General features: G+C 57.0%; 47 protein-coding genes and 12 pseudogenes. 26 read left to right on the forward strand and 33 right to left on the reverse strand.

Translation table 11 applies throughout. From position 1 onward, the window contains the following. From repA to repC, 3 genes are all read left to right on the forward strand, one after another. A complete protein-coding gene (gene repA / locus N2597_RS30805) occupies window positions 1–1,215 on the forward strand; it encodes a plasmid partitioning protein RepA (protein WP_011053501.1) in 1,215 nt (404 codons plus the stop codon). Beyond that, the gene (gene repB / locus N2597_RS30810; protein ID WP_004672729.1) at window positions 1,212–2,237 is read left to right on the forward strand and encodes a plasmid partitioning protein RepB; all 1,026 of its coding nucleotides are present in this window, start codon (window positions 1,212–1,214) and stop codon (window positions 2,235–2,237) included. The genes repA and repB overlap by 4 nt, the downstream gene beginning before the upstream one ends. 155 nt (window positions 2,238–2,392) lie before the next feature. After that, window positions 2,393–3,601 carry a plasmid replication protein RepC gene (gene repC / locus N2597_RS30815; protein ID WP_011053503.1) on the forward strand — a complete coding sequence of 403 codons (1,209 nt, stop codon included), beginning with the start codon at window positions 2,393–2,395 and terminating at the stop codon, window positions 3,599–3,601. A 450-nt stretch (window positions 3,602–4,051) separates the two neighbouring features. On the opposite strand, the pseudogene N2597_RS30820 reads toward repC, so the two are convergent. Both N2597_RS30820 and N2597_RS30825 read right to left on the reverse strand, forming a co-directional pair. Then, window positions 4,052–4,263, reverse strand: a pseudogene (locus tag N2597_RS30820) (IS3 family transposase); the annotation flags it as partial. Further along, complete coding sequence (locus tag N2597_RS30825) at window positions 4,217–5,176, reverse strand: IS4 family transposase (RefSeq protein ID WP_041684010.1); 960 nt, start codon at window positions 5,174–5,176, stop codon at window positions 4,217–4,219. The pseudogene N2597_RS30820 and the gene N2597_RS30825, both read right to left, overlap by 47 nt. Before the next feature lie 105 nt (window positions 5,177–5,281). Here N2597_RS30825 and N2597_RS30830 point away from each other — a divergent pair. Next, a pseudogene (locus N2597_RS30830) lies at window positions 5,282–5,916 on the forward strand (integrase core domain-containing protein); the annotation flags it as partial. Between the two features lie 84 nt (window positions 5,917–6,000). Next, window positions 6,001–6,969 carry an IS481-like element ISRel2 family transposase gene (locus N2597_RS30835; RefSeq protein ID WP_004673777.1) on the forward strand — a complete coding sequence of 323 codons (969 nt, stop codon included), beginning with the start codon at window positions 6,001–6,003 and terminating at the stop codon, window positions 6,967–6,969. A gap of 1,046 nt (window positions 6,970–8,015) precedes the next feature. Here N2597_RS30835 and N2597_RS30840 read toward each other — a convergent pair. Both N2597_RS30840 and N2597_RS30845 read right to left on the reverse strand, forming a co-directional pair. Beyond that, complete coding sequence (locus N2597_RS30840) at window positions 8,016–8,933, reverse strand: recombinase family protein (RefSeq protein WP_008534020.1); 918 nt, start codon at window positions 8,931–8,933, stop codon at window positions 8,016–8,018. 701 nt (window positions 8,934–9,634) lie between these two features. Continuing rightward, window positions 9,635–11,992: pseudogene (locus N2597_RS30845) on the reverse strand (hypothetical protein). A gap of 423 nt (window positions 11,993–12,415) precedes the next feature. On the opposite strand from N2597_RS30845, the gene N2597_RS30850 reads away from it, so the two are divergent. Next, on the forward strand, window positions 12,416–16,213 hold the full coding sequence (locus N2597_RS30850) for a hypothetical protein (protein ID WP_012489394.1): 3,798 nt from the start codon (window positions 12,416–12,418) through the stop codon (window positions 16,211–16,213). Between the two features lie 106 nt (window positions 16,214–16,319). On the opposite strand, the gene N2597_RS30855 is transcribed toward N2597_RS30850, so the two are convergent. The 3 genes from N2597_RS30855 to N2597_RS30865 form a co-directional block, all read right to left on the reverse strand. Beyond that, a complete protein-coding gene (locus N2597_RS30855) occupies window positions 16,320–16,751 on the reverse strand; it encodes a TIR domain-containing protein (RefSeq protein WP_012489395.1) in 432 nt (143 codons plus the stop codon). A gap of 349 nt (window positions 16,752–17,100) precedes the next feature. After that, a complete protein-coding gene (locus N2597_RS30860) occupies window positions 17,101–17,982 on the reverse strand; it encodes a DUF4231 domain-containing protein (protein ID WP_183600096.1) in 882 nt (293 codons plus the stop codon). 123 nt (window positions 17,983–18,105) lie between these two features. After that, window positions 18,106–19,449: a TRAFs-binding domain-containing protein gene (locus N2597_RS30865; RefSeq protein ID WP_012489397.1), complete on the reverse strand. Its 1,344-nt coding sequence runs from the start codon at window positions 19,447–19,449 to the stop codon at window positions 18,106–18,108. 170 nt (window positions 19,450–19,619) lie between these two features. Between N2597_RS30865 and N2597_RS30870 the strand changes: the two genes are divergently transcribed. The 6 genes from N2597_RS30870 to N2597_RS30895 all read left to right on the forward strand — a co-directional run bounded on the left by N2597_RS30870 (window position 19,620) and on the right by N2597_RS30895 (window position 25,170). After that, window positions 19,620–20,753 (forward strand): carbohydrate kinase family protein, encoded by a 1,134-nt coding sequence (locus N2597_RS30870; protein WP_012489398.1) that lies wholly within the window; start codon window positions 19,620–19,622, stop codon window positions 20,751–20,753. 66 nt (window positions 20,754–20,819) lie between these two features. Next, window positions 20,820–22,223, forward strand: a complete 1,404-nt coding sequence (locus tag N2597_RS30875) for a TIR domain-containing protein (protein ID WP_064811953.1) — start codon at window positions 20,820–20,822, stop codon at window positions 22,221–22,223. Further along, a complete protein-coding gene (locus N2597_RS30880; RefSeq protein WP_012489399.1) occupies window positions 22,220–22,924 on the forward strand; it encodes an 8-oxoguanine DNA glycosylase in 705 nt (234 codons plus the stop codon). The genes N2597_RS30875 and N2597_RS30880 overlap by 4 nt, the downstream gene beginning before the upstream one ends. Next, on the forward strand, window positions 22,921–23,514 hold the full coding sequence (locus tag N2597_RS30885) for a 7-cyano-7-deazaguanine synthase (protein WP_041684015.1): 594 nt from the start codon (window positions 22,921–22,923) through the stop codon (window positions 23,512–23,514). The genes N2597_RS30880 and N2597_RS30885 overlap by 4 nt, the downstream gene beginning before the upstream one ends. After that, complete coding sequence (locus N2597_RS30890) at window positions 23,515–23,982, forward strand: TIR domain-containing protein (RefSeq protein ID WP_012489401.1); 468 nt, start codon at window positions 23,515–23,517, stop codon at window positions 23,980–23,982. A 165-nt stretch (window positions 23,983–24,147) separates the two neighbouring features. Continuing rightward, the gene (locus N2597_RS30895; RefSeq protein WP_123876245.1) at window positions 24,148–25,170 is read left to right on the forward strand and encodes a hypothetical protein; all 1,023 of its coding nucleotides are present in this window, start codon (window positions 24,148–24,150) and stop codon (window positions 25,168–25,170) included. Between the two features lie 244 nt (window positions 25,171–25,414). Here the strand turns inward: N2597_RS30895 and N2597_RS30900 are convergent, their stop codons facing one another. The 9 genes from N2597_RS30900 to N2597_RS30940 all read right to left on the reverse strand — a co-directional run bounded on the left by N2597_RS30900 (window position 25,415) and on the right by N2597_RS30940 (window position 34,794). Next, on the reverse strand, window positions 25,415–26,383 hold the full coding sequence (locus tag N2597_RS30900) for an argonaute/piwi family protein (protein ID WP_225881502.1): 969 nt from the start codon (window positions 26,381–26,383) through the stop codon (window positions 25,415–25,417). Window positions 26,384–26,427: 44 nt separating this feature from the next. Further along, window positions 26,428–26,733: a hypothetical protein gene (locus N2597_RS30905; RefSeq protein ID WP_009996984.1), complete on the reverse strand. Its 306-nt coding sequence runs from the start codon at window positions 26,731–26,733 to the stop codon at window positions 26,428–26,430. Next, a complete protein-coding gene (locus tag N2597_RS30910; protein ID WP_009996985.1) occupies window positions 26,733–28,298 on the reverse strand; it encodes an IS66-like element ISRel19 family transposase in 1,566 nt (521 codons plus the stop codon). Before N2597_RS30910 ends, N2597_RS30905 begins: the two co-directional genes overlap by 1 nt. Window positions 28,299–28,370: 72 nt before the next feature. Continuing rightward, window positions 28,371–28,718: an IS66 family insertion sequence element accessory protein TnpB gene (gene tnpB, locus N2597_RS30915; protein WP_009996986.1), complete on the reverse strand. Its 348-nt coding sequence runs from the start codon at window positions 28,716–28,718 to the stop codon at window positions 28,371–28,373. Beyond that, window positions 28,715–29,077, reverse strand: coding sequence for an IS66-like element accessory protein TnpA (gene tnpA / locus N2597_RS30920; RefSeq protein ID WP_009996987.1), 363 nt, complete (start codon window positions 29,075–29,077; stop codon window positions 28,715–28,717). Before tnpA ends, tnpB (N2597_RS30915) begins: the two co-directional genes overlap by 4 nt. Window positions 29,078–29,177: 100 nt before the next feature. After that, window positions 29,178–29,729, reverse strand: coding sequence for an argonaute/piwi family protein (locus tag N2597_RS30925; protein WP_225881508.1), 552 nt, complete (start codon window positions 29,727–29,729; stop codon window positions 29,178–29,180). Window positions 29,730–29,733: 4 nt separating this feature from the next. Next, the gene (locus tag N2597_RS30930) at window positions 29,734–31,188 is read right to left on the reverse strand and encodes a toll/interleukin-1 receptor domain-containing protein (protein WP_406549926.1); all 1,455 of its coding nucleotides are present in this window, start codon (window positions 31,186–31,188) and stop codon (window positions 29,734–29,736) included. A gap of 400 nt (window positions 31,189–31,588) precedes the next feature. Next, window positions 31,589–33,373 (reverse strand): ATP-dependent helicase, encoded by a 1,785-nt coding sequence (locus tag N2597_RS30935; protein WP_012489405.1) that lies wholly within the window; start codon window positions 33,371–33,373, stop codon window positions 31,589–31,591. Further along, window positions 33,370–34,794 (reverse strand): ATP-dependent nuclease, encoded by a 1,425-nt coding sequence (locus tag N2597_RS30940; RefSeq protein WP_225881507.1) that lies wholly within the window; start codon window positions 34,792–34,794, stop codon window positions 33,370–33,372. The genes N2597_RS30935 and N2597_RS30940 overlap by 4 nt, the downstream gene beginning before the upstream one ends. A 195-nt stretch (window positions 34,795–34,989) precedes the next feature. Here N2597_RS30940 and N2597_RS30945 point away from each other — a divergent pair, with 195 nt between their 5' ends. Continuing rightward, complete coding sequence (locus tag N2597_RS30945; protein ID WP_341356216.1) at window positions 34,990–35,958, forward strand: IS481-like element ISRel2 family transposase; 969 nt, start codon at window positions 34,990–34,992, stop codon at window positions 35,956–35,958. Here the strand turns inward: N2597_RS30945 and N2597_RS30950 are convergent. The 3 genes from N2597_RS30950 to N2597_RS30960 all read right to left on the reverse strand — a co-directional run bounded on the left by N2597_RS30950 (window position 35,896) and on the right by N2597_RS30960 (window position 38,080). Next, window positions 35,896–36,234, reverse strand: coding sequence for an AAA family ATPase (locus tag N2597_RS30950; protein ID WP_341356282.1), 339 nt, complete (start codon window positions 36,232–36,234; stop codon window positions 35,896–35,898). The two genes, N2597_RS30945 and N2597_RS30950, sit on opposite strands and share 63 nt — an antisense overlap. Before the next feature lie 161 nt (window positions 36,235–36,395). Continuing rightward, window positions 36,396–37,256 (reverse strand): nucleotidyl transferase AbiEii/AbiGii toxin family protein, encoded by an 861-nt coding sequence (locus tag N2597_RS30955; protein WP_012489407.1) that lies wholly within the window; start codon window positions 37,254–37,256, stop codon window positions 36,396–36,398. Beyond that, a complete protein-coding gene (locus N2597_RS30960) occupies window positions 37,253–38,080 on the reverse strand; it encodes a type IV toxin-antitoxin system AbiEi family antitoxin (RefSeq protein WP_012489408.1) in 828 nt (275 codons plus the stop codon). Before N2597_RS30960 ends, N2597_RS30955 begins: the two co-directional genes overlap by 4 nt. 660 nt (window positions 38,081–38,740) lie before the next feature. Between N2597_RS30960 and N2597_RS30965 the strand changes: the two genes are divergently transcribed. The 3 genes and pseudogenes from N2597_RS30965 to N2597_RS30975 all read left to right on the forward strand — a co-directional run bounded on the left by N2597_RS30965 (window position 38,741) and on the right by N2597_RS30975 (window position 41,096). Beyond that, window positions 38,741–39,001 carry a DUF982 domain-containing protein gene (locus tag N2597_RS30965; RefSeq protein WP_041684018.1) on the forward strand — a complete coding sequence of 87 codons (261 nt, stop codon included), beginning with the start codon at window positions 38,741–38,743 and terminating at the stop codon, window positions 38,999–39,001. A gap of 86 nt (window positions 39,002–39,087) precedes the next feature. Continuing rightward, window positions 39,088–39,480 carry a DUF2243 domain-containing protein gene (locus tag N2597_RS30970; protein WP_237350510.1) on the forward strand — a complete coding sequence of 131 codons (393 nt, stop codon included), beginning with the start codon at window positions 39,088–39,090 and terminating at the stop codon, window positions 39,478–39,480. Window positions 39,481–39,795: 315 nt separating this feature from the next. Continuing rightward, a pseudogene (locus N2597_RS30975) lies at window positions 39,796–41,096 on the forward strand (NAD(P)/FAD-dependent oxidoreductase). A 288-nt stretch (window positions 41,097–41,384) separates the two neighbouring features. Here N2597_RS30975 and N2597_RS30980 read toward each other — a convergent pair. From N2597_RS30980 to N2597_RS30990, 3 genes and pseudogenes are all read right to left on the reverse strand, one after another. Further along, window positions 41,385–41,858 carry a helix-turn-helix domain-containing protein gene (locus N2597_RS30980; RefSeq protein WP_041684019.1) on the reverse strand — a complete coding sequence of 158 codons (474 nt, stop codon included), beginning with the start codon at window positions 41,856–41,858 and terminating at the stop codon, window positions 41,385–41,387. Between the two features lie 505 nt (window positions 41,859–42,363). After that, window positions 42,364–42,554 (reverse strand): annotated as a pseudogene (locus N2597_RS30985) (ATP dependent DNA ligase); the annotation flags it as partial. 192 nt (window positions 42,555–42,746) lie between these two features. Further along, window positions 42,747–42,854, reverse strand: a pseudogene (locus tag N2597_RS30990) (hypothetical protein); the annotation flags it as partial. 624 nt (window positions 42,855–43,478) lie between these two features. On the opposite strand from N2597_RS30990, the gene N2597_RS30995 reads away from it, so the two are divergent. The 6 genes and pseudogenes from N2597_RS30995 to N2597_RS31020 all read left to right on the forward strand — a co-directional run bounded on the left by N2597_RS30995 (window position 43,479) and on the right by N2597_RS31020 (window position 47,201). Beyond that, window positions 43,479–44,153, forward strand: a complete 675-nt coding sequence (locus N2597_RS30995) for a transcriptional regulator (RefSeq protein ID WP_012489415.1) — start codon at window positions 43,479–43,481, stop codon at window positions 44,151–44,153. A 129-nt stretch (window positions 44,154–44,282) separates the two neighbouring features. After that, window positions 44,283–44,836 (forward strand): annotated as a pseudogene (locus N2597_RS31000) (hypothetical protein). Between the two features lie 135 nt (window positions 44,837–44,971). Continuing rightward, window positions 44,972–46,066, forward strand: a complete 1,095-nt coding sequence (locus tag N2597_RS31005) for a nucleotidyltransferase family protein (RefSeq protein ID WP_012489416.1) — start codon at window positions 44,972–44,974, stop codon at window positions 46,064–46,066. Between the two features lie 52 nt (window positions 46,067–46,118). Further along, window positions 46,119–46,376, forward strand: coding sequence for a BON domain-containing protein (locus N2597_RS31010; RefSeq protein ID WP_029875514.1), 258 nt, complete (start codon window positions 46,119–46,121; stop codon window positions 46,374–46,376). Window positions 46,377–46,415: 39 nt separating this feature from the next. Then, window positions 46,416–46,559: a hypothetical protein gene (locus N2597_RS31015; RefSeq protein WP_164517822.1), complete on the forward strand. Its 144-nt coding sequence runs from the start codon at window positions 46,416–46,418 to the stop codon at window positions 46,557–46,559. Window positions 46,560–46,880: 321 nt separating this feature from the next. Then, the gene (locus N2597_RS31020; protein WP_008534157.1) at window positions 46,881–47,201 is read left to right on the forward strand and encodes a hypothetical protein; all 321 of its coding nucleotides are present in this window, start codon (window positions 46,881–46,883) and stop codon (window positions 47,199–47,201) included. Here N2597_RS31020 and N2597_RS31025 read toward each other — a convergent pair. The 6 genes and pseudogenes from N2597_RS31025 to N2597_RS33765 all read right to left on the reverse strand — a co-directional run. Further along, window positions 47,152–47,540: pseudogene (locus tag N2597_RS31025) on the reverse strand (transposase); the annotation flags it as partial. The gene N2597_RS31020 and the pseudogene N2597_RS31025 overlap by 50 nt on opposite strands. Window positions 47,541–47,730: 190 nt before the next feature. Beyond that, window positions 47,731–48,055, reverse strand: a pseudogene (locus N2597_RS31030) (xanthine dehydrogenase family protein molybdopterin-binding subunit); the annotation flags it as partial. Beyond that, window positions 48,052–48,813, reverse strand: coding sequence for an N-acyl homoserine lactonase family protein (locus N2597_RS31035; RefSeq protein ID WP_004674371.1), 762 nt, complete (start codon window positions 48,811–48,813; stop codon window positions 48,052–48,054). The gene N2597_RS31035 and the pseudogene N2597_RS31030, both read right to left, overlap by 4 nt. Then, a complete protein-coding gene (locus tag N2597_RS31040; RefSeq protein WP_004674373.1) occupies window positions 48,810–49,094 on the reverse strand; it encodes a (2Fe-2S)-binding protein in 285 nt (94 codons plus the stop codon). Before N2597_RS31040 ends, N2597_RS31035 begins: the two co-directional genes overlap by 4 nt. Before the next feature lie 186 nt (window positions 49,095–49,280). Continuing rightward, a complete protein-coding gene (locus N2597_RS31045; protein ID WP_237353339.1) occupies window positions 49,281–49,886 on the reverse strand; it encodes an FAD binding domain-containing protein in 606 nt (201 codons plus the stop codon). 242 nt (window positions 49,887–50,128) lie between these two features. After that, a pseudogene (locus tag N2597_RS33765) lies at window positions 50,129–50,302 on the reverse strand (transposase domain-containing protein); the annotation flags it as partial. Window positions 50,303–50,497: 195 nt separating this feature from the next. On the opposite strand from N2597_RS33765, the gene N2597_RS31055 reads away from it, so the two are divergent. The 4 genes and pseudogenes from N2597_RS31055 to N2597_RS31070 form a co-directional block, all read left to right on the forward strand. Next, window positions 50,498–50,965: an avidin/streptavidin family protein gene (locus tag N2597_RS31055; RefSeq protein WP_004674376.1), complete on the forward strand. Its 468-nt coding sequence runs from the start codon at window positions 50,498–50,500 to the stop codon at window positions 50,963–50,965. Window positions 50,966–51,177: 212 nt separating this feature from the next. Further along, window positions 51,178–51,417: pseudogene (gene tnpB, locus N2597_RS31060) on the forward strand (IS66 family insertion sequence element accessory protein TnpB); the annotation flags it as partial. Window positions 51,418–51,743: 326 nt separating this feature from the next. After that, entirely contained in the window at window positions 51,744–52,031 is a 288-nt protein-coding gene (locus N2597_RS31065) for a hypothetical protein (protein ID WP_008534161.1), read from the forward strand. Window positions 52,032–52,078: 47 nt separating this feature from the next. Then, window positions 52,079–52,746, forward strand: a pseudogene (locus tag N2597_RS31070) (transposase domain-containing protein); the annotation flags it as partial. 77 nt (window positions 52,747–52,823) lie between these two features. On the opposite strand, the gene N2597_RS31075 reads toward N2597_RS31070, so the two are convergent. The 5 genes from N2597_RS31075 to N2597_RS31095 form a co-directional block, all read right to left on the reverse strand. Continuing rightward, the gene (locus N2597_RS31075; RefSeq protein ID WP_004674379.1) at window positions 52,824–53,216 is read right to left on the reverse strand and encodes a hypothetical protein; all 393 of its coding nucleotides are present in this window, start codon (window positions 53,214–53,216) and stop codon (window positions 52,824–52,826) included. Window positions 53,217–53,242: 26 nt separating this feature from the next. Then, on the reverse strand, window positions 53,243–55,192 hold the full coding sequence (locus N2597_RS31080; RefSeq protein ID WP_018446454.1) for a multicopper oxidase family protein: 1,950 nt from the start codon (window positions 55,190–55,192) through the stop codon (window positions 53,243–53,245). 480 nt (window positions 55,193–55,672) lie between these two features. After that, window positions 55,673–55,795, reverse strand: coding sequence for a hypothetical protein (locus N2597_RS31085; RefSeq protein ID WP_009982859.1), 123 nt, complete (start codon window positions 55,793–55,795; stop codon window positions 55,673–55,675). 22 nt (window positions 55,796–55,817) lie between these two features. Next, window positions 55,818–56,519 carry a RibD family protein gene (locus tag N2597_RS31090; RefSeq protein WP_004674381.1) on the reverse strand — a complete coding sequence of 234 codons (702 nt, stop codon included), beginning with the start codon at window positions 56,517–56,519 and terminating at the stop codon, window positions 55,818–55,820. A 31-nt stretch (window positions 56,520–56,550) separates the two neighbouring features. After that, on the reverse strand, window positions 56,551–57,402 hold the full coding sequence (locus tag N2597_RS31095; protein WP_009991591.1) for an SDR family NAD(P)-dependent oxidoreductase: 852 nt from the start codon (window positions 57,400–57,402) through the stop codon (window positions 56,551–56,553). Between the last annotated feature and the right edge of the window lie 269 nt (window positions 57,403–57,671).

Consider the following 57,671-nt stretch of genomic DNA (forward strand, 5'->3'; position numbering starts at 1 on the left):
ATGGCGAAAACCGCAGCAAACACAGCGCCGGTCGTCGAAGGGTTGACCGCATTGATGGAGCGTCATGCTGACGCTCTCTCCAGCCAACTTCAAGCACATCATCTCAAGGTCTTCCCGCCGACGTCCGAAAAGGGCATTCGATCCTTTGCACCGTCAGAAGCCTCAAAATTGCTTGGCATCGGTGAGTCTTATCTTAGACAAACTGCTTCGGAAATGCCTGAACTGCACGTTAGTATGAGCCCTGGCGGTCGACGCACGTTCACGATCGAAGATATTCATTCAATCCGTAAGCACCTGGACCTGATTGGCCGCGGGAACCGGCGCTACCTGCCCCATCGTCGCACGGGGGAGCAGCTTCAAGTCGTCTCGGTGATGAATTTCAAAGGCGGCTCGGGCAAGACGACGACAGCCGCGCATCTGGCACAGTACCTGGCAATGCGTGGCTACCGGATTCTCGCGATTGATCTTGATCCCCAAGCAAGCCTTTCCGCACTCTTCGGCAGTCAGCCAGAAACTGACGTTGGTCCGAACGAAACACTCTATGGCGCCATCCGGTATGATGACGAGCAGGTCCCAATCGAGCAGGTTGTCCGAGGAACGTACATCCCGGATCTTCATCTAATTCCTGGCAATCTTGAACTGATGGAGTTTGAGCACGATACCCCGCGCGCGCTTATGAACCGGAAGGAAGGTGACACGCTTTTTTACGGTCGGATCAGTCAGGTCATCGAAGACATCGCGGACAACTACGATGTCGTCGTTATCGATTGCCCTCCCCAACTTGGCTATCTCACGCTTTCAGCTCTGACCGCCGCAACCTCGATCCTCGTCACCGTCCATCCCCAGATGTTGGATGTAATGTCGATGAACCAGTTTCTGGCGATGACCTCGAATCTCCTTCGGGAAATCGAGAACGCAGGCGCCCAGTTCAAGTTCAATTGGATGCGCTACCTCGTCACTCGTTTTGAACCGAGCGATGGCCCGCAGAACCAGATGGTGGGCTATCTGCGTTCGATCTTCGGCGAAAATGTCCTCAATTTTCCGATGCTCAAGACGACCGCCGTTTCGGACGCTGGCCTGACGAATCAAACCCTCTTTGAGGTTGAGCGCGGACAGTTCACGCGCTCGACCTATGATCGGGCCTTAGAGGCGATGAACGCCGTCAACGACGAGATCGAAACTCTAATCAAAAAAGCATGGGGTAGAACCACATGAGTCGGAAGCACCTCCTTGACGTCACCACGGACGCGCCCGACAGCTCATCAGCTGCTGAACACAGAGCGGCAAAGACTCGCTCCATGCCGCTTCTCGGCGTGACCAGAAAAGAACGAGATCCAGCGACGAAGCTGACTGCAAACATCGGTAACGCGTTGCGCGAGCAAAATGATCGTCTTGGTCGTGCCGAGGAGATCGAGCGGCGTCTCGCCGAAGGTCAGGCCGTGGTTGAACTGAACGCGTCGTCAATCGAGCCGTCCTTCGTTCAGGATCGCATGCAAGGTGATATCGAAGGACTTCTTGCATCCATCCGCGAGCAAGGACAGCAGGTCCCAATCCTTGTGAGACCTCATCCCGTTAAACCCGCGCACTACCAAGTTGCCTTTGGACACCGCCGGCTGCGCGCCGTTTCGGAGCTAGGACTGCCGGTCAAGGCGGTTGTTCGAGACTTGACGGACGAGCAGTTGGTTGTCGCACAGGGTCAGGAAAACAATGAGCGCGAAGACCTCACCTTCATCGAAAAGGCACGTTTCGCACACAAGCTAAACAAGCAGTTTCCACGAGAAATCGTCATCGCGGCTATGTCAATCGATAAAAGCAACTTGTCGAAGATGCTCCTGCTTGTTGACGCCCTCCCCTCTGAATTGATCGATGCCATCGGCGCCGCTCCAGGCGTTGGACGCCCAAGTTGGCAGCAATTGGCAGAGCTGGTTGAGAAAGCATCGCCTCCGGCAGGCGCTGCGAAATATGCTGCCTCGGAGGAGGTGCAGGCGCTGCCGTCGTCGGAACGGTTCAAGGCAGTGATCGACCATCTGAAACCGCGTCGGACTGCGCGCGGGTTGCCAGACGTCCTGTCGACCCCCGATGGCGACAGGCTTGCGCAGGTCACGCAGAGCAAGAGCAAGCTAGAAATTACCATTGACAGGAAAGCCACGCCGGATTTCGCGGCTTTCGTACTCGAGCATTTGCCGGCGCTTTACCAGGAGCATCGCGCAAAGCATCAACGGAAACAGGGAGTGTAACCCGCAAAAGAAAAGAGCTCCCTCAACGTCGCCGTCGTGGAAGCCCTTCTGTCTCTGTAGCAAGAACAGAATCGCATTTCCTCGAATCCTCGTCAAGAGTCTTTGGCGCCGTTTTGGTGAGCGAATTTCCTTTGCCTGCTGAAAGGTGAGAGACAATGCAGTCGGGGAATGTAGCGACGCCGTTCGGGCGGCGGCCAATGACGCTTGCGCTCGTGCGGCGCCAGGCGGCAATGGAAATCAAGCATGGAAAAGCTGCCGATAAGTGGAAAGTGTTGAGAGACGCTTCCGCCGCGATGGAACTGCTCAAGATCCAGTCGAACAGTCTGGCTGTTCTTGACGCACTTTTGAGTTTTTATCCTGACAATGAGTTGCGTCAGGATGCACAATTGATTGTCTTCCCCTCGAATGCCCAACTGGCGCTTCGGGCGCATGCAATGGCGGGCGCAACGTTGCGGCGGCATATTGCCATTCTGGTGGAGTCGGGGTTGATCGTCCGTAAGGATAGCGCCAATGGCAAGCGCTTCGCCCGCAAGGGCGACGATGGCCAGATCGAGAATGCTTTTGGCTTCGACCTGTCGCCCCTCCTGGCGCGATCGGAAGAGTTGGCGATGTTGGCGCAAAGAGTGGCGGCCGAGAGAGCCTCGCTCAGGAAAGCCAAAGAGAGCCTTACAATTTGCCGGCGGGATGTTCGCAAACTTATTACTGCTGCAATGGTCGAGGGCGCCGACGGCGATTGGAAGACGACCGAGGACATCTACATTGCGCTCGCGAGCAGAATTCCGCGCGTTCCGACCCTTGAAGGGGTCACTAGCGTTCTCAATGAAATGGAGATGCTCCGTGAGGAAGTGCTTAATCGTTTGGAAAACCTCGAGAATGCTGAAAAAATTAGCACCAATGCTGCTCATATCGAGCAGCACATACAGAATTCAAAACCCGAATCCGTAAATGAATCTGAACCACGCTCCGAAAAGGAGCAGGGGGCAAAGGCGAGCTTGAGCCTTCAGCCGAAGAATGAATCGCAAAGGGCGTTCCCCTTGGGATTGGTGCTCAAGGCGTGCCCGATGATCAGCGACTATGCACCGCGCGGCGTGGGAAGCTGGCGAGATCTGATGTCTGCCGCTGTGGTGGTTCGATCTATGCTGGGGGTAAGCCCTTCCGCCTACCAGGATGCCTGCGAGGCGCTAGGACCGGAGAATGCTGCGGTGGCAATTGCGTGCATCCTGGAAAGGGCTAACTTCATCAACTCTCCTGGAGGCTATCTGCGGGATCTAACGCGCCGAAGTGAGCGCGGTGAATTCTCGCTTGGCCCGATGATAATGGCGTTGTTGAAGGCCAATGGGCAAGGCGGTTTGAGGGCTGGGTAAGTGCGGCTGATCGTTATTCCTGCCGTTGAGGATTTCGGTTGTGGTCAGCTGACCACCAAGCTAACCTCTTGGAAAACACCAACTTTCAAAGGCGGCTTGTCGCAGGCATTGTGCCGGTTACCGTCTGGCTCCCGAGCCAAATGACGCCTCTTAGGGGAACAGTAGACCGTGATCTCAATACGAACGCGCCCAAGGTCGCGCACGAACAAGACCAGGAGCGAAGTCTTCGCACGAAATGGCAGCCGCCTTTCATCAATTCATTGGCACCGGCGCGGCAAATCGCAAGGCGGCCGGCTGTGCCGGCTAATCGCGAGTGGGCGATGGCGCCGCATGGATAGGACGCAATAGGAACAACTACCTGCTGCCATCCGCAGCGCCGGAATCTACGGGGCTGATTCGCGGCGGCACTTCCACAACACTGGGAGAATTCATCAACCGCTATCTTGGGCGAGGTGACGCAATGAGCCACTCGACCCTATGGTCTTTTGACCAGGCAAGAATGGCATTCGAGGTGAGTTTGGTGCCGTTGTCGGAGAGATCATTGCGAGTTTCGAGCGAGGCGACGACCGGAGATCGAGGTGTCCGGGGATCGCCGCGAGGCATTCTCGCGTCGCGTCATCGACGATGTTGAGCACGCGAAACCCCCTTCCGTAAGCGAACTTGCAGGCACGCGCGCACCGATCCTGGCCAACGCGAAGGCTCTGCCCGCTGGTCGCTGGATTTTGTTCGTGACCAAAAGCAAATGATCCAGTGGAACATTTCTCCACCGAACGACTGAGGCATATACCTATCTCGCAAGGCCCAGCCATCGGCACAGTATTTGAGTCCGTTGAAGAAGGTGATGGGTCCAGGCGGCTTGGAGGAGGCATAGCCGTTCCAGCCGCCGAGTTTGGCGATGATCCAAGCGGCCCAGGCGAGCGAAGCTTTGGGATGGGGATTGGATTGCAGCTTGGTCTTGCCCTTGAAGCGGCTTTCGAGGGCGGCGAGCGTGTTGATCTCGTGGGGACTGACTGCCAGGCTTGCCGGGTGAGGATCGCCGCCACTGCGGTCCTGCACGAGTTGGAGGACGATTGCCGCGGCCTTGGCGGCGATGGCGACGAGCTTTTCCAGCCGCGGCGCTAACTGCAATTGGCTGTCTTCGATCTTGAAGCCCTGCGTCTTCATCACCCGGAAGAACTGCTCGATCATCCAGCGCTGCTTGTACCAAGCGACGATCTGCCAGGCGTCAGTCGCACTGGAGAGCGCATGGGTGGTCAAGAGCAGCCAATGCAAGGGCTCGACACCGTCGGGTGCGTCCGGTTCGACGACCTCGACCCAACTGAGCCTAACCCCGTCGGGCAGCCCTTCTTCGCGCAGGTTTTGCGGTCGCCTGATCGTCGCCTGGCCGAAGCGCAGGCACAACGTTGCCTGCCGCGCCGGACGGTCGGCGCGCTCGCGGAGCTCGATCGTTTGGGTGTCGCAGAACCGAACTGTCTCTACGACATCACGCAGTTTAGAGCCGCCGATGAGTGCATGGTCATGCATGACGCGCGACAAAAGATCGAAGCGTTGGTCGGGCAGGCGCGCCCACATCATAAAGAAGTCGCCCTATTGCGCGACCTCGCGACCGGCGACCGGCGACCGGCGACCGGCGGCTTCGGCGGGGGGGGGAGCGCCGTTGGGGTCGACCGCATCTACGGGCTCTATCGCGAAGAAGGACTTTCCGTTCGCAAGCAGAAAAGCCGGGGCGGCACTGTCGGCACGCGTGGCCCGATCCTGGTCGAAGCGAAGGCCAATGCCCGAAGCTCGCTGAATCTCGTTCACGACCAGTTCGCTTGCGGAAGGCGGTTTCGCGTGCTCAACTTCGTCGAAGACGTGACCCGCGAATGCCTGGCGGCGATCCCGTGCACCTCGATCTTGCGTCGTCGCGTCGCTCGCGAACTGTCGGTCCTCATCGAACGGCGCGGCAAACCGGGGATGATCGTCTCCGACAACGGCACGGAATTCACCTCGAATGCCATCCTTGCCAGGTCGAAGGATCATAGTGTCGAGTCGCACGGCATCACGCCGGGAAGCCGATGCAAAACGCTAATGTCGAGAGCTTCAACGGCCGGATGCGGGACGAGATGGTCAACCAAAGCCTGTTCCTCGGCTGCGATTATGCCCGAAGCGCCATTGCTGGGCCGACGATTACAACCACTTCCGGCCGCACTCATCGCTCGGACCAGACCCGGGCACGTGATGCAGATACCATTGCCGCAACCGGCTCCAACGCTGCGCGAGATGAAAGCTTCGCGTTTCCGCCACTTGGCGTACTCGGAGCGCGCAGGCTCTAGTTGTGAGCTTTCGGGAGGTTGTCCATTCAAAGCGGATTTAGGAGACTGGAGCTATCACACCTCGAGTCGGAAGGATCGCCGCGAATGAACATTCATAAGAATGCCCGACTGACGCCGTTGCGCCGGGAACAAATGGCGCTTGCTGTTATCGAAGGGCATCTGACCCAGGCTCAGGCAGCACAGGCCTATGGCGTCGCGGCCAAGATCGTCGCCCGTTGGGTCGAGCGTTTCAAGGCCGGTGGTCGAGAGGCGATGCTCGATCGTTCCTCCCGACCTCATGCCATGCCCCGGCAGACCAGTCAGGCGCTGGCGGAGCGCATCATCACGCTTCGCCGCCAGCGCCTGACTGGCAAGCACATCGCGATCGAAACCGGTGTATCTGCAGCGACGGTGAGCCGGGTTCTCAAGCGCGCAGGCCACTCCCGCCTCAAGGATATCGAGCCGGCCGAGCCTGTGCGTCGTTATGAACGCCAGGCTCCCGGCGAGATGATTCATATCGACATCAAGAAGCTCGGCCGGTTTCATGAGGTCGGCCACCGCATCACCGGCGATCGCACTCGCCAGAGTTCGCGCAGAGGCAAGAGTTGGGGCGCCGGTTGGGAATGCGTTCATGTGGCCATCGACGATGCCTCTCGCATCGCTTTCTCACAGATATTGCCGGACGAGACGAAAGAAAGCGCCGTGGCCTTCTTGAAGGCGGCATTGGCCTATTATGCCAGCCTCGGGATCGCGGTCGAGCGCGTCATGACCGACAATGGTCCCTGCTACACATCAAAGCCATTCGGCCAAGCTTGTCGCGACAACGGCCTCAAGCACGTTCGCACCAGACCATATACGCCTAAAACCAACGGAAAGGCCGAACGCTTCATCCAGACCGCCCTCAGAGAGTGGGCCTACGCCGTCGCCTATCCCAACTCGGACATGCGCGCCGCCGAACTGCCACGATGGCTTCATCGCTACAATTGGCACAGGCCTCACGGAAGTCTAAACTCAAAACCACCAATCACTAGGCTCGCTCTTACCCAGGACAACCTGTTGAGGCTCCACATCTAGTCGCTGCCGGAGAGGATTGAGTGCTAGGTCAGCGGGTCCACTGATCGAGGTTTTTCGCCAGACTCTGCTGTCGTGGGCCAGCAAGTCTTTTGGGGTGGGACGCACTGCCAACAGCTGCTTTTCCGGTGGTCAGCTGACCACAGCTACAACACTCTGAAAAGAAACGACATTTTCGGGCGCTACTATGGACGGCGCATGACCCGCTCCTCGCGCCACCTCTCACAAGATCGGTTGTGTAGAGATAGGTACCGTCCTGTCGCCGCCATGGGTCGCGGGGTCTTGGCGGTCATTTTTGATCGTACATGACGTTCTAAGGGCATTGGTCATGGTTGCCCGGGTAGAATGGCCGACAGCCCTTCTATGCGGCTGGTGTAGTAAGGTCAGTTGATGCACGGAGCCGATTGAGCGGCTTCGTGTTCGAACGAACAATCGCGGTGTTTGTCACGACTGAAAGGAGACATTGCTTTGTAATCTTAACGGCGGTCTCCGCAGGATGCTTCAGGACGAAGACCTCCCAGGCTTCGAGGACAGTCGAAATTTGCTGGTCGTAAAACGAATGTTTGCAGATCTTCGGCCGTAATCATTCTTGTAGGAAATATAGCTGGCGGCGCGGACAAATGGCTCAATCAAATTGTCGAGCATCCTTGAAAGAACGCCGAAACGCGGACGGATTGTAAAAGAAACAAATACTGTCTGACTGAGTTCCGGCTCGCGCCCGAATTCGTCGTGCAGCCGAGACGGCTTTTTGGTAGCGAGGGGAGCGGCTGTCCTCTGCTTTTACCCGCGCCGCCGAGGGTCATGGCCCGCGCGCCTCTGCGGATCATAATCACCGCGGCTGAAGCCTTCAGCACGTTCCGGGGGAGGGGGCGAGCAGGCGGAGGAAGCCGGCTCCGCGGCGAGGATGTAGGCGCTGAGCTGAAACCGCGGAGCGATAGCGACTAGCGGTCCTGGCGCTACAGATCCCCAAAGGCCGGACCTGACGGCTATGCAGTCGAATAGCGACAAGAAAAGACTCTCTGCCATCGGGCGTCGGATGAACCATGCCCTCAACGGCGAATGAGGCCAAATCGGTGGGCTTCGTCCAGCAGGACCCGCACCGAGGACGGTTGCCAGTTCTTGCCGCTGCGCACAGGCCGTTCTCCCATCTGGTCCAGTTGCGCGGCAATGTCGCGCAGCGACAGGTTGGGATCGGCAATGGCAATTGCCGCCACCAGCTTCATCAGATAGTCTTCGGGAGCCCGGCGAGGGGATCGAGCAAGGAGTTCCTTCTCCGCGAGCTTTTCGCGTACCATGCGATGAACAGCGCGACGAAGGCGTTCGACGGTCCAGTCGTGGCCACGGCGATTGAGAACCCGCACGACATTGTCCCAACTGTGCTGCGGCCGGAGTTGACGCACCATCGGCAGCCACGTCTGCGCCGATGCAATGAGTTCATCGAGATAGAGCTTCTCCCGTGCCTGCGAGATTGCCTTGATCGCCTCCGGCCGTCGTTCTCGCAGACCGGGATTTCCAGGAAGCTTGCCGCGTGCCTTCGCCGCCTTAATGCCGGCTTTGGTACGCTCAGCGATTAGCGCCCGCTCGAGCTGCGCGACGGCGCCGAGGACCTGAAGGGAAAACATGCCCTGCGGGGTCGACGTATCGATTGGATCGCGGATCGACCGGAAATGCACGCCGCGGGCCTCGAGGTCCTCGATCACCGACAAGAGATGACTGACGGATCGGGCCAGTCGATCGAGGCGCACGACAATGAGGACGTCGCCGGCGCTAAGTTCAGCGAGTAATCGCGTCAGCACCGGTCGAGCCCGCGATGCTCCGGAACCATGCTCCTGATGGATCCGATCGCAGCCGGCTGCACGCAGCTCGTCCAACTGGGCATCGTGGACCTGTTCATCCGTCGACACCCGGGCATAACCGATCAGCCGCTTGGGAGATTGTTGGTTGTCAAATGTTTGTGGCTTTGCCATCGCGCTTGTAACGGCCCTGTCTCGAAGTAGTTTGTACAGATAAGGCATGCGTTAGAAATCGAACAGTTGCAAGCGTGTATTAGCCATTGAATAGCGGCCCGTCAGACTCAAAATGCTACCGCGGACGAGCAACGGAGCGTCCGCGGTGGCAAATGCGCGTCAGCGGGCTTCCAGGGCGGAAATGCTGGAAAAACAGCGGCTTTGGTGATGGCTGCGGGCGGAGAAGCCTGCTGAAGGGCGCCGGCGCTCAATTCCGGAAATGAGGACCGGCCATGTGTGCCGACGGCGGCCGTCGAATTTTGCGATTGAGAGTCCGGTCATCCCGGGCGAAATTGCCCTAAATGCCCGGATTTCCGGGCGAATCCGCCGATCCAGGACGACCGACATCGCTGATTTGCGGCGTTATAGCAATCGCTTCCGATAAGCAGTACTTATCGGAAGTGATGCCTCGCGCAAACCACCGTCAGGGGCAACGGAAGCTAAAGGCATTTTCGCTTCTAAAACAGAAAAGAACAGCGCTAATTCATATGGTTAACGGGATGGAAACATCACGTGCTCCATCAAGTTGGCAGTAACGGACGCGGAAAATGAGACCGTAGACAATTGAGGGCAGGCCGAACCTGCCTGCGCCTCGGCGGCAAGCTCGGTCGTACCGCGCGAGCCCGTCTGTAAGCAGAGCCCGGCCGATCGCCCGTTCCGGCCTAAGCCGCTTCCCAGACCTGGTTCAGGATTTTTGCGGCGAGCGCCGCCTTGTCCTGCGGCAGGAACCGCCCATAGTGCTGCTGCACCACATCGGGGGTATCCTGGATCGCATAACTCGCCTGCTCGTAGGAGCCTGTCTGCTTGAGGATATGCGTCGCCAGAATATCCCGGACATTGTGCGGACCGTGCGGCAGCAGGCCCTTGATGGCGCCGCGACCGGTATAGGGATTGTAGATTCCATATCGTTGGATGACGGTTCGCCAAGCTTAGTAGAATGTCGCGGAGTCGTATGCGGCTTCGGTACTGGTCGTCTTCACCGTCTTCACGAACAGGGTGCCGGGGTCCTTTGCACCGGCGAGCAACACACCGCGGTGCCGTTCGATGTACGCGTCCAGGTATTTGTAAAGGTCGAGCAGGTCGGGCAGGATCAAGCGGAAAGGTTTCTGGCCGAAGAAGGACGAGCCGGAATTCTTGAAGGCGACGGACGGGATGAGCACTTCCCAGCCACGCTCGCGATCGCTCCAGCGCAGCTCCCCGCATTTCATGTCTTCCAACCGGCGTTCCGCCGTTGGAAAATGACCGCGCGGGCAGACGCGAAGCTGGCGGAGGTTCTTCTGCCGCAGCCCTAGATGCAACCCAAGCCGAAGCATCAGGAAGGAGCGGACGGCTTCCGCCGCCGGCCGCGGATAGTGGTCCTCGTCCGGCATGCGCTTCAGGATCTCGTCGGTGATCTTGCGATATTCCGCCAGCGGACTGTCTGCCTCCAGGATCACCATGATCGGCTCGAAAGGATCGCGATGAACGCGCATGACCCGCTGAACTTCCTTGGAGCGATTGGCAGCATGCCGATGAAACGCATCGCAGGCGCCATGCCAGTCACGCGAAGCGAATTCGATCTCCTCTGGGGCGATCAGGCCTTCGATGGATCTGACATTCCTCAGAAGCTCCGGATGCTGCCGGATCCAGCCGACCTCGGCACGGGTGAGGGCTTGTGCGACCATCAGCATGTCTTCTTCCCACTTGGTCTAGAAGCCGCGCCGCTGCTCGCGCCATTGCAGATACCAGTCCCAGACACCCGGGAAAATCAGCAAGCCGAAGGTCAATTGGCTGAGCGGGACGCCGCGGCCTTTGACGATGCCGGCGGGTGAGGCGGCGAGCGCCCCGAACATCAGCCCGAGATGCTCGATCTTTTGCGATGCCGTTTCCTCGCCCCACACGCCATTGCGCGGGAAGCCGATCGCCGTCAGCGTCGAGGTCTTGAAGCGGATCAGGTCCGCCATCTCCATCGCTAGGCGCGGTGGAGCATCGACCACGCCGGAAAGAAGGTCCGGGTCCTCGAAGGATTCCTCCGCGCTGCGATTGTCGCCGATGGTCAGAGCTGCCGATCGCGGAGACAGCGATCCACCGCCATAGGTGATGCCGGGAAAGCGGATGGCATAGCGTTGCTTGCTGGCCGCCGCCTGGTATCGGCGATAATCGGTGGAGCCGGAGATGATGACCCGTCGCACCCAGTCGAGGATCTCCTCGCGCTCGGAAAACGGCAGGCTGCCAAAATCGTCCGGCAGATGCCAGGCCAGTCGCCGCCGCTCGGCAGGACTGATATCGCCAAGGTCATGACCGTTGAGCGAACGCGCCTGATGCGGAAGCTTGGCCTTGAAATATCCCGGCGTCAGTCGATAGCGCCGCTCGATGCGGGCGAGGATATCGAAGCTGGCAATGGACCTCGGCGCGCGTTCACCCTGGATCCAAGACAACAAGGTCTTGTGGTCGAAGCTCTCGCCGAGACGAATGATCGCGCGATAGAGTTGCCAGTAACTGTCGCCGAAGCGGCGCATCTGGTAGATGAGCGCGTCCTGAAAGCTCTGGGGATCGTCCGCCGCTTCGAACAGCGGTTCGGGAAACTCCTGGACCGGTTTCGGCTGCGGACCTCGCGGCGCAGAGGCGGATTGGGCCGGAGTGTTGTCGCTGCCCATCCGTTGGGGCTTGCGGGTCGCGGATGCCACTGGTGCTGGCGCGCGACGAACGGGTTTGGGCGATTTGGTTTTCGACTTTGACGGTCGAACGTCTTCCGCCGCCGGCGGCATGCGGAGCCATCGAAGGATGGCGTCGAGGCCTGGACGTAGGTGGTGTTTCAGCTCCGCTGTCATCTCGTCTTCGACCCCGCAGGTTTCACCGATTTTCGTCCAGTCGATGCGGCCGTTCAGCAAAGGCGGTGATTTGCGGTAGATAATCAGGCTGATGAGGTATGGTCGGATATTTTCCAGGACCCGTTTCGATGCGATCGGCGCAATGCGCAGCTCGCAGAAATCTGAGATCTTTCGTTGAAAATGACGTGAGGAAACATCTTGTTTTGGCATGCTCGCATTCCATAGCTATCGGCCCAATGCCGAGGGCGAGCGGAAATAAAAGCTGTCCTTTAAAAAACAATGTATCCACCGGCGGCCCATTCTCAATGAGCGCGGCCGGATAGCGCTGGCACGCACCATGGCGGCGCGGAAGATGCAGGGGCGCCGGAACGTCCTAGATGCTGCGGAGTTGGTTGAGCTCGTCATGGCACAGACGCTTGAGGTGACGTCGCATGCGCGCGGCGGATTGTGGGAACCTGGGATTGAGGGAGGTGACGGAGAGGGGAGGTTTCGGGCGTGGGGCGTGATGTAGCCTCCGAAAAATATCGCGATTGATTTCGCCTTCCGTCGGTTCATTTTCTGCGTTGTTGATTGTTGCATTGAATCCTAGATCCGCAGCACTGTGCGGCCGCGTGGTATAAGAAAGTGCGTCTGATGTCAGAGAATCTAGAAAAAATTGACTTGTCTGAAAATCAACTCTTGGCTTCGATTTTCGGAAATTTAGAGTGGGGCAACGCTGACGTCTTCGCGCTTAGCTCGCTTGGCGAACCTGATGGTCTCGGCGAGATTGCTGGCTACTTGAGCATGCTGGACGGCAAGCGCAGAGTCCGAGATATCTATCTGATTCTTCCGCCGCTTGGCGAGCGGGATCGTGACACTGTCGGGTCCCAAGTGCGTGCGGGTATCCGCCGTGCCCATTACACCATGGCCCGCGATGAAAGAGCGACCAGTATTGCCGATTCCAGGTTCGAAAATCTCAAGTCTATTGAAACCTCCAGCTTCAGCGGCGAAAACCTGATCTCTGTCATTTCGGTTGCACGCGAGTATGACGTCGTCATCATCGCTGATGCGAACGAATATCGATTTGCCGGTGTCTCAGTTCCGCTCGAGACCGTACTCGACGAGGACCGGTGGGCGCCTCATCTGGCCCATTTGATGCTGGCAGCTGAGAGAGTGGCTCGCGCCCACGGCAGCTATATCCTCTTGGTCACGAGAACAGGTCTGCCAGCCAGGCAGCCTAATATCGATCGGCTCCGCGATGCAGGAGATGTTGGGCTACTTGAGCTCCGTGTGTCCGTCGCAATGGGCGCAGAAGAGGTCGTGGCTTTCGTTGAACACCTGATCGATCTCGTTGACCGCGATCGCGCCGGCGCTGCGCTGTCCCTCATAGAAAACGAGGTCCGGCTGTCTAAAGACCAGAGATGGGCACTTGAGATCGACATTTTCTCGCGAGCAGGTCTAAGACCGCGCGTTCAACAACTCCTTCAGGAAGACCTACCAGATACGGCATCACTTCCGGCAACCGTCCTGCTTCGTCTCGCTGAAATTGCTGCCGAAGCCGATCGTGACGATTTATCTGTCTGGCTGCTGGATCAAAGTCTGCCTGATCTGCAATCCCAATCTCATCTCGAAACTGCTTTGAGCGTTGCGCGGAGGATCGAGCGGCGACCTTTGGTCGAACGGGTGATGATTGTTCTCACCAATCTGCATCCGGAGTCCGTTGTTCTTCGCCGACAGCGCGGATTTGACGCCGTAACAGAGGGAAAGTATGAGCAGGCCTCCGAAATATTTGAAGGGCTGCCGACCCCAAAAGACCGTGATCGAGCCCAATTCTATCGGGCACTCAATGGCCGAATCGAGTGCGGTGCGCTGAAGCAGCCGGAGGCGCTGATCGAAAATCTGATCAACCAGTTCCCCGACTACAGCAATGCTATCCGTCTGCAGGTCATCAGGTCACTGGAGCGCACCGATAGGCGTCTGGACGCGATCGCGTTGCTGCTCGACACGGACTTCTCGACAGAGGCCACCTGGCTGACGCTTGCATCAAATCTAATTGAGCAGACGATCCTGGCCGGCGAACTTGATACCGTTAAAGGAACTATTCCCCAACTGGTGGATGTTTCGCTTCGATATCTCGCGTCTCATCCGACTGACGGACGCGTCCGCACATCCATTGTCGACCTTCTTGATGCATCACACCTCGCAACGTTGGGGCCTGCGATCCTTTTGCGCTCAGTTCTTGAGCGAGCCGGCCGGCCGGTCACGGTCCGCGAGCGAACCACGGTCCAACCGCGGTCCGGATTGAAAGATATTGAATCTTTGCCAGCGGTCTCGCGCAGAGTCTTAGATGCGCTGGCAGCAAAAGGGGAGGGAGTGATCGTCATCGCGAAGCACACCGTGTCCAGAAAGGAACTTGGAGCTGATCCGGATCAAGTCCTCGCGGCAATCCTTGAATTCATCAATTTTTTCGAACCTGGACGGCGGGAGAGCGTCGATACGCAGGTGCTGCACAATCTGGTAATCGTTGCGGCTGCTGTTGCACCGCTAGCCACCGCAAGCGATGAGGATTTGACGGTTTTGCGGGGAGTGGCGATCAAGCTGGCAGTCTGCGGCCAATCGCAGGCGGCTCGCGATCTGGCTGAACAGGCGCTTGCACTTGCTGGCGATAGCCCACCGCGTCGTCGGCAGGCCCTCTTCTCCTTCGCCGATATTTATGCGCGTCTGGGCATGACGAGAGAATCCCTACTGGCGCTTGCCGCCGGCATGGAAGCAAGTGACAGCGTCACTTGGGACGAAATTTGGTACGAGCTCAATCTTCTGTTCAGATTACTCCGTGATCTGGGTCTGGCCGATCGAGCTATCGACCTCATACCTCGCTGCCGCGAAGCGTTGGCGGCGATGGGATTGGAAGATGTCTTCGGTCACCGCCTCGACACGTTCGAGCTTCAGGCGAAGGATCAGATGCGCCGGAAAAATGCAGCTCCGGCCGAGGGCTTAGAGACTTTATTGGCCGATGCAACCAAAAATGCTCGAGAGGCCCTCAATGCCAATGACGAGCTGCTCCCTGTTACCGTCTTCTTGCGACAGCTTATGAACGAGGCGCGAGCAATTGGGTTACCCGGGCATTCAGAAACGCAGTTGGTTTTCGACAAACTTGTCGAAAAACTCCCCATACCCCACAAACCCATAGCCCTGGCGATTAGTGATAATCCGACACTGGAAGATGTCGTTGCCGTGGCGGGCGGCGTTACTGCTTCCCAATATGCCGACGATACCAGTTATGACCTGCGCTTGGTCAGAGCAATCGCGAAGAAGCTTGCCCGGTCTTCCATAGATAGCCAGGACCTGGAAGGCTTCGTTTTCGCTGCGGAAGCCTTGAGCGATCAAGGTCTGCAGGTGTGGGGAAGGAATGGTGAGCTGGTACAGCCCACTCGATTGCTTCATTCCAGTGGCGATCCTCTTACGGTCGCATCCGATCTCGCCCAATGTTTGCCGATCGTGTGCCTGGCAAGGGACGAGGCAGGTCTGATGTATGGGAGGCTTGGTGGGGAGGGCGAATGCAGACTGGATGCTGTACCGACCAGAGTGTTCGAGACAATGGCCTTTAAACAGTGGCGGGAGATCTTCCCCTATGGCTATCGAGAGCTTGGTGATGATGCGTTTCGCGAATCAACGGCGTCTCTCGGCTTGGTCGAGCTGCCGAAACGAGCGCTTTTCATCGCTGGCGAACTCACTCTTTTGCCGCCGAACGTCATGAGCCTAGAAGGTGATCTCGTCGGTTTGAACAGCGCAGTCGCGACCGCACCGTCGCTTGGATGGTTGCGTGCTTCGATCGACGCGGATCGTCAAGGAGATGGTAGTGCCGCTGCCTGGATACCTGTCGCCTCGGACCTCTCCGACACCGAAACCCTTTCGCTGTTGCGAGATGACATCGTGGATGTTCTTACCGACGCCAGCGTGCCTCTGTTCACGGAACCCAAACCCCCGAGTAGTTTTTCCAGAGCAGATCTTGCGATCCTTGGAGCGCATGGAGGGCTCTCGCATGAAAACCAGTATTTCCGATCGGTGAGCGATGATCGTCATCAACCAGCCGACATTAAACAGCTGGTGGACCTTCTTCATAATAGCCGCGTGGCGATTCTATTTGTTTGTTCCGGCGGGCGCCACGATTTTCATCCGGAAAGCGGCGGCGCCGTGGGTCTGGCGCGGCGCCTGCTAGGACATGGACTAAGCGCGGTCGTTGCACCATCTTGGCCATTGGAATTTCTTGCTGTTCGCCCTTGGCTGAAAGCCTTTCTTCCAGCTTGGAACAGCGGATCACCGTTGATCGATTCATGTCATGTGGCGAACCAAGAGGTTGCCCGCGTGTCCAGCTACAGTCTCAAGCGCTCACTGGCAATGACGCTTTATGGCAATCCCCTTGTCACGATCGACGGCTGCGCCTGGAGTTGACTGCGGGAAGTCGATCGTCTCAGGACATCCAGTAAGACGATCTGTTAAGGAAGACCTGAATGTGGATTGGTCCTAAAGGGTTTAAAGTCACTGTAGGGGAAAGAACTCAACGGCAAACCTCATTGATCGCGCTTGCCAAGCTGTTGCTGTTCCAATTGACCATGATATTGGCCTGTTGCTCGAGCTCAACAGGCGTGCGCTGTTGATTGCGACGGCGTATGCCAATGATTGGCTTGGGGTACATGAACGCGTTCAAAGCGAGGTCGATTTCCGTCTGGATCCAGAACCGTTCGTTGACGTACATTCCCGCAGGAACGATCACGCAACTAGCTTGGCGAATCTGCTCCTTCAGCTTCCCCTTGAGGACTGAAATGCGAACGGCTTCATTGGGTGCTACTATCGGCTCGTTTCTGGGAACGCTGTAATCGCGGTAGGAAAACCAAGGAATATTCTGCGATGCCGTATCAAGTAACCGAATGACACCTTCGTAGCGTTCGCTGTAACTCCAAGCGTGGCTAATAAAAACATCGTATGTCATGTAATTTCAAATCCATTGTGGAAGCACCTGCGTTCTTCGTACACAGGCGGTGCAGTCGCCTACCAGTGGGATTCGATGAAATCCCCGGCTATTGTTTGTGATAACTGTTTAGCCCTGCAAAAAAGTCGGGTCGGCATGTATAATACGTTGCTGCATTATCCAATGCGGACCGAGGCTCAATCGTCACCGGGCTACGGGCACCGAATAGCGGTTTGCGATCTTCACATTTTGACAATTTTTAGCTTAGTTGCTGGCCGGTGACGGTTGAACCAAGTTGATCAACGACTTGTAGTCCTTCATCCTTCTCTGCCGCTAATCTGACAAGCCTTTTCCAGCCTGTCTCCAAAGACTATGCGTGTTGTTGCCTAGCCACCCATTGCGTATGTTCCCTAGAGAAGGCCTGCTCGGCCTCTACGACGAATTGTGAGAAATCGCCCTCAGTTTTCATCTCGGGGATCTTACCTCGAATGATGCCAATTTCATGTGCGGTCAACGTATACGAGGAAGCAAGTTCATTGAATTTCTTGACTTGCATCCAGCCTAGGATTGAGGAGGCGACCACGATTACTGGCTCTATTGGCCAAAATACGAAGGTTGGTTGGGTGATCCTCATTAGACTCAACACAATCGCAACCGCATATGCGATTACGCTCGCCACGACCCAGAGCCTGCTGGCTTTCTTGTTTGCGCCGGCCTTTTTCGCATACCATTTCCGTTGCTCAAGAATCCGATGTGTATCGTAGAACCGAATTCGATCTTCTAAGGGTAGGGCCCTCACATCTTCCATTGATGTCGTAATCTGGTCGGCGGCCGCCTGATCAGGAGGCATCCGATCGCCAATAAGCCTGTTTGCCGACAATATTTCGGCGAGGTACGTCCGGAATTCCGACCGGCGCATAGCAAGGTTATCGGCATCGCCAAATGGTTCGCCTCGCATGCAATATTTCCAAGACGACGTCTTGATAGATTCCGCGAGCGCACGCCCGCGGTACCAGCCTTGCTCCGGTTTCAGCAGGCTCCGCGTGATCATAAGCACCAACAAAGCAATCAAAATGAGCGCTGGGATAATGAAGTACAGCGAAGTCGTATAGAAATTCATAGAAGAAATGGTCGCTAGGAGCAGGAGGCCGTACTCAGCTTTAACCAGCCATAGAAAGAAGCTTTGCGAGCTCGCCGACATCACGTTAGCGGTCCTATAGAGAGCCGGATATTCGAACTGCGTAGTCGTCATGATGTTATCGGTCCAATCGCTCTGTCGGCTAGCGGCGTTCACAACGCAGCCTTTGCACATCTTCCAGTATCCACCACCAGTCTGTTGCCCACAGCAAGCAGGACAACAGAAGGATGAGATGTCTCAGACAGTCTTGTCCTTCGCCACTGAACGGAGTTCAGTGATGACGGCCAAAATCCAGGCTCGTTCTTCTGAATCGTTAGGTAAGGCATCCGCCAGCAGCTGAATGTTGTCGGCGGTGGTTTCCGGCTCCCATGGTTCGCGTACCCTTGGTATCAGATCGGCGAGGTGTTCTTCACTCAGCACTCTATCGTGGCTTAGCACGCCAAGTTCGAGGAGTGTCGCATAGTCCCAGTAGTCAGGCGTGCCGGTGGCTATCTTCCTCCTCACCGCGTATTCGACGACCGATCGCAGCTCGGAAATTCGTTTGTCGTTCGGATCGAACACATGGATCAACGTCAACGCGTTGATACCCGGATAAGCATCTCGCCAGTCAGCTTCAAATCCCCTGCTGTACGCTTCGATCGCCTGTTTCAGGAACCCTTTAGCTTTGGTCGGCTTTTTTTCGTTGCTGGCCGTCCGCCACCGGTCCTTGTAGACGCGACCTAAAATGCCATAGGTCTCACTACTTGCGCCACGTTGTTCTATAAGATCGAGCAGGACTTCTTCGGCTTTCTCACTGTTTCCTGCACGGTTTAGTGCGAACGCAAATTGCTCCCTTATCAGGATCGTATTTTGCAGCGGCGCATCAATTTTATCGAAGATTCGTACCATGTCAGGCCATGCTTTGGCGCCACGGTAGGAAAGGAACAAATCCACGATGACGCCGGCCTCTTCGTCATCGAGCGCGCCCAAGGTGAGTTCTACCTCATAAATTGCATCTCTGCCGAGCTTCCTAGCTTCGCTCAATTTGTTCTTCAGTTCAGCGGTGTAGGCAACTTGACTGCGAAAAACGTCGGTCTTTTCATGGGCGAGGTCAGGATATCCATCCAATAACTGATAGAGAGGGCTGTCTTTCTCCAGGTTTTTCCTAGCGGCTTTTATCTTGTCGACCAGGGTCTTGACGGATGCCCCTGTGTTCGCGGGTCCGCCTCTGCTACCGATCGGGTATGGCATTGCTCGCAGCGGCGCCACGTCGAATGGCAACCGACCCTGCCCCTCCGCGTAAAGGAGTACAGTGGTTCGCGGTTTCGCAGCATGCCGAACGCCGAGTTCGTAGAACACATTGGCGTTCGCCGTCGTCAGATCCGCCACCGCGAAGTCGCAGAGAACAAGCCGCTCAAACATTGGCTTATGGATAATGCCCCCTGCCTGCTCCTCATCAGCTCTGATCGGCTCCAGCCCAGCTTGTTCCACTGCTGGTTTGATAAGATCGCGATAGACCGCATCGAAATCGATCGGCTTCTCGCCGCCGGCAGATTTTTTTCCGAAAGGCATCAGCACAAAACACAATGGCTTATGGACCACTCCTAGAACTCCCCCTCGCGATCAGGCTACCTCACTCCGGTGGCCAGGAAACTTCCCCTGATTGAAATCGGAACTGCGGTTCTGAAATGCTGCTGTTCATCTATTGGCTATATGGCAAACTTCAACTACGAAATGCAATCTGACATTGAGAATAAGGAAGGTCGACTGCCATGTTCGTCGCCGGCGGACTTTATCGCGAAGTCTGTGAGACGCCATCCTGGAACCGAGAGTTCGGATCTGGGGTCAGAGCGGCGGCCGCCATCAGCAAGCTGTCACCAGGCACGAAATTTCACACCTATCGTTCGTGCCCAGGTGGCGAGGCTATGGGGTATCTAAAAGGACTTGGCGTCGATGTCGTCTGCGAGCAGCGCCCGACCGACATCGTGTTTGCATATTTCCATCCGTTATCAAACCCACTGATCCGGCCAGCTGTCGACCACGCTAGCACGCCGTTGGCCGTGACTGGCGATTGCGTTTTGAGGTTTGGTTTCCTGGAAGGTTCTGCAATCGTGAACGCCGAAAGGGCAGTCTACGACCCACAAGGATCGGGTACTGTCGAGCCATTCGAGGCCAACGGGTCGAAGGCGGGTGAGCTAGCGATCGTGCTCAATGAAGAAGAGCTTTTGCGATACAGCGGCAGCTCAGATATGAAAGCTGCCTGTGACACCCTACTCAATCAACGCCGAGCTGGCGTGATCGTCGTCAAGTGCGGCGTTCGAGGGGCACTTGTTGTAGAACGGGAGCGCACCAGCAACATTCCACCCTACCATTCGGAACGTGTTTTTAAAATTGGTACAGGCGACGTCTTTAGTGCAGTTTTTGCACATACCTGGGCGGAGCAACACATGCCGGCAGTCAAGTCCGCTGAAATCGCCTCGAAGGCCGTATCGTTCTATTGCGACGCCGATGAGGTGCCCTTGCCACCTTTGACCACAATATCGAGGTTTCCTCTCACTGGTACTTCACCAGCTTGTGTGGCTTTGCGAGGCTCCGTGGAGACACTTGGAAGGCGTTATTCTCTCGAAGAAGCAAGATATTGCCTTCAATCGCTTGGAATGGCAGTAGAGGCGGTCGACTTAGGTGATATGCCAATCGCACGACATGATGGCCCAAGAACCTTGCTGATCTTAGCGGATGGGCTCAATCCCCAAGCAGTTCAAGAAATGATCTCCACCCCCCCTAGGGCGCATCGAATTGTTGTGTTGGACGAGGAAAAGCGCCTTACACCCTGGGAGGGTATCGTATTTAAAGATGATTTCATCACAGCCTTGTATGTAGCCGCATGGCCTGTCGAAGCGCAATGATATGCTTTCACATTGCGCCCATGTATTGCAATGGTACCTTTCAGCGAGTCGGGGGGAACGCTCGTAATGGCGGATGTTTATGTCATCCACTCCAGCAAAGATAACGATAAGACACATAGAATGGTCAAGTTATTGGAAGCGCAGTGGGACGTCTGGTGGGATTACAATCTAGTCGGCGACTATTCGGAAGTTATCGAGCGCGAAATCGCTAAGGCAAAATGTGCGGTCGTTATCTGGTCGAAAGACGCCAGCGATAGCAAACCGGTACGCGAGGAAGTTCGTCTCGCCGAAAGACATCAAGTTCCTATAATTCCGATCCATCTGGATACGGTTGAAATGATGTACCCATTTGCCGGCCGGAGCGGTGTTAATTTTATCTCGTGGGACGATTCAGCCGCTCATTCGTGCTTTGAACAGTTAGTTGCAAAAATTTCAAACGTAGTCCCGCAAAAAAAGTCGGTCAGGCAACTGGTTCCTTCTCCGCAAATATCACTCACGTGGCCGAGTCTTCTTTTGTCCGTCTCGTCCCATGAGACGCAACTGGTGCCCTTCGATGCCGTCAAAGCACTCAGGTTGTTCGGCGCGTCAGCAATTCTGGTGTCAGCATACGATCTGCTTCCCTCTCGGCGCCCCAAGGGAATAATCCAGGAATTAAGACAAATTCAGGAGGATGGCGGATTTATCCTGATTGACTCGGGCAACTACGAGGCAACTCGGCGGGGGGACGACAGTTGGACAGCCTCGAAATTCGCAGAAGCAATGAAAGACGTTCCCCATGACTGGGCGTATTGCTTTGATGTCATGACGCCAAGGGTTGAGCCCGATAGGGCGATAGAAAGCGTAGTCAGGGCTGTGAAACGGGATCGTACTGCGGCCACGGCAAAAATATTGCCAATCGTCCACGCGCCAAAAGAGACCTTGAGTGGGTACAACGTCAAAGACCTACCGTACATTGTCAAAGAAGTTGCTGCCACACTCTCTGCTCCTCTTATTGCGGTAGCGGAAAGGGAGCTAGGGTCAGGCCTGATCGACCGAGCGAAGACGGTGAAGCGTATAAGGCGAGAGCTTGATAAGCTACCTTATTATCAACCCTTGCATGTGCTTGGAACCGGGAACCCTTGGAGTATTGCGCTTTTGGCCGCCGCAGGCGCGAACAGCTTCGACGGCCTCGAGTGGTGTCGAATGGTTGTTGATCAACAGACTCATCGATTGCATCACTTCCAGCATTTTGATTTCTTCAAATATCAGATGAGTTTTTCGGACTCGCAGGTGACTTTGGACGCGATCGATGATCCGAAGATCGAATACGCGGGTAAAGTAGCCCTGCACAATCTCGATTATTACCGCCAGTTTGAGGTGAGACTGGCAAATGCGATGAAGTATAAGCAAATGGAAAATATGCTGACGGACATGATTGGTCCGGCTAGCGTCCAGCAGATCAGGAACGCTATTCCGGATATCTTTCAATGAATTCGCTTCGCGACCGCCTCGAGCGTGCAGTCGTCTCGATATATTCCGACGTCGAGGAGAGGGCCCTATCGGTTCCCGCAACGTTCGAGGAACGTGTTCTTTGGAAGGAGTTTGCATGTTGCGTTCTTAGTAGCCAGGTGCCCTATCCCCTGTCGGTTGCAGCGGCCGAGGCTATCGACCGCGAAAGCGTTCTCCACATCGAGGCGCTGGAGGACACCGAGGATCGGCTTGTCTCTATTTTAAGGGCACCCCTCATCGTAGATGGAGCATTCAGACGCTACCGGTTTCCTGCTTCGCGGGGACGCCAACTTGCAGCCGCGCGGGTCACCGTAACGCGGCAAGCCGGCACCCTAGGAAACTTGCTCGAGATACATCAGGACCCTGCCAAGTTGAGATCGTGGCTCGTCGAAAACACCCTTGGTATGGGACCGAAGCAAGCCAGCATGTTTCTACGCAATTGCGGGGTCAGCTATGACCTCGCCGTACTTGACCGGCATGTGCTCGAATATATGGCAGAGATGGGTCTCTGCTCAGCCGCTCAAAGCTCGATTTCGAAGATGTCTGAGTACCGCAGGCGGGAAGATACCTTGCGTTCCTATGCCAGCAGCCTCGGCGCAGCCGTAGGTCTGATGGATTGGGCCATATGGATCGTGATGCGAATGTTCAAACAAAAGTCGGTTACTGAGGAACTTCTAATATGAGCGTAGTTACATTGGTGTCCGGCGGTCTCGATTCCACTTTGGTAGCCTATTTGGCGATCGAAGAAGGACTGAAGGTTCATCCCCTGTTCGTCAATTATGGCCAACGAGCGATTGATCGCGAGCTCGCCGCTTGTAAAAACAGTATGATGAAGTTGGGAATCCTGGACGAGCTCGAAATAGCCGACCTCTCGGGATACGGAAGGTTGATCCGCTCCGGACTGACTGACCCCAACAAGCACATCGTTGAAGACGCGTTCACGCCCGGTCGCAATATGCTGTTTTTGCTGACGGCAGCGGCGCACGCTCACCAAGTCAATGCCGACGCGGTGTCGATTGGTCTACTTCACGAAGAAACAAGTCTATTTCCCGATCAAACGTCTGGTTTCTTGCAAGACGCCGAAGCTCTAATCACTCGCATCATGGGCCGCTCAATCAAGGTGCTTGCGCCGTTAGCGGCCTTCCACAAAGATGAAGTGATACAACTCGCAAAAGCTAAAGGTGTAGGCGGCACATACTCGTGCCATCTCGGCTTAGAGGAACCTTGTGGCGAATGTATTGCATGCAATGAATTTAAGGTCGGGGAGGCTTGAATGGGAGGCGGAAGCAGCGGAAGTTGGAGTCGGTTAGGCGACATCCGTTCCCTTGAAGAAAAGGCAAAAGCGGCCCTCCAAGGTGGAAAGCGTAACGTCTTTATCAGCTTCGCGACCGAGGATATCAACGAGGTGAATCTGCTTCGAGCTCATGCGAAGAACGAAAACAGCGATATCGAATTCAATGATCACTCGGTCCGCGAACCTTACGACAGTGAGAGAGCAGCTTATATCAAGCAGAAGATCACCGAACGGATCAATCGCTCCTCGGTAACGGTGGTCTACTTGTCGGAGAGCACTGCGCAGAGCCAATGGGTGCAATGGGAGGTCGAGAAGAGCATCAGTCTCGGCAAGAGGGTCATCGCTGTGCACCCGCAAGGCAAGGCTCCCACAGTTAATCCACAGTGGATAAAGGAAAACCAGATCAAAGTTGTCCCTTGGAACAAGCTGTCCGACGAGCTCAGATAGCTGCTTTTTAGTTTCGGGGAAGCACTACGTCCTGACCGGTGCCTGGCAAGCTGATCCATTAGGAAAATCTTGCAAGGCGGTGCCGCGAGCGCACAGTTAGATCGACACTATGCTCGCGAATACGAGAGGCAACGAATTCTGTGGTTCGGGGGTGACATGGGCAGAATGAAAGAACTCATGATCGAGTATCGCAATCAAGAAGCGGACTTCATGGAACTTGCCGAACAAATTCTCAAATCTAATGGCTATCAATGGCTCGGCGGCAGAGACCCTGAAAATTACGATCCTGCCGACCAGGTCCCCTACGACTGGAAGATGCGTGGCCCCGACGGCAATGTTACATTGGTTGATGTCAAAATTTATCGGTCGAACCAACTTGATCAAACTCTCGTTTGGAATGGCTTGCAGCAACTTTCGATTGCTGCCTCCTACGAGAATATCCAGCATGTTGCGATCGTGACAAATATCGAACTGTCGCCCGACGTAGTCAGGAGCGGCATGTATGGGCAATACCATTTTGACTTGCTCGATTTCCGTATGCTCAGGGATATGGCGCACTCGGAAGAAGAACTCGATCAACTATATCAAGCCGCTGCCGAATTTCGCGACGAAACCTGGGCCACGCAGCCATTTCGCCCGACACCACCGAAGGACAGCTTCGATGCCGATGAGGCAAAACGGAAATTAAGGGAGTGCCCCGTTGGCGATGGCCCAAAATACGAGCAAGCTTGCGAATATGCCATACGCGGCGTTTTCGCAAATGATTTCAATCCGTGGTCCAGCAAGCAGCACAAGATTGCGGACGGTTTTCATCGGCTAGACTTGCTAGGGCACATCAATTCGCAACAGGACTTCTGGAAAGGTCTTCGATACGATTTTCGAACCCGTTATGTTGTATTCGAGTTTAAGAACTACGCCGAAAGGATCACTCAAAAGGAAATATACACGACAGAAAAATATCTATTTGCCGGCGCATTGCGAATGATTGCAATAATAATTGCGCGGAATGGTGAAGATGCCGGTGCAAAAGCAGCCCGTGAAGGCGCTTTGCGTGAACACGGTAAACTTATTATACTTCTTACAGGCGATGAACTGATCAATATCATTGGCGCGTTCAGGGCAGGTGACGACGTTCATGGTTTGTTACTAAACAACCTACATAACATGCTTAGTGTAATAGGTCGTTAAACAAATAATTCAACTCAAGTGCTTCTCCTGGCCCTGGATTTCGAAGGCGCGAAAAACGCGCAGGGATTGTCCTATGGCCAACTGAGAGAAACGCGTGGCCAAAGCTACACGAGTTGTTCCAGCCTTTCTCGAGGGTTCGGAAAGTTTCGATTTGGAAAGGAGGCTGGAGCGATCACTTCGCCGGTGCGCAACATTTCGAGGGGAGCAACTGAACGCCTGTGCGTGAGGCGTGAGGCCAGTTGCCTTATATATAATACTTGAACGGCAGCTTCGGTTCGCCGGTCCGTGGTGCCGCGAGGATCACGTCGCCCACCGCGTCGGCGAAACGTATCGTCACCGGCAATCGATCGTTATGCAGGCAAGAATTGAAATTGATCTTGGTCAGGCCCATCACGTCCCCGAGAACCGTTTCAAGTTCGCAATCTCCGCGGTGAATGCGGACTTCTATCGGATTCGGCGTCTCTGGCCCTTGGTAGGTATCAAGGCGCGGGGCGAATCCCGACGTCCAGAGGAACGCGCGGCGTTCGTGCAATATCAAGGCCGTTCCGCGGATGACCGGATATCGACCGGGCCGGTATAGCTTCATGCGGTCTTTCGCATCGGAAATCTGCACTCCTACGACATTGGTCCCCGGAGCAGCGGCCTTGAAGCCTTTCCATTCCGGGTCCGCGAACGAGGACTTGGCATGAATGAACAGCTCAGCGGGCGGCTGTCCATCATGCATTTGTTGATATTCGCCGATAACCATCTCAACTAAACTGCTTGCCGCGTCCTCGCTCAGATGAAATTGCTTGGATTCGGAATGAAACCATGGGCCGAGCGCACCGCGAAATACGACGCCTTCACCGCTCGAAAGAAACATCTGGGCGGCGCAACAGGCGAAGCGATCATCGGAACTATTGTCCTGTCGCTTATAGGCGAGGCCGACATAGCAAACGCCGGGTCTGACGTCGGCCAACTGCCATGGTCGTCCACCATCCTTGTAATAGGCGCCGGTCAATATTTTCCAGGCGATCGTTGCAGGGTCCTCCAATCGTCGCAGTGGCTTGCCGATTTTGTTCAGGAAATCGTTAGGCGCCAATGTGGTTTCCCTAACGATCTGAGTGACGATACGGTCTCTGAGCAGACGTGCCTTCAACTGGCGCCTGAAATGGGTGGCATATTGATAGATCTCCGCCGCTTCCAGATCTTCGGGGAAGAACGTCGGCTCCAAGTAAGCGTCCGGCGAACGCATTTTCGGGTGTCGAGAGATGGAATCTATAGGCCGCGTTTCATCTCATCGGCCATGATGCGGTCGATTATTTCGGGATCGCACTGTGTGTCGATGAGGAACTCGCGGATACCGCCGTCCCACGTCCTGATGTCGGCGAGTAGGCTTTGAAGTTCTTCGATGCCATTCTCGGTCAGACCCTTCGTGCCGTCTTCACTGCCATCGCCGACGTAAACCAGTTCGCCTTCGGAGATGTTGTCCGAGTTTGCGGTCACTTCTTCGATCAGTTCGAGGTTTTCGCCGATCATGCCGGCGACTTGGCTGAGTGTGTAGATGAACCTCGAGCGCGCCATCAGGCGGCCTCGCATCGAGCTTTTGCCGGCGTCCAGTTCCAAGGCAGGAGGTCTTCAATTCGGTCTTCGGGGTGATCCTGGATCCGGGTCAGGACATCCGTCAGATAGACCTCTGGATTATGGCCTTGCAGTTTGACCGTCTCGATGATGGTGAGGATGTTGGCGATGCGCTCGCCGCCCTTGTCCGAGCCGGCAAACAGCCAGTTCTTCCTTCCAATTCCAAGCGGACGCATGGCTCGTTCAGCGATGTTGTTGTCGATTTCGACACGGCCATCGTCGATGTAGACGCTTAAGGCTGCCCATCGCGACAGGGCATATCGCATCGCCTCGGCCAGCCTCTGCTTCTGAGGCAAAGTCGAGAGTGTCGCCTCGATCCAGGCCTTGAGTTCGTCCAGAACAGGCCGAGCATGGTGTTGGCGCAGGGTGCGCCGCTCGTCAGCCGACATGCCTCGGATACGGTTCTCGATATCGTAGAGAGCGCCGATGCGTGACAGCGCTTCCTCAGCGATCGGAGACGGCTTGAGCTTTATCACATCATGGAACTTGCGGCGCACATGCGCCATGCAGGCGGCTTCAATGATCTGGTTGCCATAGAGCTTCTTGTAACCCCCGTAGCCGTCGGCATGCATGACGCCGCTGAAGCTTGCCAGGTGATCAGCCGGATGTGCGCCCCTGCGGTCGGGGCTGTAGTAATAGGCAATGGCTGCGGGAGTGGCGGATTGATAGCCACTGCCGTCAAAGATGTAGACCCAGACCCTGCCGGTTTTTGTCTTGCCCCGCCCGGGGTCGAGAACATCGACCGGGGTATCGTCCGTATGTATTCGGTCGAGTGCGGCGATATGGGCCCTGATTAACAGGACAAGTGGTGTCAGCAATGCAGATACCCGGCCGACCCAGTCGGCCATTACGGATCGGGAGATGTCTATCCCCAACCGGTCGTACATCTCTGACAGGCGGTAAAGGGGAATGTGATCGTCGAATTTGGCGATCATGATGTGGGCGAGCAGCCCCGGCCCGGGTTTGCCGCGCTCGATCGGCAAGGTCGGCATCTCGCCAGCCACTGTCGTATCGCATTCCCTGCAGATCATGCGCTTCTCGACATGCCGGACAATCTTGACCGACGCCGGCACGTGCTCCAGCACCTGGACCACTCTGTCGGCCGCCTTCAGGAACGAAGTGCCACCGCAGGTCGGGCAATTGCAGGGAGCTGCATAGACCAGTTCTTCGGTGGTGAGATCATCGGGTAGAGGCTTGCGCTTCGGCTTCTCGGATGCGTCGTCCAACTCCGGCAGAGGCGGTTTCCCGGAGCGCTGTTCAGCCTCGGCCCGGGAGGCCTCGATCTCCTCCAACATCAGCTCGAATTGCTCGATCTTCCTGTCGATCTTTTCCGAAGACGCGCCATGTTGCCGATGTCGGAGAAGCTCCAGTTGCGCGCGAAGAAGCCCGATTATGGAGTCTCGCTTGATGACCTCGGCTTCCTGGCTCTCAAGTTTTGCCGCCTGTTCCGCGACGAGTGCGCGCAAAGTATTGAGCTCGTCCTGACTGTCCAGCGGCGCTGTTTCCATATCCGCGAAACTAGCCGATTTGCCTCTGACGCACCAGCGTTAAGCTTCCCATGCCCCTGCAAAATATAGCTTTTATCCCGTTCGGCCGGGAGCGGAAGTCCACGCCGGGCGTCGCCAATCGATCCCCTCAACGAGCATCGAAAGCTGCGCCTGCGTCAGGTGCGCTACACCCTCTTTCGCCGTCGGCCAGGGAAAGTATCCGCGCTCCAAAATCTTGTAGAACAGACAGAACCCCTGGCCATCCCACCAAAGAAGCTTGATCCGGTCCGCGCGTTTTCCGCGAAAGCCGAAGATTGCGCCCGAGCCCGGTGCCTCCCTCACGACCGTCTCGACCAGCGCGGACAGACCATCAATGCCACGCCGCATATCGGTCACTCCGCAGGCCAGATAGACCCTCACATTCCCCGATGGGCCGATCATACCGCCTCCACGCAAGCGACGAGCGGGCCAAGCAGCTTCAACTCAACGTCAACCGCAACCTTCAAGCTCCGACCGTTTCGAAGCAAGATCTCAACGATCGTCGGCCTTGTTGATGCGGTAGACGGCTGGCTTACGCCAACCTCCTCCGTGATTTCCACCGGGAGGAACACCGTCGGCCGATCGGCATAGTTGAATGATTGCCGCCACAAGCGGATCTGGCCCGGATGAATGTCGTGCCGGCGCGCCACATCGCCAATGCGAGCACCGGGCTCATCAGCTTCCGCAAGTATCCTCAGCTTCGCCTCGTCCGACCAACGCCGTCTGCGCTCGGTACCGGACATGATCTCTATGCGAGCCATGAAACCTCTTCGTTCTGGTATTAATGTCAGCACTAATGCTGGTTCTAATGCCAGAACATCGCCTGATTTGGCCGATCAGCAAAAACAGCTCACCGTACGCTCACGGCTCCAACATCAAGTCCCTGGCAGCAGACTTGGACAGTTTCACCGAACCGCGGATGCGGTCCGCCTTGGGGACGCTTGATTGGGGTCGCCCGAGCTTGTAGATTTCCTCAGGAATAACCACGAACCAGAAATTCGGAGGTGCCTCCAAGCGATCGGCGGCCGCCACCAGTGGGTCGACATACAGATCCACGGTGCTTTTGATCGCCTCGTTCCTGTTCTCCAGGCGAAGAGCCCGCGAGACAGCCGCGGGGTCGATGCTATCGATGATGTGCCGTGGCTTGTCTGGCCAAGCACTGGCGAAGGCGGCACCATAACCCGGAAACGGCACATGCTGCGGGTCGTCATTGGCGGCGTCTATGACATTGCCGACCGAGCCCATCCACTGCCGGAAGCGAGCGACTCCCGCGGGAGTGCCGATCACGCCGAAATTGATGGGTGCTCGCCCTCCGTCGCCTGGACCGAACAGAAATAGTCCGTCCCGTGGATAGACCATGCGCTGGCCGTAGCGAAACTCGAGCATCGGCTCGAGAACATGAATTGCTCTCAACCTGTCACTCCTCATCTCCGGGTATATCGAAGTCATTCTCGTCATCGAACCCGGCTTCGTCGTCCGAGCTTGCGAGAATGTCGCCCGTTTCCTCGTCCTCGTGCTCCTCGGCAGCGGTGGCCTCCGCCTCCAGCCCGAAAGATACGTCGAACTGGACCGGAGGTACTTCGAGCGCCATGAAAGCATCGCCGCCCATGTCGATGGACAACTCGGTCGCGTCACCGACGAGCCATCCCAGGTAAGCGAGCATCAGATCCCGCCACCGATCATTGCGCCAAGATTTGCACATGGTTCGCCGCATCGTGTGCATGCGCTTGGCGTCACCGACCGTAGACCGACCATCCACCGTAAAGATCACGTGGCCGGAGAGGCGAAAGTGACGGAATGGGGCGGTAGCTGGCCATGCGCTGACTCCATAATGCCAGAACACGTTGCGCGCCTTGGACTGCCCGACGAGTTGCCGGCGCCCGGATAGGCCGTCTTTCCAGGAAAAGGCTTTCTGCTCCACGCCGGCCGCATTCTTGTCAGGCCACCACATGTACCGGCCACTCGCCATTTCCGTGGCCTGTAATCCGGCCTGTCCCAGCCGGCGATCGAAACCTTGTCTCATGAGATCGACGACATGGCGTCGCGCATCATTGGCGTCGATACGATAGCCAGGAGCGCCCCTCGTAAGAAACTCTTCCGTTTCGACTATCCCGGCGATGCTCATCGGGAGACTGTCGCCGAAGTGTTCATGCAGTGCCGGTGGGGAGGCGAAGGTAAGAAAACCGCGCCCCAAGGGCACCACCGGCAATGGGCAGCTCTTTATGGCGCGGTCCTTCGCACCGATCGAGATCCCGCCGGCAAAGTCATAAATCCGCAGGTCCCGCGGCAAGGCTTTCACACGTAGCCAGTTCGATATAAGCTTTTCGCCCGTTTCTACCACGCTCTGTCCGTCCCGCAGGGAGATCTCGCGCCAGATTCGAGAGCGCTCTGAAGCGCCTCGACGGGGTATACCCGCGCCTTCCAAGGTTTCGATCAAGTCACGCAAGCCTTGGGCCCAGCCACCCATGAAGTCGACGCGCTGGGCATGGACCATCTGGAATGAGGACTCGTATTCGGCCGTTCGCAAAGGAATGACGAAGCTGTCATCCTTGATACCCTTACCGGTCGTCAGGGCGATACTGATTTCGTTTCGTACGCCTTGCTTGGCTATACTGACCGGGTTCGAAACGACTAGAACTTTGCCGGCTCGGTGGCGGATCGCGTCTTCAAGGACCACTTCCCAGTTATCTCCGCCTTTTAGGCGGAAGATATCAGCCCAAACGTCATAGCCCATGGCGTCAAGCCGATTGCCCAGCCAGAGCGTAAACGCGTTGTCCTCCGGTGTTGCATGACTAATGAAGATGCTCTCTCGGACAGCATCCGAAGCCACACTAGAATTTGCGATTACAGAATCAGCATTTGTCACTGACACGTCCCCGATTCTGTCAGAACTGAGTGAGAACATATAGAGAAACAATGATGCTGGCAGTCAAGGCCGGGACCGGTGCTGCACAGGGGCAAAGTATTGGCCAGCAACAAAACAATTGGTCATCCGCATTTAGTTAGCAAAAAACCGTAGGAATTTGATGGCTGCATTCTGGTCGCCGACATCAAAAATCCGACAGGCCGCCACCTCGGCCTCATCGAGCCGATGTCGGCGATTGGGGAATCTGAACCGGAAGGCCCTTCTAACAACGGGGTCGCTGGTTCTGATCCCTTCAAGACCTTCATTTGACGATGAAACGGTTTATCCGCTGATGTTGCGTGCAACTAATCTCCTGAATAGCGTAAACCGCGCATCCTTCGACTTCGGCCGTAGAAGTTGGCTAAGGTTACCAATCTTCCGAGCCCCCCAACATCAGCCCTGCTTCGGTGATGAACGGGCAGGGCCGATTACGCCTGTCGGAGAAATCGGATGCGACAAGCAAAACTTTTTTTGCACGAGTGATGCCCACATAGAACAGTCGCCGCGCTTCATCGTACTGCTCTTGGGTGGTGCTCGAAAAATGAGGAAGGTGGCCGTAGTTCATGCTGATCAATGCGACCGCATCGAATTCGCGACCCTTAGAGTTGTGCATCGTAATCAACTTGAGAGCTTTTTCCGGGTTGGCAAACAGCCCCATGTCAGAAATAGCGAGGTTTTCAAGGTCCACGCGATTTGCCCGCATGTCCCGAACCATCTCATCCGCTGACGCTTCAAGGAGCGCTGTCGGCGGGGCCGGGACCCAGCCGTCAGTATACAGCTGCTCCGCGATTTCAGCCGCGATTTGATAAAGCCAAGCCTTTCCACCAGGATGAGCCGTCGCGCAAGCTCGTGCGCGATAGATCAATGCCAGTGCGGTCCGACGTCCCGCATAGCTGAAGACGTCAAACCGCGTCGCGCCCGTGATGTCGCCTATAAGCCTGAAGAGCGCTTTCTCAACGCCTGGAAGGCCGAGAAAATGCTCCGACTCGGCACAGGCCCCAAGTTGTTCGGCCAAGCCGGCGAGCAGGCGTCGTCGTCTATATGGCCTCGCACCCGGCCCGAAAACAGGGATATCAAACTCCCTTAACGCACGCGCTACGGGTATGAGGTGCGTCCACCACGGCGCGAGAACGGCCGCGTTTCCGAGCTCGATACCTTCGTCCTGCAGCATAGGCAGAAAATGCTCGGTGATTGCGTTGAGGGGTTGGGAGACATGAACGTAGGTAACCTTGGCATCAAAATCCTTCGCTTTTCCTTCCGAATGCATGCGAGGATTGGTCGCGATCAAGGTGTGCGCTGTATTGACGACGCCGGGCGCGGACCGAAAATTTGCAGTCAGCGAATAGTCTAGCTCGGCGCCAATCTCGGTCGCAAATTCTTGCGCCAAATCGGGGCGGGCACCGGCAAAGCTCATGATTGACTGGTTGTGGTCGCCGACCATAAAGAATTTCGTGGTCAGGTGGCGGTGCAGCTCGCGAAAAATCGCCAGCTGAACGTCGGTAGTGTCTTGAAACTCGTCGACCAAGAGCCATTCAAAGCGTGCCGCGATTCCTCTGGCAACAAATGGATGTTCGCGCAGAATACGGAGCGAGTAAAAAAGGATCATCGCGAAATCAAGAAAGCCGCGCGCGCGGACGAATTCCCAGTACAAAATGGCGGAATCGCGCGTCACGATACCATGCTCAAAACCGTCACCTGCCGGCTCGCCATGGACGTCGACTCGCAGAGATTCGTAATCGTCGAAGGTTCTTGCCATGGTGGCGCGACCGAAGTGGTCCTCTACCGCCTCTACGATTTGCTCGAAATCCGCGATTTCCCGTGTCAAAACCTTGAAAGTTGGCGGCAACTCAGCAACGAGCCAGCTGTAAGGCCTCAGAATGTGTTGAAGGCAGAACGAGTGGATCGTTGAAACATCGCACTTTTCAGTGCTCGTGTTCGTTCCGTAGACCCGCAGGCGCGATTCAATCTCATCCACGGCCGCATTTGTGTAGGTTATGCAACCGATAAATCGGGGGGATTTCTCGACGGTATCGGCAAGCCCAAGAAGCTTTGCGAGGATCACGCGGGTCTTGCCGCTGCCGGGGCAGGCGGCAAGCAGCAGGTGTTTTTCCACCTCGACGGCCGACTGCTGCTCCTCGGTCAGCGAGATCATTCTGAGAGCCATTCAAACGCTTGTTGGATGTATTCAGGGAGCTCGTTCGCATGATCGGCAAAACGTGCGGCGACCTGAGCGTAGCGCGCCTTGCCAAATCTCTTGGCGGTGTTCAGCACGGCTCCCCCGAGTTCCACCCGGAGCTTGACTTCATCATCGAGCTGCAGAGATCCCGAACATAGTTTGGCATAGCCGGAGGACAAGGCCTCATGAATTTTCGGTGCACCCAATGCCTCTGCGGCCGCGATGTGCATTGGCAAAAGGCCCTTGGTTGTAAGCTCGCGTTCGAAGGTCGTTGCTCCAAGAAAGACTTGAACAAAATCGTTCTCGAGCGCCATCAGGTCGGGGGCAGAGTCGTCCGGGTTGAAATCAAGCGCGGTAGCATCTGATGGAATGAGATCTGCGTCCGCCACGATCGCGCATTTCTTTTCCAAGGAGCCGTGCGCGAAAAGTTTGGCATAGACGTCGAAGTGAACACCGTGGATCGGAGTCAATGAAATGCCGACACGCTCCAGCTTTACCTTGTGCACACTTTCGATGAGAGCGGGTATCAAGAATAGCTCGGCGGCCCCTTCGACCAGCATGACCTTCCTCGCGTAGAGAAGGCTGCTTTTCGTCGAGTCTAGATAGCGCTCTAGGTCGGAAATTTCGCCGGACGTCAATTTCGCATTCAAGGCGAGATTGCCAGCCGCGATGCTGGCATCGCCTCGTTTTGTGAGCGATACGATTGTCTTGAGGGGAACCTGCGACGTCACATGGGTGCTGTGGCTCGTGAGAACCGTCTGAACGCCGATCGAGTTTAGTGCAGAGATGAGAGAATATTGAAGCTGGGGATGCAGGTGAGCCTCGGGTTCCTCGATAAGGATGAGCTGTCCTGAAGAGTTTCCGCCGGCAATGCGCCGTTTGAGATATTCGATGAGGATCGAGATATAAAGGATGTTGTTCATCCCCAAGCCGTTACGGCCTGGTTCGAACTCCTGGAGAGACGTATCCGACAGGATAAGTTTGAGATTGCGCAGGATGGCCCGAAACGTGGCCGCCGAGAGCCCTAGCTTTGCACCCATCTCGAAAGCTGGACCCGAGACGTCTTTGAAGCGCGAATCGATCGCCTGAGCTACATCGGAAATGGTTTTCGATTTCGCGATCAGATTGTTTGCTTCATCCAGGATCTGGATCAGCTCCTCCTGCTCTTCCTTTGGAATCTCGAAGGACTCGATCAGCTTGATCAATGGCGATTGACGTGGATTGCGCAAATCGCCCTCGACGTCTCGAAGGGCCGGCAGATGGATAACAAGGAACGACTGAAGATCGGCAAATCGCACTGCTTCCCCAACGCCATCTTCGTTCCACTCGAGGTCGAGGAGATCGATCGCCGGGTTTCCTCCTCCGCGGATCTCCCAGGCGTAATCGTCCAGCGTCAAGCTACCGGATTGGATAGCACCGCTCGCGAGTTGCTCGCGAACCCCAGGCTTGGGTCGGAATCGGTAAAAGATCCTCGCGCGGTCGGTGCCCGTCTTCCACGTGCTGACTAGATGTGAGCTTTCGGGAGGTTGTCCATTCAAAGCGGATTTAGGAGACTGGAGCTATCACACCTCGAGTCGGAAGGATCGCCGCGAATGAACATTCATAAGAATGCCCGACTGACGCCGTTGCGCCGGGAACAAATGGCGCTTGCTGTTATCGAAGGGCATCTGACCCAGGCTCAGGCAGCACAGGCCTATGGCGTCGCGGCCAAGATCGTCGCCCGTTGGGTCGAGCGTTTCAAGGCCGGTGGTCGAGAGGCGATGCTCGATCGTTCCTCCCGACCTCATGCCATGCCCCGGCAGACCAGTCAGGCGCTGGCGGAGCGCATCATCACGCTTCGCCGCCAGCGCCTGACTGGCAAGCACATCGCGATCGAAACCGGTGTATCTGCAGCGACGGTGAGCCGGGTTCTCAAGCGCGCAGGCCACTCCCGCCTCAAGGATATCGAGCCGGCCGAGCCTGTGCGTCGTTATGAACGCCAGGCTCCCGGCGAGATGATTCATATCGACATCAAGAAGCTCGGCCGGTTTCATGAGGTCGGCCACCGCATCACCGGCGATCGCACTCGCCAGAGTTCGCGCAGAGGCAAGAGTTGGGGCGCCGGTTGGGAATGCGTTCATGTGGCCATCGACGATGCCTCTCGCATCGCTTTCTCACAGATATTGCCGGACGAGACGAAAGAAAGCGCCGTGGCCTTCTTGAAGGCGGCATTGGCCTATTATGCCAGCCTCGGGATCGCGGTCGAGCGCGTCATGACCGACAATGGTCCCTGCTACACATCAAAGCCATTCGGCCAAGCTTGTCGCGACAACGGCCTCAAGCACGTTCGCACCAGACCATATACGCCTAAAACCAACGGAAAGGCCGAACGCTTCATCCAGACCGCCCTCAGAGAGTGGGCCTACGCCGTCGCCTATCCCAACTCGGACATGCGCGCCGCCGAACTGCCACGATGGCTTCATCGCTACAATTGGCACAGGCCTCACGGAAGTCTAAACTCAAAACCACCAATCACTAGGCTCGCTCTTACCCAGGACAACCTGTTGAGGCTCCACAACTAGAGCCTCTTCATTCACAATTCCCTCGAAACCTGTCAATTCGACCCCAATTAGGACCTGTGTGGGTATCGAGATATCCACATTGGCGTTGATGTCTTCTCGGAGAAGCGAGCGCAAAGTCGACGGAAGCGAAATATCAAGGCAGATCTGAATGGCCCGCAGAATTGCGGTTTTTCCGGTATTGTTCTCACCTATGATACAGCAGAGATCGTTTTCGACATTGACGTCAAGGCGTTGAAACGTCCGAAAATTCTTAATAACGATCCTTGCTACGCGCACGAGAAGTCCTGTTCCGCCGACTCAGTCCAGCAATTGATTTACCCGCGAAAAGTGTACACCGAGAAGAGCTGGTGCGCGATGCCGCTTTGCTGTAAAACGAAGCTCACATAGTGGCGCTGTTCCAGCGAGCGCGTCACACAATCCCGACGCTTTAAGCTGGTTTACAGCCCGAACCGTTTTCGCATTTCCCCCGCCTTCGCCCACTCGTCGCCGGGCATCCGGTCGATCAGTTCCTTCATTACCCTAGAAAACGCGGCCTTAAGCGTTTCTTCGGTCAGAACCTTGGCGAGATCTGTCGGAAGCAGCGGGCCCATGTCAGTGAAGAAGCCCGGATTGACGAGTTTCTGGAACATGCGCTGCTGCGCCTCGGCTCTGGAAATCGCTACCTCTCCTTTCTCAAGGTAGAGCAGAAAACACTCGACGATCCTGGCCGAGTTCAGCCCCTCGAACACTCTGAGCGCGTAGTCAAGGTCGAACAGATCGCGGCCCTTGTTGCGTTGAAGCAAGGCACGCAGCTTGGTCGCCAGCATTTCTTCCCGAGAGAAGGTCGGGATTGCAGCCGTTCCGGTGAACCACGGATTTTTGACGCCAAACGGAATCTCGATGGGTGGATCGTAAGCTTCACGCTCGCGTGTGTTGATTTCGATCTTGAGTTTTATCGGACCGGGAGAAGCCTTGTCTTCTGCTTCGACAGCGTATTTAAGTTTGGGCGCAACCGGGCTTTGATCGAAACGCGGCTTGCCTAGCCACGAATCGAGAACGTCCTGCAGATGCTCCAGTAACGGTCGGATAGGGCCGGCAGTCGTCCTCACAAGGTCGATGTCTTCCGAATAGCGCAGCGGCTTGGGGAAGTGCAGCTTGTTGAGCGCAGTGCCGCCGCGGAAGCGCAGTTCGTCACGCAGGAACGGATCGGAGAAGATGGCGACAATCGCGCGGCTGATTATGAGATCCTGCTCGACTTGCCGTTGACTTGCCCACGGCACCACACCATTCCAGGCGGTGATGTAGTCCTGCGGTATCATTCGTCGATCTCCGGCGGTCGGCGAACGATCACACGCCAGTGCTCATCGCGTTCGGATGGCGGCGGCGACAGATCTGGATCTCCGGCCTGCTTGGGGTCGAGTTCGACCCATGGCAACGGCCCACGCGGAGATAGCGCTGCAAACATCGCTTCCGCTATCTGCGAGTGCCCCAGCCTCCCAAGTAGATGCCCGAGGCGTTGTGCGACCGCTTTCTCGAGAGCACGCGACAGGGAGGCAAGCTTTTTGGGTTGCAACTGTCCGGCAAGTTCGGAAAGCACCGTAGCAATATTGTCCAGACCAGCCCCGGAATGCGGATAGCGTACCAGGTCGAACGCCGTCAGTTCCGGCGAGGATAACTTCATATATCCCGAAGGCGTCTTGCGGTCTTCGATTCCTGCCGATACCGCTCCCATATCCTTGCGGTATGAAAACACGATCCGCGTTCGCCCAGCCTCAATATCGGGCAGGAGTTTGTTCGTGACGACCTGAAATTCCATGGAGGCCTGGTGGGAGGCGCCATAGGCGGCCGCGGCCGTCAGCAACCCCACATAGTAGGGCCGTTTTTCGTGGCGCATCAGGGCGTCGATATACCACTCCGGCGGCGGCGCTCCCATGACTGCGTGCTGAGGCGGCACAACCACATAAAAGCCGCGCCGGGGTCGGATAAGCTGGCCGCGCCGCTGCAAACGCTCGGCGGCGTCAAGGAATGCGCCCCGGCTGATGCCGATCTCCTGCTGGGCTTCATCCGCAGAAAAAACTCCCCGGCCCGCAGCAAGTAGCCCAGAAGCGTAGGAAGACAGTGTGGGTCGTTCGATTTGTATCATATCTCATTATCCGCTTTTAGCGCGGAAAACTCAATATGATGCCGCAACTGAATCATTCTCGGAAATCCGCCCTTATTGCGGAAAATGCAATATGACTCACTAGCGTAGTTGCCACCAATGCCAGCCGCGGGGTAGATGACCGCCGCCATTTTCTCGAATTTTCTCACCATTCAGATGCTCAGTTAGGCCAGAAGTAGCCATTCTAATAGGCCTGCCAACCGTGGCGATTAATCAGTCTTGAACAAGCAAACCAATCAGTCCGTGCTTGGCTCTCGATCGGCAATCCTGAAACGCGAGTTATTGTCCCGCTTATAAAAATTAGCACAAATAAATGCTGCTGGAACGACAGGGTCGGCGGTCCGAATCCGTTCAAGGCGGCCGTCTTGGAACTGCTGAGCCGTCGATTAGACTCCCGTCCAGGCGTGAGAGCTCACCGCTGCGATAGATCTGCCATCGTCGCGTCCATTAAATTCCGGAGCAAGGTGCTTCGGACCTACAACGTAGAGCACTGCGGTCTAGCCTCCCAACCAATAAGCTTCTTAGGCAAGGAGGTGGCGTCGCGCAATTGTGCGGCGCGTTCGGTTGCGCACTCAAATCGGAGGCCAGGGAACTCGCGTCCCCTGCGCTGGTTTGTCGGGACGAAACGAATGGAGGTCCTTAATGGACAAGGTCATCGACGTCGATTTCCACGTCACCTGGCAATCGCCCGTCTTCGTCCGGATCGGCGACGGCATGCGGGAACGTATTGACGGGCCGGACGCGGCATTGGCGGCGCTTCTCCATCGCTGGCCCTCGACCAGTCAAGCGGGATACGCCGTCGCCAAGCGCCGCTGCGTCGACGCGATCGCGAAGCGCGGCAGCCCGGAGCTTGCCCGCGAGGCTTTCGTGGAAGCGGCAGTCTCGGCTAGGGTGCTGGGATGATAGGATTGGAGCGGCGGCCCGCACGAAGCTTACCACTGTCCGCCGGCCTGCTCTTGGGCCTCGGACTCGGAGGCTTCTTCGACGGCATTGTTCTTCACCAGCTTTTGCAGTGGCATCATATGCTCAGTTCCTGGTACCCGATCACATCGATCGAGAACCTTGAACTGAACACCTTCTGGGACGGCGTCTTCCATTCTGGTACCTACGTCTTCGTGCTCGCCGGTCTCTTCATCCTTTGGCGGTCCGGTCGCCTCGGCCATTTCCGCTGGTCGACGGCCGACCTCGTCGCGACAATGCTCATCGGCTTCGGAGCATTCAACCTGATCGAAGGCATTGTCGATCATCAGGTTCTCGGCCTCCACCACGTCAACGAAACCGCTCCTCGCGGAGAGTTGCTCTTCTGGGACATCGGCTTCCTTGCCTGGGGTGGGGCGATGGTCGCCATCGGCGTAATGATCATGAGGCGACGACATGTCTGAGGTGCTTCGTGAACTCCGCACGGCAATAATCTGGGCCGCGTTCGGTCTTGGTCTTGTCTTCGCGACCCGACCGGTGTGGTCGTTTCTTCTCTTCGGCCCAAACCTCACGCTTGAGCACCTACTCTCATTGCGGTGCTTTGGCCTGCCGACATGAGGCGCCGGTCGAGCGCGCGACCTATCCCTAGCGATCTACGGAGCTCATCCATGACTGCGTATCCTGACCGAAATGGCCTTGATGCCGTACACCGTGCCTCCCGCCATGTCGTCATCGTCATCGTCGGCGGCGGTTTCGGCGGCCTGGCCTGTGCCATGGAACTGGGCAACGCCCCAGATAATGATGTCACGGTCGTTGACCGCCGCAATCACAACCTCTTCCAGCCGCTGCTGTATCAGGTGGCGACCGCCGCCCTGTCGCCGGCGGACATTGCCGAACCGATTCGCAAAACGCTTGCCAGGTTCAAGAACATCAACATGATCATGGCAGAGGTCGTCGGATTGACCCGCGGTTGCACAAGGTGTCACTTTCTGATGGCGACCCGCTTTCCTACGACAAGCTCGTCATCGCCACCGGCTCCGATTACAACTATTTCGGCCATGATGAATGGCGGCAGTTCGCGCCCGGGCTAAAAAGCATTCATGAGGCGCGGCATATCCGTCATCGGCTGCTTCTGGCCTTCGAAAAAGCAGAGCGAGCGAAGAGCGAGCCAGAGAAACAGGCATTGCTCACCAGCATTGTCATCGGCGGTGGACCAACGGGCGTCGAAATGGCCGGCGCCATCTCCGAACTCGGTCGCTTCATGATCAGCCGCGACTTTCGGAACCTCCAGCCCTACAATCTGAAAGTGATACTCGTGGAGGCGGGACCACGGATACTCGCCGCCTTTCCCGAACATCTTTCTGCATACGCCAAGTCCTATCTCGAGAATATCGGCGTCGAGGTCCGCACGGGCAGGCGGGTGATGGATATTCGCGAGGATGGGGCCGAGATCGAAGGTGAGTTCGTCCCCGCCGGATCGATCATATGGGGCGCGGGCGTCAAGGCGTCCCCCGCCCATTCATGGCTCGGGATACCCGGACTGGCGGGTGGCCGGATCCCTGTCGATGATCATCTTCGTGTCCTGGGGTTCGACGACATCTACGCCATTGGAGACACATCTGCGCTCACCGGGGCGGACGGGAAGCTCCTGCCAGGTCTAGCGCAGGTCGCCAAGCAGCAAGGCACATATCTCGGAAAAAGCCTGCGAATGGGCAAAGCCGTTTCAGGTTTCAAATTCAAGAATCGCGGTAATACGGCGGTGATCGGTCGGAATGCCGCCGTCTTCGACTTTGGAAAATGGACGTTGAAAGGCAGGGCGGCCTGGCTGCTTTGGGCGCTTGTCCATGTCTACCTCCTGATCAACTTCGAGAAGCGCCTTCTTGTCGCCATCCAGTGGGTAGGGCGGTACCTCACGCGGCAACGCGGCGCGCGGATCATCGATGAGACGGCTGAGGGAGCCGATGACGGTCCCGGCGCGGAGCCTCATCACATCGACGATAACCACGACGATTGTCACATCGCTGATGTTGATCGGAGTTTACGGCCATCGAACAGAACGCACAGTCGTCGAGGCTATTAGCCTCAGAGGTGCCTTGTAGACTTTACGCTCAATCGTTTCTCACGCCGACAACCTAAGTCCAATTGTCTGCATCACACAGCCTAGAACGTTCACCCATAGCAAGAGTCGAACCAGCCCTATCGTCATAACAACCCATCAATAAATGACTATACAGATATCGTGCCGGTTGTATCCACAGACGGACTGCTGCCAATCGAACCTACCCAGCCACGGCTGAGCCACTGAAGTTCCACAAATACCTCTTACGCCACCGACAGATCAAGCCGCCTGAGTGGCCCTCTCGGATGCTTACTTCTGTTCTTCCATCTCTTCATCGACAATCGAGCTGACGAGGGCAACGACCCGGCTGCGCACACGCGGGGAAAGGAGCAAAACGTCGTCTATCAGACGCCGTCCCTCCGCCGTGGAAATGTAGGCAATCTTCTCATCGATCTCTGTTATGATTTGCTGGCCCTGAGTGGTTTCGGGATCTGGAAGGCCTTCGAAAAACCTCGAAACAGGGATCTTGAGGCAATTGGCAAGCTCGTAGAGCATCGAAGCGCTGACGCGGTTCTTGCCGCTTTCATATTTTTGTACCTGCTGCAAACTGACCCCGATGCCGGCGCCGAGATCCCCTAGGGATACATTCGACTGCATTCGGCGGATACGGATTTGCTGTCCGACATGCCGATCAACTGGATGCACCAACTCGCGCGCTAAATTCGACTGTTCGGCTTGCGCAGGCCTCGAAGTCCGGACCTGTGCTGCTGCATAGCGCTTCATGGTGGACACCCCGATGGAGAGTTTCACGCGGTGCGCCCCCGCTGAAAACTCGCTAAACCCACTGATCGGGGAGTTGGAAACCGTACAAGACGGTCCTGTGGCCTTTAGTTCCGAGGAACCTGGACATACGCCACAGGCTCCTCGACCGAAGGTCAAGGAGTGTGGTGTCGAATCGGCCGACACCAACCGCTTGTAGGGGTTTCCACACCCCAAGGCAGCGCGTACTGCCTCGCTGCGAAACCTAGTTGAAATCCGCCCGCCGCGCAACCGAATGCTTCACAAGATTCAATGGCTTCGCTCTTCCAACGCTGCACGAAGAGCCTCGGCGCTTTTGAATACGCCAAGTGGCGCTGTGTGAGCCGCGGCCGAACGAATGGCGTCAGCCGCAGGCTAACGATCTGTTCTGGGTCCGTACGCAATGGCCGGAAGGGTCGTCGGAACCTTTTTGCTGCGGGGTGATCTGGTTGAAGTCGGCGTATTTCACCTTAGGCGCCACCTCCGCTTGTTAGGATGGATGGCGAAGTTTCCCATCAGCTGTCCAGGAAACTCGCTCTCGGCGACCAGGGTCGGCTCGACCCAGACAATAGCCGCACTTCAGGAATAGGGCAGGGGCGGCTGCTTTCGCTTCCAGCGCAGCTTGTCCAGCATCTTCCGCAATCGGATGGCCTCGGCTTCCTTGAAGCCCGTTGATGCAGACCGACCGAACCTCGACGCTGTGTGCTCTCGCATCACACAATCTGTGCCGGCGCATAAAAACCCATCGGCTGTGGAATTGATGAGCGCGGCGCAGAAGGCGTCAGGGTAATGGCCTCGCCGCTCTGGGCGGCTGCTCGGCGGGACGATATCCGACAAGCGAACGCCGCCGACGCCATCGCCGGTCATATCGCCGGGCTTCTTGTCTCCGGCGAAGGTGTAAAGCGGCTTACTTTCCCATTTCTCAATGGCTTCGTCGGAAATCCGCGGGTTATGGGCATCGATGATTGGAGCTGGCGGCATTCCTCGCGGTACGGGACGATCATGGTCGATCTCCGCCCCACTTCTGCCCAAGGGGTCGCAACGATCTTGGCTTCCATATTTGAAGATACAACACTGTGCCGGCCCAGCGACATTTCCTTATCAGCTTCGTCACCACGCCGATTGTGGTGCCGAGGAAGATCGCATAATGGATCGAAGGGAACTGGCCCGGCAGGCGAGCAAAGAAAGACAAGGTTGACAGGCGCATTGCTTCTTCGATTGAGGGTTCGGCAGTTCATGCGTGACGACGGTGGTGCCGATCGATCGGGCCTTCGCCCGTGCGCGCTGGCAACGCCGGCGCTCTGGATGCGCTACATAGACCGCGTCGGGGTTGGCGGAAAATCTTTTAAGACTCCGGCGATGCACAACAAGGAAGCTCGCCGATAAGTTGCCCACGTGCAACTTTTGAATCAGTACGGTTTGACTTCGTTCAGGGCCAATGTAGCCTCACCCGTCTCATCCCCCATTCGACTGGCCACGAATTCTGCTCCTGGAAAGGTGAGGTGGACATTTGAGCGTGGCTATAGACGGGCAGTCCGGTAATCGTTATTTCGGATATACCACCCCATCACCAAATCATCCCGTGAATCTTCAAGGCCTTTTATATTGAAAAAAGTGCAACGCAGTTTTGCCGTCGAGTACAAAAGCGGCAGACGAAAACTCGATACTAGGTCGAACTCGATCTGGGGCAACGTGGACCTAAAGTCCGTCGCTCGCGACCTAGACGAAGAGGCAATGCCGTTTCTGTCGGATAGCTCTCAGAGTGGCAAATCCGACAGCGAAATTTCTCTACCAAAACCAGATCAGGCTGAGTCGTTGTTGACACCGCCTCTTGAGCCGTCGACAACTGCATCAGATGCACAGGAGATAAGCATGGCCGACGAGACTGATACTGCAACCAGTGCCGATGTGCCGGCCGTTGTCGAAACGCCAATTACGCCGAAGAAACAGCGCAAACCCAGGGCCAAGAAAGCCGCGGCACTCGAAACCGCGTCAGCTGACACTACGGCAGAGCCAGCAGCTGCTCTGGCCGGCGCCGGTGGTGTGAAGAGGAGAGGGCGCAAGACAAAGGTGATCGAAGCTGCGGCGAGCGCCAAACGCGCACCTGTGCGCCGTGCTCCGAAGGCGGTGCAGACAGCCTCGGCCGCGCCGACGACAGCGATCGATGAAATGGCGGACCTCCTGCAGTTAGAAGAGGAAAATCAGCGGCTGCGCAAGCTTCTGGCTGAAAAACTTCGCGCTGAAAATGCCGATCTGCGCAAACGGCTCAAGCTCGATTGATATAAGCAGCCGGTCAATCGCCGGCCGCATTTCTGTGCTTGTCGAGACATACATTTTGGCGGCGGCGGATGCTGTTGCCGGAATAAAGACTTACTGCCTGCTTGCGGGATAAAACGCGAGGTCGGATAGATGGCGTCTCCCTGGAAATTTCTTGCCCGACTGGTCTCACCGGGACGCGAACAAAAGCGAAAAAACGGCTCGACCGAGAAGGTTTCGCCGGAGGCGTTGCCTAGTTCTGGTCCGACTGAAACGCCTGCCGAGGACAGCCTGAATAGCGATGGTCGGCCGGCAGGCGCGGAGCTACCTCGTCACGGTCAACCCGGTGCAATTTCCCTCAAGCCTGTGCATTCCGAAGAAGCCGAAAGCGATGTCCACGACAAGGTCGACGGCGAAGTTGCCGAAATCGTGGAGGTCGCTGATCCCGCTATATCAGGTGGTACTGGTTTCGACGTCACCGCTGCGAATGATGCCGCTAGGCTCAAGCGAATTGCCGAGTCGCACCGCGCGAGCAAAGGAGCCGCAGCAAGGAAGCGGTGGCGATTGCAAACGATCCCCAATTTATCCAAACTGCAAACGGGATGAGCCTCGATGACGAGATCAGGATGCTCAGGGATCAGCTGGCCAGAAAGCTAACGTTGCAAAACGCGCAGTTGAGAAAAATGCTGGAGCGGTTTGAACGATGAGCGTGACGCGCTGCCTGCCTTTTAAGCTTGTTGCAGGTGTCCTTTCAAGGCGATAGAGGCGGCATCCTATCTTGCGACCTATCCTCACGACCGTTATACTGTTTTTGAAAAACAGTATAACCCTGGAGTCGAGCTATGAAGTCCATCGACCTCATGTATCAGACGATGCTCGCTGAGCTCGGTCAGCGCTCGCTCGACGCCGCTTGGACGGCCGATTTCCCTCCGGAGGGTCGGTTCACCCCGGCAAACATCAAGGGGCGCAAGTACTGGTATTTCGACATCCCGGATGGACATGGTGGTACGAAACGTCGTTACGTCGGTTCCGCTGATGATCCGGTTATCGCACAGCGCGTAGCTGATCATAAGCGGGACAAGGACGATCTACGCGCTCGCAGGCGCTTGGTAAATACCCTGACCCGCGAAGGCGGGATGATCGCCCCTGACGCCATGTCGGGCGATATCGTCGAGGCTCTTGCCGATGGCGGTCTCTTTCGGCTCCGGGGTATTCTCATAGGCACGGTGGCCTTTCAGTGCTATTCAGGACTGCTCGGTGTCCGTCTTCCCATGGCTGCGATCCTGACCGGCGATGCTGACATCGCCCAGGACTATGCCATCAGTCGGGAGGTCGAAGATAGTCTGCCTCCGATCCTTGAGTTGCTGCAGGGCGTCGACGCCAGCTTTCGTCCAGTTCCACATCGATCGGGAGCCGCGGTCTCGTCAGCGTTTCAGAATGCCGACGGCTACAGGGTTGAGTTCCTGACGTCGAACCGTGGTTCGGATGACTACATCGATCAGCCGGCGAAGATGCCCGCTCTTGGTGGCGCCAGCGCGGATCCACTGCGCTTTCTCGACTTCCTCATAAGGGAACCCGTCAGGACAATGCTGCTCCACCGAAGCGGTGTTCCGGTCGTCGTCCCTGATCCGTCCCGGTATGCCGTCCACAAGCTAATAGTCGCCAGCCGCCGAAACACGGACGGGCAGGGGCCGGCGAAGCGTGAGAAGGACATCCGACAAGCTGCGCTGCTCTTCGAAGCGCTGCAGCAGACAAGGCGATCTACCGACTTGGCGCTCGTCTACAACGAAGCATGGAGGCGCGGGCCTACATGGCGAGAAGGTATTCGAACCGGGGCGGGAATGCTGCCAGCACAAGATGCCGAGCGGCTCAACACGGTCCTGACCGAGGGCGGAAAAAGAAACGGCGAAGAAATTGAACTTCCGTTTGGAGAATAGGCCGTCTTTCAAGGCTAAGCAGTTGATTTGATTCGAAGTCGTGAAGACAATGATGCGAGCGCTTCTCGATGTTCGACGGCAGTGTACTGCTTCCGGCGACGAGGCCCTAGGGACGGCCGTTCGTGGCCGCCTGGAAACCGAGTTCGAAATAAGGTTCCCCATCGTCAATGCGACCGTCTCCGACGGGGCAGTGACCCTGAGGGGAGAGGTCGAGACGGAGCTGGAATGCTCGGCGGCCAGGGTGGCGGCGGAAAGCATCCGCGGCGTCGGCGGCGTGGTAAACAACATCACCCTGGCTACCGCATGGTGAGCTCTCTCAAACTATGAAATCGTCCCTGGAGTTTCCGTCATGTTTGTCAGGGTCATCGCAGACGCCGTCGCGTCGAGGTTTCTCCTCGTCATCCTGATCCTCATGGTGGGGACGGTCGTGAGCGTCCTACTGGTGAGGCCATCCGACGACTCCCGAACCGGGCGCGTCGAGCGCTCTCTCTGACCCGTGAGTGCGCGATGAACATCTGGCCCTCCAGGATTTAATTGTCCGGCCGCGTCCCGCAAATGGCGCGACGGATTCGATGCTCTCCGAACTATTCGGCTTCATCTGGCTGATGGGAAGGCGTCATCAGGCGTTGGTCGCAGGGCTGTCCCTGGCTCTTTTCGTTATCGGCGCGGCGCCTCTCGAACTCCAGCGCCGGATCGTCAATGAGGCGACCGAGCAAGCGTCATACCGGTCTCTTCTCTTTCTCGTCTCCCTCTATCTCGCGGTCGCAGTGTTGAAGGGCGCGATAAATTCACCTCCAACCTCTAAAGAAGCTGGGTGGGCGAAAAAAGCACGCTTTGGCTCGGGGCGCGCGTTCTGCATCGGGCCGAGACGCCGCCATCGGAATCCACGCTCGAGGGGGTTGAGCTGTCGATCGTCTTTGCGGAAGCGGAACCGGTGGGCAGTTTCGTTGGGACCAGCATCTCCGAGCCGCTACTCCAGATCGGCATCCTTGTCACCGTGGGCGGTTATCTGATCTATCTCCAGCCGCTGATGAGGATGGCCGTCGCAGCCACCTTCGCCCCGCAGATTGCGTTCGTCCCGATGTTAGGCTGCTCACCTGGCTTTTGGAGATGCCGCTCATACCCATGGCCTTGACCAAGTCGTCGACAGAACGAGTCGAGATTCCCTGGATATACGCTTCCTGGATAACGGCCGTCAGAGCTTTCTCTGCCATGCGGCGCGGTTCAAGGAAGCTCGGAAAGTAGCTGCCTTTGCGCAGCTTCGGAATGCGAAGCTCGACGGTGCCAGCCCGCGTCTCCCGATGTCACGGTAGCCATTGCGTTGTGCGAGCCGCATCGAGTTCTTCACACCGAAGTCTGCACCCGTAGCCGAGCCTACTTCCAGCTCCATCAGCCGCTCGGCAGCAAGACCGATCATCTCACGCAACAAATCTGCATCGGCACTCTTCTCAACAAGGGAGCGCACGTTCATCATGTCATTGGTCCTCGGTGATCTTTCCGTCAGGTTGGTCTTGAACAACCCGACCCTAGCGGAAAAACACTGATGGCCGCCCGCAAAGCCGATCACCCGCTACAGCGCAACGAGAAGCGCGCGGGCGCTCGGCTTTACTCCCTACCGTCACCTACGCCACGTACTGGGACACGATCCGATAGAACGGCCACCTTTTCCCGCGTGCAAGTGGCCATATGGGGGTGGCGTAATAACCAGGCATACGCGAGGTCGGTATGGCAGGTTTGATCTCTCCTTCCAGGTCGCTCGCGTTATAGATCGCGACGACGCCGGGCACCGAGAACGCATCGCCGACATCGATGTTCAGGATTCGGGCATGTGGCTGGTCGGAGCGTCGCAATGCGATATGCAACATACCGCGGCGCCATGTCATCGACATACTGACCAACACCCGTCAGCAGACGTGGATCTTCGGTGCGCTTGTCCCGCTTGCCGACAAGTTTGGGCCGCAGCTCGACGGAATGGTCCTGCTGGCTCATTCGTAGAACTCCACACCCTTTCGCAACTCTTGCCATTGCGCGTCGTCGTGGCCGAAAATGATAGAAGCTCCCCGCTCCCGAAGAGCTTTCAGGCGAGCGAGTGCCTCTGCGGCGAGTTCGATGTTCCAAGTATTTCTCGGAGCGATACCGGTGTCGACGCTCGCCTGGAGCGGGGCAGCATCTGAAGCGAGTATAAATGAACCATCTTTTTCCAGCTCGACACGGGCGACGGTCATTCCGGGGGTATGACCCGGCATGGGCAGCAAGACGATGCGCCCGTCGCCAAAGACGTCATGCTCGGCATTGAAGGTCTGGAAACCCTGGGGCTGGTCCCATTCTCCTCGAAGATAGCCTTGATTTTCTGCACCGCTTGCCGTGGCGGCCTGCGCCTCCGCTTCGTGGCAGAGGATCGTTGCGCGCCGAAAGTACGCGTTGCAGCCGCAATGATCGGGATGCAGATGTGAACAGATCACAACATCTATGTCCTCGGGATCGAGAGCAAGAGTCTTCAACTGATGAACGACCGTCCGCTCTGGCGAAAAGATCGGGGTCATAACCTTGCTTAACCCACCCCATCGCGCGCCTGGATCGATGGCGGCCTCTGGATTGCATCCGCTATCGAACAGCGCGTTGCCTTGGGGATGGCGCATCAGGGTGGCGTGAACCGGCAATTCAATCGCTTCTTCCTTCAGCGCCCCAGGGACGTAGATGGACCGGCGCATACGAAGGCGGCCGGCCTCGAGAAAATGCATCTTCATCTTAAAGGTCCTCTCTTGCTAGCCAGTTCGCGGACGGCGTTGACGATGTTTTCATAGCCCGTACAACGACAGATGTTTCCTGAGAGCGCTTCCCTGATCTTATCATCGGTTTCCAGCGGATGGTGGCGAAGAAGGTCGATGATCGCCAACGATGAAACTGGGCCTACAAATTCGCATTGCAGGCCATGATGCTGGCGGAACGCTTCTTGGATTCGTCCGAGTATCGACGCTTCCCTGGCCATGGTTTCGATTTCGCTTCCGTCTGCCTGCACTGCAAGCATCAGACAGGAGCGTGCGCTCCTTCCATCGAGAATGACGGTGCAGGCACCGCAAACGCCATGTTCGCACCCGACATGGGTTCCGGTCAGGCAAAGGATCCTGGCGCAGGAAGTGGCTCAGCAGCGTTCGTGCTTCGATCGTGCGCGTCATATACGCTTCGTTGACGCTGACGGTGATCGTCTTCTCACTCATCTTGCTTGAAGCCTTTCGTGGTTCGCGCGGCTCCAGGCGGCGCGACGGGCCCGTTTGGCAAGGACGCCTGAGAGATGCCTGCGGTAATCTGCAGAGGCATGGATATCCGTGTTGGGCGTGAGGATTCCAGCCAGGCGATCCGCCACCGTATCGAGAGCCGGCTCGGAAACATCCGTCCCCTCGATGATGCCCTCGATCTCTTCAAGCCGCAGCGGGGTTTCACCAACGCCCATCATGCCAACGCGAACGTCAGACGCCCTGCCATCTACACAATGCAGCGTCGTCGCAAAGCAAGCGAGTGCGAAGTCCCCGTGGCGTTTTGCAAACTCCTCAAATCCCCATCCGGCATCCGGTCTCATCGCGTCGAGCTCGACGCGAATTACAAACTCGTCCGGTTCCAACGAGTTGACCAGCGATCCGACAAAAAAATCGGCTGCAGGTATTTCGCGTCTGCCGCGCTGAGAGGAGGCGATGACCGTCCCACCGAGGAACCGTGTCATCATCGGCATCTCGGTCGCTGGATCCGCATGCGCGACGCTGCCGCCGAAGGTGCCGCGGTTGCGCACGGTCATATGGGTGACGTGATGCATCGCCTCATGCACGATCGGCAAGTGTTGGCGGATGATCGGGTCTGTCGCGGTCAAGTGATGGCGTACCGTCGGCGCCGATTCTCACCCGATCTCCGTGCAGTTCGATCCGATCTCCATGAACCGACGTTACTACGCGCGGCGCCCAAAATCCCGCGGCCCTGCTCGGATGGATACGATCTCTCTGAGCAGTTCGAGGTTCTCGCCGGTCATGGTGGCCACGTCTTCGATCGTGCAGATATGCATCGAACGAGCCATCAGGCGGCCTTTTGCGCAGTGGAGACCGTCGGAAGCATATTCCACGGCAACAGGTCTTCAAGCCTATCTACCGGTTAATCTTTGATCTGGGTTAGGACGTCCGTGAGGTAGCTCTCGGGGTTGCGGCCATGCAGTTTGTCCGTTCCAATGATGGTCAAGATATTAGCGTTGCGCTATCCCGTTCGTAATTTGCATCGTGTAAGTCTTCACTCCTGATGCTCGTTCTCGGGCCGCGCCACGCAACGCGCGGCCCGTCTTTCGGTTTTCTCAACCCGGGAAATTGCTACTCGGATTGATTGATTATTACGAGTTTATATGCAACCTTCGGTACGATCGCCGACGGTCGGCGCACATCAGGAGGAAAAACCATGATCCGTACTAATGCAGTTGCAGCACTTGTGTTTGCTGTAGCAACCTCAGCTCTTGCTTTCGATGCAAGCAACTTCAAGGATTTTTCAAGCATCGCATCGGCTTCCAGCAGTTGGCAGAACCAGTCCGGCTCGACGATGATCATTCAAGTCGACTCGTTCGGAAATGTCTCCGGCCAATATGTAAACAGAGCCCAGGGCACCGGATGCCAGAACTCGCCCTATCCGCTAACAGGAAGGGTAAACGGGACGTTCATCGCATTTTCGGTCGGCTGGAACAATTCGACGGAGAACTGCAATTCCGCAACCGGATGGACCGGCTACGCACAGGTCAACGGCAACAACACTGAGATAGTCACGAGCTGGAACCTCGCTTACGAAGGCGGCTCCGGTCCGGCCATTGAGCAAGGACAAGACACTTTCCAGTACGTGCCGACGACTGAGAACAAAAGCCTCTTGAAGGATTAATCTCCTCTGCCCTGCCGGCGCTGGCCCGTCAGAGATTGTGGAGCAAGAATTCATCGAATATGGCCAAAGGCTTAGACGAAGCTGCTTTCCCTGCCGAATAAAAGCGCCGCGTGCTCGTCCGCGCGGCGCAAATCCTTATTTGATGAGTTCAATGCGGCCAAAACGGCAAGCTTTCCGGACAAAAGTAAGCATCCGAGGATGCGCCGCCTTGGGGCAAACGCGGCGATCTGATCAAGGTCGTTTGGCACGATGGCCAGGGGGCCTGCCTGTTCACGAAAAAATTGGAGCGAGGAAGGTTTATCTAGCGTGACGGCCAGGGCGCTTGTCTGTTCACGAAGAAGCTGGAGCGCGGCCGCTTCATCTGGCCGTCAGCCGCTGACGGCACGGTGGTGATCACACCGGCGCAGCTCGGTTATCTGCTCGAAGGTCTACAGAAATATCCCTGCTTGTGAGTCTGACGAATCATCACCGGACAAGATCGAGGTGCTGGATCCGAGCCATCCGTTATTTGGACGCTCCTTTAATGTGATGCGTGAGGTGGGACGTAGAGGCGGCAACTTCGCGCCGTCGTATGAGGTTGAACATCGTGGTGGATCGACCTTGCTGATACCCGTGTCTGCGACACAGGGATATGTCGAAGCCTGAAATACTGACGCGCGAAGGACACCATTCGCCCAATTGTGAGGAGAAGGTTTTGCCAATCACTGTGCAACGCCTCCGCCTTGCAGCGGGCATCTAGGTAAAGGCACAGCGCAACAGATGGACACACGAACCTAGTTTGCTCAGCGCCGTACAACTTGCCGCCAGGCTCGATATTCCCGTCAATTGGATTTACGTTCAAATCAGGCGGAAGCGCCTGCTCATCGACCAGCAATCAACCGGAGCATATTTGTTCCAAAATTCCCCAGCGGTCGTCAACGCGGTTCGCGACCTTCGCAACCGTACCATTCATCAACTCGATCTGAGAATCATTCAGCCTCACCAGGAGGGGCATCAACATGCGTTGTCGCTGGAGGGAATTGACTGGCGCGCACGGCAGGAAACCTGGCGCCCCAGCCGGGTTTGACTCAATTTTTGCATTGAGATTGTTGAGAAATCTGATTCAATGTCGTTATGACATTGCCGCCGCTTACCCTGCCATCGGACCTTGCCAGCGCTCATCCGGCGCTGCTGGCCGAACGTGCTGCGCGGCTGCAAGCTGAGGCGGACGCGGCCAACGCGAAGGCGCGGCTGTCGAGCATTGAGGCGCTCAACGTGCATTTGCAGTTGCTGATCGGCAAGCTGGAGCGCGAGAAGCACGGGCCGCGCCGCGAGCGCACGCAGCGGCTGATCGATCAGTTGGAATTTGCAGCTCGAAGAGCTCGTGGCGTAGGCCGCCGAGGACGAACTGAGCGTCCAAGAGGCCGCGGCCAGAACGCAGTCCGTGCGCGCCTTCGCCCGCAAGCGTCCAGTGCGCAAGGCGTCGCCCAAAGACGTCGAGCGCGCACGCATCGTCATCGAAGCGCCGACGGCATGTGCCTGCTGTGGCGGCTCGCGGCTGTCGAAGCTGGGCGAGGATGTGACGGAAACGCTGGAGGATATCCCGCGCCGATTCAAGGTGATCGAGACGGTGCGCGAGAAATTTACCTGCCGCGATTGCGAGGCGATCAGTCAGGCTCCCGCACCGTTCCATGCGACGCCCGCGCGGCTTCATCGGCCCTCAGTTGCTGGCGACGATCGTGTTCGACAAGTTCGGGCAGCACATCCCGCTGAACCGCCAGAGCACGCGGTTCAAATGTGAGGCATCGGTCCGTCGACCCAGACCCTGGCCGGTGAATGTTGATCCGAATGTCTTCGAGCTGCGGCAAATGCTGGAGCATCACTGTCGCACGGCATACCAGGAGGCAACGTAGCCGGCTGCGGCGACCCCATGCGAATGCGGGACGTCGCGGACGATGCTACCGACAATGGCGTCCCTTTGATCGACGCCATTCGGCCAGTTCGGCACGATGTAGCCGCGATAGCTGTAGATCCAGGTCTCGCCGGCCACATCGCCCTTTCCAGTGAATTGCAGCTCGACAGGGTCTCCCGGACGCACCGTACCGGTCAATTCCAGCGACCACCCGGGCCCACCAATGGTTCCGCCGACCTTGCGCCGAGCCAACTCGGTCAGCACCAGCGTTCCCTGGCCAAATTCCAGTGCATTGAAATCAACCGATAAATCGGGATTGTTGATCAGGCTGCGATAACTCCAAGTGCCAGTGAAGCTCATAGTTCCTCCCAATGGCGATCGACGCCCTAATGATGGCCGGAAACGGTGCCACCCTGGCCGTCCGGCAGGGTGATCCTGATGTTCTGCATCATGCCCTGGTCCTCATGATCGAGGATGTGGCAATGCAGAACGAACTCGCCGATATAGCGCTGGTAGTGCGTCCGCACGGTGATCGTGTAGCGCGCCGACGGATCGGTGCCGGGATTCTTGATCCACAGCGTGTCCTTCCAGACATTTTTCAAGCCTGGATATTGCGGATCGCCGTCGTCATCGGCGCCAAGCGCGCTGACATCGTTGCCGGCCGCATCGACAATTTTGATGATCTGAAACGGATTGACATGGATATGGAATGGGTGGCTGACGAAATCCGAGCGGAGCGTCCATTCGTCGACTCCGCTCAGCGGCAACGTCCGGTCGATGCGGTTGGGATCATAAGGTTTGCCGTCAACCTCGAAGAAGGTGGCACCCGGCTGTTTCACATCGATGTTAAACACCAGTTGCTGCTCGCCGGTGACCTCGCCCGCGTCGATGTCCGGATGGGGAATAAAGCTTGAGAGCGACATCTCGTTCTTGAGGTCATCGATAACCTTGCCGGCGACATTCTGTGACATCGTGCGCTCAGCCGCCGAAATCAGCCAATCCTGCAGATAGGTGCCGATCTCGCCATTGACGGCATGGCCGCCTACTGCAGTGACTATGCCGAGAAGCCGTCGGCTTGGAGCCTCCTGGTTGACGCTGGCCGCTGCCGGTGCGGCGCCATCGATGATGCAGTAGTCACCCGCTCCTGGCAACACCACCAGCGCGTCAACGCGGTAGCCCGGTTGCAGGATCGCTTGCTGCCGCATCTGCACCTGCGCCATTGTCAGCCCGTCCTGGGCCACCACCCCATACGGAATAGTATCCTTGCCGCAATTCTGATCGATCCATCTGTCGGTGTCCGCTGCCGCAAGCGTGCGGAACGCGGTCGTCCCGGTCTTGCGCCGGATTTCGAAATTGATGGTGTCGCGAACCCCGGCGTGTATCATCCGCCACCGCTCGACCGAGCCAGCCTCCGCTAATGCCAACTGACCAAGCACCTGGCCGTTGACGCTGGTGAAGCGGCCCGAAGCCGGCCAACTGCCAGGTCCGAACTGATCGTAGCTTTCGATGCCGCCCACCTGTCCTGGCTGGCAATCATAAGTGATGTCGCCATTGTTATCGGTGCAAGCATATTGAATCTGCTGTAGCACCAAAACCCGTTCGGCGATATCGGAGCCGCCCGGCTGCTTCAATAGGCGGTCGATATCGCCAGTCTCGGTCGGTGTCGGCATGCGATCGCCACGGATGATCAACGCCCCGGACATGCCACTCGACACCTGCAATGCGGTTGATCCGTGTAGGTGTGGGTGATACCAGAAGGTGCCGGCGGGATGCTCAACGGCGATGTTGTATTCATATTGGAACGAAACGCCGGGACGGATTGAGATCAGCACATTATCGCCATTGCCAGACGGATTTACCCAGAGACCGTGCGAATGCAGGTTGGTACCGTTGAAGCAATGGGGGGTATTGGCACTGCCACCGCCGATGCCGCAGGTGGAATCCTGAGGGAACAGGTTGTGAAGCGTTACCCGCACCGTCTGACCGGGCCGTAGATCGATGGTCGGTCCAACCAATGGCGTGTCGGCACCGGATAAGCCGGTCTGGCGGGCGTCTTGATAGCCGCGCAGTTTAACGTGGTCGTAGCGCGCCGTGGCCGGATTGTAGATCTGTCGGTCGAGATAGGTAGCGTTCATATCGAGCAGAACCTCGCCCGGAAATGTCTCCCGGCTTTGTTCGAAGGTTTTCAGCATCCCCTGGGATTTTGTGATAGGTTGCAGCATATAGGCCAGGGGGTTAGTCACGGCCCTGGCCTCTTGAGCGACTGCGAATAGCGCATGGGTGACCGAAAAAACGCTCGCCATACCGAAGATCGCAATTTTGTCAGACACAGACAAACAACCCTCCCAAACCTCTGCCCGGAGTTTTGTTCTCCCCGGGTCGAACCGCATCCACAAAGTTCTACTGCGTCACCATGCGTTCACCTGCAATTCGACTTTGACTCGCGCGCTTTCTCGGGAGAAGACAGCTGCCGCCGCGCGACGAGAAAGTTTCAAGACTCATGCCACTCTGGCCGGATCGAGCCTCAGAAGGAATCTTGTGCCTATGCTTCAAGGACTTCCACGAGAGCGCGGTAGGAAGTCGGGCGGAACAGCACCATGGCGCGCACCTGACAAACCTGACAGCAGGTGTAGTAGGCCCGACATTTTTGTGGGGAGCATCGTTACGTGCGGCAATACGCGTCTCACCTTGTTTGTTTGTCGAGCTGCACTCGAGCAACGCCTTGACGCTCATATCGCGGTCACCGCCGCGGGCATTAATGTCGGCGTCACATACCGTTCATCACACCGCCTAATCGGAGAGACACCACGGGCAGACTACGCCAGTTCTTCCGGCTCTCTGCGCTGCGCGATGATCTCGAAACAAGGTTGCTTGCTCAGGAGTATCGCGCCCTGCTCCTCGACGATCATTTCGACGACGGCAGGAGGGAGCCCTTCCACAATCTTCTCCTATGGACGTCTCTTATGGACGTCCAACGCGATATCTCAGATGCACGGAGCCGAGGCCAGCGGCTTCGGCGCTGATAAACGTGAGCCTCGCCCTGCCGGCAAGCCCATCCTCGCCGCCCTCGAATATGGCCGGTGTATTCGACTTGCCTCCGATCGCAGGGAAGATGACCAGGCTGACCTCGTCAACAAGACCCGCCTTCAAGAAATGGCCATTGGTTTGCGCCCCGCCTTCCAGCATCAAGCGCTTCACACCGAACTCGGTTCCAAGAAGGTCAAGCGCGTTTTTCAGATCGACGCCATCTTTCTCCGAGACGATATAGGAAACGCCAGCCTGGGTGAGGCCCGCCAGGTAAGCATCATCCACGTCAGATCCTGTCAGGACCACAAGGTGAGCTCCCTCAATGTCGCTCTTGTCCCAGCGTAGCCGACCGTCCTTATCCACGATGACAGCGAACTCGCCGGCGTCCGGGTTGGCGATATGGATCGGTCGCGCGGCTGTGCCGGTTGCTTGATAGGGGCGGTCGACGGCGTCCGCGAACTCTTCTCCCGTCGCTCTTCCCGAAAGCCAGGCGTCGGCACCGATCTTCTCATGCAGGCCGTCATAGATCTTCACGAGCTCATCGACCGAATGGCCGGTTGCCTCGGCCCAATCATTGACGATCAATCGGCCATCCAGCGGCGACATCATGTGACAGATTACATAGGGTCTGGGCATTGGATTACTCTCCTCTACAAACATTCCACCGTCAGTGACCTGACTTCAACCAGGCTGCGAATTTATCCATCCAGTCGGGGTGCCAGCGTGAAAGCGCCGGCCGGTTCAGGATCATGTCGTCGGCCGCCCAGCGGATCCTTCTGGCATCGATCGCAGACGTAACCGCGTTATCCGGACAGATGATGTAAAAATTCTCGTCGAGCAGACGGACCAGGAAGTATTCCACCAGTTGCTCTGCGGTCCATGCCTCATCGGGTTTCGCAATGCCCTGCGGCTTGAGTGCGATGTTCATGGGTGTCCACGTGTAGCCAGGGACGAGGAGATGAGCCGAAACACGACCTCCCGTCTCCTTCAGAAGCTCGTGCGACAGCTGTTCGGTCAGGACTTTGACAGCTGCCTTTGCCACCGAATATGCGGCGTTACCTGGAGGAGTCGTAATACCTTCCTTGGAGCCGAGGTTGACAACGGCCGACTGGCGACCGGCTTCGATCATGTAGGGCACGAAGACGTGTTGCGCGGCCAGAACACCTCCGAAGTTTACATCGATCTGGCGTCGCCACTTTGCAGGATTGTCCCAAGGGCCGGCTCCTTGCGTTATGCCCGCGTTGTTTACTAGGACGGCCACGTCGCCAAACCGCGAAATCGTTTCGTCCCGCAACCTGGTCAGTGCCGACAAATCTGATACGTCGCCGCTCACGATCAGGATGTCCGTGTCGAGTGTCGAAGTAACATCCTCAAGTGCGTCGGCGTCGAGATCCAGCAGCGCGAGCTTCATGCCGCGGGCCGCGAGAGCCCTCGCGATTGCCAAGCCGATGCCCTTCGCAGCTCCCGTGATGACCGCAACGCGGCCAGGAGCAACGACGCTGTTCATTCTCTCGCTCATTTTTTGTCTTTCCCGTCATTGGACCGTCACCGCTGGAAGGTGTGCCGGACAAGCCGTCGCCGTGGAATTTTTCTCCGAGAAGCGTGCCGGCCGATGGCACCAGCGCAGAGAAGTCCATCAACGCTACTCGGGCGCTTGGGTCGTCGGATCATATCCGCGGGCTGCGAACGACCGTTCGATCGCACTATAAGAATAGGGTAGCGCGACGGCTACTTGAAGTGAGCGGGATCGCACGCACCGATGAGCCGTGTTCACTCAAGGGCCTTCGT

The organism is Rhizobium sophoriradicis (assembly GCF_025200795.1).
In the GTDB taxonomy this organism is placed as follows: Bacteria; Pseudomonadota; Alphaproteobacteria; order Rhizobiales; family Rhizobiaceae; genus Rhizobium; species Rhizobium sophoriradicis.

Excerpts from the sequence above, each read along its gene's own strand:
- repA (WP_011053501.1), top strand. The coding sequence starts at position 1 with ATGGCGAAAACCGCAGCAAACACAGCGCCGGTCGTCGAAGGGTTGACC.
- repB (WP_004672729.1), top strand. The coding sequence starts at position 1,212 with ATGAGTCGGAAGCACCTCCTTGACGTCACCACGGACGCGCCCGACAGC.
- repC (WP_011053503.1), top strand. The coding sequence starts at position 2,393 with ATGCAGTCGGGGAATGTAGCGACGCCGTTCGGGCGGCGGCCAATGACG.
- N2597_RS30825 (WP_041684010.1), bottom strand. The coding sequence starts at position 5,176 with ATGATGTGGGCGCGCCTGCCCGACCAACGCTTCGATCTTTTGTCGCGC.
- N2597_RS30835 (WP_004673777.1), top strand. The coding sequence starts at position 6,001 with ATGAACATTCATAAGAATGCCCGACTGACGCCGTTGCGCCGGGAACAA.
- N2597_RS30840 (WP_008534020.1), bottom strand. The coding sequence starts at position 8,933 with ATGGCAAAGCCACAAACATTTGACAACCAACAATCTCCCAAGCGGCTG.
- N2597_RS30850 (WP_012489394.1), top strand. The coding sequence starts at position 12,416 with ATGTCAGAGAATCTAGAAAAAATTGACTTGTCTGAAAATCAACTCTTG.
- N2597_RS30855 (WP_012489395.1), bottom strand. The coding sequence starts at position 16,751 with ATGACATACGATGTTTTTATTAGCCACGCTTGGAGTTACAGCGAACGC.
- N2597_RS30860 (WP_183600096.1), bottom strand. The coding sequence starts at position 17,982 with ATGACGACTACGCAGTTCGAATATCCGGCTCTCTATAGGACCGCTAAC.
- N2597_RS30870 (WP_012489398.1), top strand. The coding sequence starts at position 19,620 with ATGTTCGTCGCCGGCGGACTTTATCGCGAAGTCTGTGAGACGCCATCC.
- N2597_RS30875 (WP_064811953.1), top strand. The coding sequence starts at position 20,820 with ATGGCGGATGTTTATGTCATCCACTCCAGCAAAGATAACGATAAGACA.
- N2597_RS30880 (WP_012489399.1), top strand. The coding sequence starts at position 22,220 with ATGAATTCGCTTCGCGACCGCCTCGAGCGTGCAGTCGTCTCGATATAT.
- N2597_RS30885 (WP_041684015.1), top strand. The coding sequence starts at position 22,921 with ATGAGCGTAGTTACATTGGTGTCCGGCGGTCTCGATTCCACTTTGGTA.
- N2597_RS30890 (WP_012489401.1), top strand. The coding sequence starts at position 23,515 with ATGGGAGGCGGAAGCAGCGGAAGTTGGAGTCGGTTAGGCGACATCCGT.
- N2597_RS30895 (WP_123876245.1), top strand. The coding sequence starts at position 24,148 with ATGAAAGAACTCATGATCGAGTATCGCAATCAAGAAGCGGACTTCATG.
- N2597_RS30905 (WP_009996984.1), bottom strand. The coding sequence starts at position 26,733 with ATGGCGCGCTCGAGGTTCATCTACACACTCAGCCAAGTCGCCGGCATG.
- N2597_RS30910 (WP_009996985.1), bottom strand. The coding sequence starts at position 28,298 with ATGGAAACAGCGCCGCTGGACAGTCAGGACGAGCTCAATACTTTGCGC.
- tnpB (WP_009996986.1), bottom strand. The coding sequence starts at position 28,718 with ATGATCGGCCCATCGGGGAATGTGAGGGTCTATCTGGCCTGCGGAGTG.
- tnpA (WP_009996987.1), bottom strand. The coding sequence starts at position 29,077 with ATGGCTCGCATAGAGATCATGTCCGGTACCGAGCGCAGACGGCGTTGG.
- N2597_RS30935 (WP_012489405.1), bottom strand. The coding sequence starts at position 33,373 with ATGATCTCGCTGACCGAGGAGCAGCAGTCGGCCGTCGAGGTGGAAAAA.
- N2597_RS30945 (WP_341356216.1), top strand. The coding sequence starts at position 34,990 with ATGAACATTCATAAGAATGCCCGACTGACGCCGTTGCGCCGGGAACAA.
- N2597_RS30955 (WP_012489407.1), bottom strand. The coding sequence starts at position 37,256 with ATGATACCGCAGGACTACATCACCGCCTGGAATGGTGTGGTGCCGTGG.
- N2597_RS30960 (WP_012489408.1), bottom strand. The coding sequence starts at position 38,080 with ATGATACAAATCGAACGACCCACACTGTCTTCCTACGCTTCTGGGCTA.
- N2597_RS30965 (WP_041684018.1), top strand. The coding sequence starts at position 38,741 with ATGGACAAGGTCATCGACGTCGATTTCCACGTCACCTGGCAATCGCCC.
- N2597_RS30980 (WP_041684019.1), bottom strand. The coding sequence starts at position 41,858 with ATGAAGCGCTATGCAGCAGCACAGGTCCGGACTTCGAGGCCTGCGCAA.
- N2597_RS31005 (WP_012489416.1), top strand. The coding sequence starts at position 44,972 with ATGAAGTCCATCGACCTCATGTATCAGACGATGCTCGCTGAGCTCGGT.
- N2597_RS31010 (WP_029875514.1), top strand. The coding sequence starts at position 46,119 with ATGCGAGCGCTTCTCGATGTTCGACGGCAGTGTACTGCTTCCGGCGAC.
- N2597_RS31015 (WP_164517822.1), top strand. The coding sequence starts at position 46,416 with ATGTTTGTCAGGGTCATCGCAGACGCCGTCGCGTCGAGGTTTCTCCTC.
- N2597_RS31035 (WP_004674371.1), bottom strand. The coding sequence starts at position 48,813 with ATGAAGATGCATTTTCTCGAGGCCGGCCGCCTTCGTATGCGCCGGTCC.
- N2597_RS31040 (WP_004674373.1), bottom strand. The coding sequence starts at position 49,094 with ATGCTTGCAGTGCAGGCAGACGGAAGCGAAATCGAAACCATGGCCAGG.
- N2597_RS31055 (WP_004674376.1), top strand. The coding sequence starts at position 50,498 with ATGATCCGTACTAATGCAGTTGCAGCACTTGTGTTTGCTGTAGCAACC.
- N2597_RS31075 (WP_004674379.1), bottom strand. The coding sequence starts at position 53,216 with ATGAGCTTCACTGGCACTTGGAGTTATCGCAGCCTGATCAACAATCCC.
- N2597_RS31090 (WP_004674381.1), bottom strand. The coding sequence starts at position 56,519 with ATGCCCAGACCCTATGTAATCTGTCACATGATGTCGCCGCTGGATGGC.
- N2597_RS31095 (WP_009991591.1), bottom strand. The coding sequence starts at position 57,402 with ATGAGCGAGAGAATGAACAGCGTCGTTGCTCCTGGCCGCGTTGCGGTC.